Genomic DNA, 56,723 nt, shown 5'->3' with positions numbered 1-56,723 from the left:
CCCCGCGCCGCGTCGGCCTCAGCGGTGATGAGGAAGAGCCGTTGATCGTGCAATATGCCGGAGATCTCGGCGCCCTTGCCCGCCGGCTGGAACAGGAGGGCTGGCAAAAGGCTCCGGCCTGGACCGTAAGATCTGCGGCCGGCTTCATTGAGGGACAGACCAGCGCGGAGGTTCTGCCCGCCCTGCCGCGGACCCATTACGGACGCTATGCCGCCCTTGTGATGATCCGCAACAGCCATGCGCCGGACAAGAAGGACGACATCCGTCAGGTGCTGCGCCTTTGGCCCACGAGCTTCGTCGTCGGGAGCGGTGAGGACGTCACCCCCCTTTATGCTGGCGGCATCATTTCGGAAGAGATCCTGCATCCTCTGGGAGAATTCTCCGCCCCCAAGACGGAACAGGCCGCCCCGCTTGCGGACCGCAATCCCTTCCTGCAGCTGCCGGGTGCGACGGAGCGCCAGCGCCCGGATGGATCGGCGGTGACCCTGGTCCCTGCCCCGCCACCGGCGGCTCAGTAGTTTCGTTTAATTGAAAATACGTCTTGGCACGGGCCGCTTAGTTTCCTATGTATGAAACAAGTGGCCGTTTCCGGCTGCCTTCAGGCATATGAAGAGAGGGTCAGAATGCCAACCGAATTCACGCCGCTCCTGTCGCTGGCAGGGGGCGCACTCATCGGCCTTGCCGCCGTTGTACTGATGGCCGTTCATGGCCGCATCGCCGGGATCACCGGCATTCTGGGCGGGTTTCTGCCGGGCTCGGGCGAAAGTGACCGCGGCTGGCGCATGGCCTTCATCGCTGGCATGATCGCCGCTCCCATCACCGTCATGGCCGCGACCGGCAGCATGCCGCAGATCGCTGTGCCGGTTTCCACACTTGCGCTGGTGGCGGGCGGATTTCTGGTTGGCATCGGCGCCACCTTCGGCTCCGGCTGCACCAGCGGCCACGGGGTCTGCGGCCTGTCGCGCCTCTCCGCCCGCTCCATCGCAGCGACGCTCACCTTCATGGCCACCGGCGCTGTGACCGTCTTCCTTGTCCGTCACGTTTTCGGAGGCTGAGACCCATGCGCATTCTCTCTGCCTTTGCGATCGGCCTCGTCTTTGGCCTCGGCATTCTGCTGTCGGGCATGGTCAATCCGGCCAAGGTTCTGAATTTCTTCGATATTGCCGGAACCTGGGACCCCAGCCTTGCCTTTGTCATGGGCGGCGCCCTCGCCGTGACAGCCGCCGGCTACCAGATCCTCTTCCGCAAGGGCGGCGCGCCGCTGCTCGCTCCGCGCTATCTGGTGCCCACCCGCAAGGATATCGATCCGAAGCTCATCGGCGGCGCGGCCGTCTTTGGCATCGGCTGGGGCCTGTCCGGTTTCTGCCCCGGCGGGCTTGTGCCCGCGCTCGGGCTTGGCCAGAGTGAACCGTGGATCGCCTTTGCGGCCGTCGTCGCGGGCATGCTGGCTGCCCGGGCCATCGGCATGCTGCAGGTGCAGCAGAAACCGGCGCGTCCGAAGCTCGCATCCGGCGAATGACCAGACCCCTCAGGAGAGACACCATGAGCACGCAGTCCTATCCGGTTGACATGACGGTGACCCCCGAGGTCACCGCCTTCTTTGATCCGCTGACCAACACCATCAGCTATGTGGTGAAGGACCCGGCCTCGGAGGCCTGCGCCATCATCGACAGCGTCATGGACCTCGACTATGCCGCCGGGCGGATCAGCTATGTCTCGGCGGACCAGATCATCCGCTTCGTCGAGGAGAACGGTCTCAGGGTAGAATGGCTGATCGAGACCCATGTCCACGCCGACCATTTGTCTGCCGCGCCCTATATCCAGGGCAAGCTGGGCGGCAATCTGGGCATCGGCAGCCAGATCACCGTGGTGCAGGAAACCTTCGGCAAGATCTTCAACGAGGGCACGGAGTTCCAGCGCGACGGCAGCCAGTTTGACCGGCTGTTCGAGGACGGGGACACCTATCAGGTCGGCAGCATGACCTGCTTTGCCATCTACACCCCCGGCCACACGCCGGCCTGCATGACCCATGTGATGGGGAATGCCGCCTTTGTGGGGGACACCCTGTTCATGCCCGATGGCGGCTCCGCCCGCGCCGATTTTCCCGGCGGGGATGCCGGCACACTCTATGATTCCATCCAGAAGGTGCTCGCCCTGCCGGATGAAATGCGCCTCTTCATGTGCCACGACTACGGCCCCAATGGCCGCGACATCCAGTGGGAGACCACGGTGGGTGAGGAAAAGGCGCATAACATCCACGTGGGCGGCGGCAAGACGCGTGAGGAATTCATCGCCTTCCGCACCGCCCGCGATGCCGAACTCGACATGCCGAAGCTGATCATCCCCTCGCTGCAGGTCAACATGCGCGCCGGCAAACTGCCCCCGGCAGACGAAAGCGGCAAAACCTTCCTCAAGGTTCCGGTCAATGGGCTTTAAGGAGCGTTTTGCTTCCACGGCACAGCGTTCCAGTCCCCCTCCCCTCAAGGGAACGGGGGACTGAGAGGCATCAGCCAAAGACTGCTCTCCACGTCTGTTTTCTCCCTCCAGCGAGCCCCCAATGAACCGGCTTCAGCGCTATCTTCCGATTCTCGACTGGGCCCGTACCTATGACCGGGCGGCGGCCACCAATGATCTCATCGCCGCCGTGATCGTGACGATCATGCTGATCCCGCAGTCGCTGGCCTATGCGCTGCTGGCGGGGCTGCCGGCGGAGGTCGGGCTCTATGCCTCCATCCTGCCTCTGGTGGCCTATGCCATCTTCGGCACCAGCCGGGCGCTGGCGGTGGGGCCGGTGGCGGTGGTGTCGCTGATGACGGCTTCTGCCGTAGGCGAACTGACGGCGCAGGGCACGGCGGAATATCTGGGCGCGGCCATTGCGCTTGCCTTCCTCTCCGGGCTTATTCTCATCGTCATGGGCTTGTTCCGCCTCGGTTTTCTCGCCAATTTCCTGTCCCATCCGGTGATTTCCGGCTTCATCACCGCCTCGGGCCTGCTGATTGCCGCCAGCCAGCTGAAACACATTCTCGGTGTGCCGGGCGGCGGCACCACGCTGGTGGAAATCACCTCGTCTCTGGCTGCCAATCTGGGCCAGATCAATCTCATCACGCTTGCCATCGGCATTCCGGCCATCGGCTTCCTGTTCTGGGTGCGCAAGGGGCTGAAGCCGCTTCTGATCCGTACCGGACTGAAGCCAAGGCTCGCCGATAGCATCGCCAAGGCCGGTCCTGTCGCCGCCGTCGCCGTGACAACCCTACTGGCTGCGGCCTTCGGCCTCGGCAATAAGGGGGTGAAGCTCGTCGGCCACATTCCCGGCGGGTTGCCCACGCCGGTGCTGCCGCCCTTTGACGCAAAGCTGTGGCTGGACCTTCTGGGCCCCGCCCTGCTCATCTCCGTCATCGGCTTTGTGGAATCTGTGTCCGTGGCGCAGACGCTGGCGGCCAAGAAGCGCCAGCGCATCCTGCCGGATCAGGAGCTGATCGGCCTTGGCGCCTCCAATGTGGCCTCGGCCATTTCGGGCGGCTATCCGGTGACCGGCGGCTTTGCCCGCTCGGTCGTCAATTTCGATGCAGGCGCCGAAACTCCGGCGGCAGGCGCCTTTACCGCCGTGGGCATTGCGCTGGCCACCCTGTTCCTGACGCCGCTTCTCGCCAGCCTCCCGCAGGCAACCCTTGCCGCCACCATCATCGTCGCCGTGCTCTCGCTGGTGGACTTTCCGGCCCTGCGCCGCACCTTCCTCTATTCACGCAGCGACTTTGCCGCCATGGCCGCCACCATTCTCGTCACCCTGCTGGTGGGGGTGGAAGCGGGCGTCACCACGGGCGTCATCCTCTCGGTTCTGCTCTATCTGTTCCGCACCAGCCGCCCGCACATGGCTGTCGTCGGCATCGTGCCGGGCACGGAGCACTTCCGCAATGTTCAACGTCACAAGGTGGTGACCGGGAGCACGGTGCTGACCGTCCGCGTCGATGAAAGCCTCTACTTTGCCAACAGCCGCTATCTCGAAGACCGCATCCTGGAACTGGTGGCAGAACGGCCGCAGATCCGCCATGTGGTGCTGATGTGCACCGCCGTGAACGTGATCGACGCCAGCGCCTTTGAAAGTCTTGAGGAGTTGAACCGGCGGCTCAAGGATTCCGGTGTCACCTTTCATCTGTCAGAGGTGAAGGGCCCGGTGATGGACCGGCTGAACCGCACCGATTTCACCCATCATCTCACGGGGCAGGTGTTTCTCACCCAGTATGATGCCCTGTGCAGCCTCGACCCCGAAACCGCCCACGTCTCCGAATCCCGCCACCCCAAGCGCCGCGCAATGAGCACGCTGTGGGATGGTCCGGAGATTTGAGGGTGGGGGAGCTCAACCCTCAGCTTTTCCATCGTCACCCCGGACGAAGCGCAGCGGAGATCCGGGGCCGGTGAGCCAAGGTTTTTCGGCGATGCTTCTGGGACAACCAACTTGCGCCCCGGCTCACCGGTCCCGGCTCGGGGGCCGGGGTGACGATGGAGGGGCTGAGGATTCGCCAGCAAGCGGCCATGGCGCCTTGTCCGCCCAGTCCACCTTTCACTTGCCTTCCGCACTTCACCCAGGCAAGGGTCGCGGCCATGGAAAAGATGCCCCAGCCCATACCCGCAGAAGCACCGCCCGAGGCGAGCCTCCGGCAGCGGTTCGTATCCGGCCCGCAGAGCGGCGGGAGTGGCATTCTGGCCGTCGTCTACTCGCAGGTGCGTGTGCCCGGAGGCCGGTTCGGGCTGGAGCGGCTGTTCATCGACACGCGCCACGCCTGCCTCTTCCTCAACGACCTGCGCTGGCGCTGGTATGAGGGGCAGGCGGCAGCCATCGACGCGGCGATTGACGCCGCTGTGGCCGAAGCGAAACCCTCGCGCATCATCCACTATGGCTCGTCCATGGGCGGCCATGCGGCGCTGGCGGCGGGCTTGCGCCGGGGAGATGGCGAGGTGCACAGCTTCGGGCCGGAGCTGGAGCCCGGACGGCCCGGCACCCAGAGCGCCGGTTACGGCCTGCCACACCCCGGCACGGCTGCGCAGGCGCTGGCACTTGCACCGGAATTCGCAAGGCTCGAGACCCCGCCCGCCCATCCGCTGCATCTCTACTTCGGCCATTTCGATGCCGCTGATGCCGCAGGCGCGGCACGGGTTCTCAGCCGCAAGGCGGAAGTTCCGGCGATGTCTGGCATCTACGTGCATGAACTGGCCTCCTGCCATGCCAGCCATGATCACCTCTATGCGCTGAACGTCATCCGCAAGATCATCCGCACCTTTGAGCGCGATCCGGCGGCGGAACTGGCCGCCCGCGATCTGCTGCAGCCGCTGCCACCCGCATTCCACGCCGGGTTCTCACAGGCCGCCGAACTGCTGGCGCAAGGCATCTTGCCGGACGAAGCAGACCTTCTGCGGCTGAGCGGCCTTGCCCCGGACCACATCGGCCTGCTGCGCCTGAGAGCGGATGCTGCCGCCGCGTGCGGAAATCTGGAATCCGCCCTTGCCCTGATGACAGAGGCCGAAGCACAGATTGCCAGCCATCCCGGCCTTGCCGCCCTGCCCAAGCGCTGGCGCAAGGACCTGACGCTCGCCCGCATCCGCTGGATGGCGGACCTTGGACGGCAGGGGGAAGCGGCGGACCTGCTGAGGTCTCTCGCCGCGCTGATGCCCCATGACGCAAAGGTTCTGGCGCTGGCGGGAGAGCTTGGCATCAACCTGCCGGAAAGCTGAAATGCAGGGATAGCCCTTGCATTTTCCGAACAAATGCGGAACATTTGCAGGATGAATCCGCTGGACCTTGCCCGTACCAACCGCATTGCCCTGCATGACCCGCTGACGGACGGGCGCCAGTCCGAAACGGCGCTCAAGGTCTGGCGCGGGGCGGCCCGGCTCATGCGCCTGCAGGGCTTTGCCTGCCTGCCCGAGCTGACTCTTTCCTCCGGGCGGCGGGCGGATCTGATTGCGCTGGGCCCAAAGCACGAGATCATCATCATCGAGGTGAAATCCTCCATCGCGGATTTCAGGGCAGACACCAAATGGCCGGACTACCGCGCCCATTGTGACCGGTTCTATTTTGCCACCCATGTGGATGTGCCGGCGGAAATCTTCCCAGAGGATGCCGGGCTGATCCTGTCTGATGGCTATGCCGCAGATATCCTGCGCGAGGCCCCGCACCATCCGCTGGCCGCCGCCACGCGCAAAGCCGTGACCTCCCGCTTTGCCCGTCAGGCGGCGCTGCGCCTGCATGACCTTCTGGACCCGGATGCAAGGGCCATCGCTAGCGTGCTCTGATCCTTGACGCTGGGACTGGCGTAAGAGGGACAGTCTCCACGCGAACCCAAGCCCTTGCCAGACCCCGTCATGCCCACGGCCTCTAAACCCTCTTCATCCGGTCTGCAGGTTGTCTGGTTCAAGCGGGACCTGCGCACCTTTGATCATCAGCCCCTGTTCGAGGCCGCCCGCCTTGGGCCGGTGCTGCCGCTCTATATCGTGGAGCCGGGTCTGTGGGCGCAGCCGGACATGTCCGGCCGCCAGTTCGCCTTCCTGCGGGAATGCCTTGAGGAGCTGCGGGAGGTCCTCGCCCGGCTGGGCCAGCCGCTGGTCATCCGCACGGGCGAGGCGGTGCCGGTGCTTTCCGCGCTGCACCGGGCGCGGGGCATCGCCGCCCTGTGGTCGCATGAGGAAACCGGCAACCTGTGGACCTTCCGCCGCGACCTGGCGGTGAAGGCCTTTGTACGGGCCGAAGGCATCCCATGGCACGAGCCGCGCCAGACCGGCGTGGTGCGCCGTCTGGCGAGCCGCAACGGCTGGGCTGCGCGCTGGGATCATGACATGCGCAAGCCCCTGCTGCCGGAGCCCCTGCTCACTCCGCTTTCCAGCCTTGGCCACATCATTGATCCCGGCCCCCTGCCCCCGGCGGGCGGTCCTGGCCTCGCGCCAGACCTCTGCCCCCAGCGCCAGCCCGGCGGGCGCAAGGCGGGCCTTGCCTGTCTTGAGGGCTTCCTGCACCGGCGCGGCAAGACCTACAGAGCCGGCATGTCGAGCCCTGTTTCCGGCTTCGATGTTTGTTCGCGCCTCTCGCCGCACATCGCCTTCGGCACGCTGTCCTTGCGGGAGATTACGCAGCGGGCGGAAGACCGGTTGAACCATCTGGTTCTTGCGGGGGATGCGCCGGGTGCAGCCACATGGCGCGGTGCCGTCAGTTCCTTTCTAGCCCGGCTGCACTGGCACTGCCACTTCATGCAGAAGCTGGAGGATGCGCCGCGCATCGAGGTCAGCAACCTGCATCCCGCCCATGACGGCCTGCGCCCGCGTGAGCCGGACCGGGCGCGGCTGGAGGCCTGGATGAAGGGCGAAACGGGCCTGCCCTTTGTGGATGCCACCATGCGGGCGCTCCTTGCCACCGGCTGGATGAACTTCCGCATGCGCGCCATGCTGATGGCCGTCTCCAGCTATCACCTGTGGCTGGACTGGCGCACGCCGGGGGAGCATCTTGCCCGCTGTTTCACCGATTATGAGCCCGGCATCCACTGGCCTCAGGTGCAGATGCAGTCCGGCACCACGGGCATCAACACCATCCGCATCTACAATCCGGTGAAACAGGGGCTGGATCAGGACCCGGATGGCCGCTTCATCCGCCGCTGGGTGCCGGAATTGCGCGCCATTGCGGACGCTTTCCTGCACGAGCCCTGGAAAGCCCCCAACGCGGGCGCCGTGCTGGACAAGGCCTATCCGCTGCCGGTGGTGGATCATGTGGCGGCCGCACGGGAAGCGCGGGACAAGGTCTGGTCCTTGCGCAAGGACCGTGAGTTTCACAAGGCGGCTGACACCATTCAGGAGCGGCATGGCAGCCGCAAGTCCGGCATCACCCGCCGGGGCCGCGATGGCGGAGCAAGGCGCAAGCGCCCGGCAGACACCACTTCCCAGCTCAGCTTCGGCCTGTTGCTGCCGCAGGAGGAGGGCGAGGGCAGACCATGAAGATGCGCAAGAAATCCGATCTGCCGGTCAAGACCTGCCGCACCTGCGCAAGGCCCTTCACCTGGCGGCGCAAATGGGCCCGCGACTGGGATAACGTGCTCTATTGTTCGGACCGCTGCCGGAGCAACCGCAACAACTGCGGCCCGCTGGCTGAAGATCCGGGAGAGGAGACGCAAAGTTCCTCCCGCAGGCGCTAGAGGCTGCCGTCTCCGGCTCCAGACGCAAAACCAGCGCGAGACTTCAGGCCAGTCCGTCCGGCCGGAAGGCGTCCATCACATGTTCGGGCCAGCGGAAGGGCACGACCAGAACCAGATCGAACCGCAGCGTCTGCGCGGCAAGATGCGGATGGTGCAGCAGATAGATCTGCGCGGCACGGATGATGCGGTTGCGGGCGGTGGGGGTGACCGCTTCCAGCGCCGCGGAGCGGGTGCGCCGGGCCTTTACCTCGACAAAAGCCACCACATCGCCCCGTTCGGCAATGAGATCCACCTCACCGGTCGAGGCCTTGAAGCGGCGCTCCAGAATGCGCCAGCCGCGCAGGCGCAGCGACAGGGCAGCGAGGCTCTCGGCCAGATGACCCAGCCGGTAGGCTTTCCGCCGCTTGTCCTGCCGCTGGCGCTTCATGACTCTGCCTCTTCCGTGCCGTCCTCGCCCTGCCCGTTCCCGGCGGCTGCCTTCAGCGCCAGCGCCAGCTTGTAAACCTCGTTCCGGTCCAGCCCCGTGCGCTTCGCCACGTCCTTGGCGGCGGCGGCAACGGGCATGCCGGCAAGGGCCCCGGTGAGCAGCGCTTCCACATCGGCGGCATCTTCCTCATGAGCCTGCACCTCCGGCGGGCCGATGAGAACGACGATTTCGCCCTTGGGCGGGTTTTTTTCATAGAAAGCCGCCAGTTCCGGCAGTGTGCCGCGCTGGAAGGTTTCGAACTTCTTTGTCAGCTCGCGGGCGACCACCGCAGCCCTGTCGCCCAGCACCTCAGCCATGGCGGCGAGAGAGGCAGCCAGCCGGTGGGGCGATTCGAAAAAGGCAAGGGTGGCCGGAATGGCCGCCAGCTCCGCCAGCCGGCGGCTGCGCTGGCCTGCCTTCTGCGGCAGGAAGCCCGCAAAAAGCAGCGTATCGCTGGGCAGGCCGGAAGCGACCAGCGCGGCAAGCGGCGCAGAGGCACCGGGAATGGGGATGACCCGGTAGCCGGCTTCCAGCACATCGCGCACCAGCCGGTAGCCCGGATCGGAAACCAGTGGCGTGCCGGCATCAGAGACCAGCGCCACCGCCTTGCCTTCGGCCAGCGCCGCCAGAAGCCGCGGGCGCTGCCGCTCTGCATTGTGCTCGTGATAGGGCAGAAGCGGCGCCCGAAGCCCGAAGCGCTGGGCCAGCGTCGCCGTGACGCGCGTGTCCTCGCAGGCAATCACATCTGCGCCAGCCAGAGTTTCCAGGGCGCGCAGCGTAATGTCACCAAGATTGCCGATCGGCGTCGAGACGACATAGAGCGCGGCCTCCTGCCGGGGCGCCTCGACCACCTGTCCGGCAACAAAATAACGCCGTTCTGGCGGGGCTTCAGCCATCATCATGTCAAAACTCCGGGCAACAACAGCTTGAGGGCTGTCCAACACATGATCCAGTCTCGTGAAACTGGACAGGAACGTTCTGAATTCGTAAAGGTTTTTGAACGCGGACGCGAGGAGGCCATAGTGCAAAACACGATTGAAGCCGCCAAGGGCATGAAAACAGCATCCCCAGATGCGTCCGGACGCGGTTTTCTGCGCCGGAGCCGGCTTCGGTTTGCCGCTCTTGCCGGGGCGCTCGGCCTTCTGGCGGGCTGCATGCCCTCCACCATGGGGCCGGTTCAGGACAACTCCTCCTTCCCGGCGACCCCGGCCTCGCCGACCGTGGCAGGCGAGATGATTGGCGACGGGTCGATTCGCGTCGGCCTGCTGCTGCCGCTCAGCGGCGGCGGCTCTGCCTCCTCCATCGCCACCACTTTCAAGAATGCCGCACAGCTGGCGATCAGTGATTTTCAGGGCTCCAACATCCAGCTTCTGGTGAAGGATACGCAAGGCACGGCGGAAGGCGGGCGCGCGGCGGCCGAAGCGGCCATGTCGGAAGGGGCCGAGCTGCTGCTCGGGCCGGTCTTTGCTCCCGCCGTCACCGGTGCCGCCAATGCGGCGCGCAATGCCGGCATCCCGATCGTCGCCTTCTCCAGCGACACGTCTGTTGCAGCCCCCGGCGTCTATCTGCTCAGCTTCCTGCCTGCCGGCGACGTGCGCCGGATCATCGGTTACGCGGCACAGCAGAACCGCAAGTCCTTTGCCGCGCTGTTGCCGGATGATGCCTATGGTGCTGTCGCCGAAGCGGCCTTCCGCCAGGAAGTGGGCCGTGTGGGCGGGCGCATCGTCGCCATCCAGCGCTACAGGCTGACGGGCAGCGACACGTCGGATCTGGCGGCCAAGGCGCAGCAGCTGGCTCCGAATCTGCCTCAGATCGACGCGCTGTTTGTGCCTGCGGGCGGTGGCGTCGCGCCTTTCGTAGTGCAGACGCTGGTGCAGCAGGGGGCGAACCTTGGCACGGTCAAGCTGCTCGGCAGCGGCCAGTGGGAAACCCAGCAGGTGACCAACAGCCCGATGATGGCCGGCGCCTGGTTCCCCGGCCCGGAAAAGAGCGGCTTTGATGCTCTGGCCAGCCGCTATCAGGCTGCCTATGGCAGCCCGCCGCCGCGCAATGCCTCGCTTGCCTATGACGGCACCATCCTTGCCGCCGGGCTCGTGCGCTCCGCCGGGCCCCAGCGCTTTGCCACGCAGACGCTGACCAACCGCGACGGCTTCCTTGGCATCGACGGCGTGTTCCGCTTTCTGCCGAATGGCCAGAATGAGCGTGGCCTCGCGGTCTATGAAATCACCGGTTCGGGCGTGAAGCCTGTCTCCCCGGCTCCGCGCGATTTCCGCAGCCCCAGCTGAGAAAGCCCATCATGACCGGCGGAAAACGGGTTCTCCTGATCATCGGCGGCGGCATCGCCGCCTACAAGTCGCTGGACCTGATCCGCCGCCTGCGCGAACGCGGCGTGAAGGTGAAGGTGGTGATGACAGCCGCCGCGCAGCAGTTCATCACTCCTCTTGCGGCCGGAGCGCTGACGGCTGAAAAGGTCTACACCGACCTCTTCGACCGGGAGGCGGAACAGGATGTCGGCCACATCCGCCTTGCCCGCGACACCGGTCTCATCATCGTGGCGCCAGCCACGGCGGACCTGATGGCCAAGATGGCGCAGGGCCTTGCCGGGGATCTCGCCAGCACCGTGCTTCTGGCGACCAACCGGCCCGTGCTGGTGGCCCCGGCGATGAATCCAGCCATGTGGGCGCACCCGGCGACGCAGCGCAATGTGGCCACTCTCAAGGCCGATGGCATTGCCTTCATTGGCCCGGAGAGCGGCGAAATGGCCGAGAGCGGCGAGGCAGGCCTTGGCCGCATGGCCGAGCCGCTGGCCATTGCCGAAAGGGCGCTTGAGCTTCTGGAAGCCGGCAGCGCGCCGCAAGCGGGACCGCTCAGCGGGAAGCATGTGGTCATCACCTCCGGGCCGACCCACGAGCCGATTGATCCGGTGCGCTACATCGCCAACCGCTCGTCCGGCAAGCAGGGCCACGCCATTGCTGCAGCAGCTGCCGAAGCTGGAGCCCGGGTGACGCTCATTTCCGGCCCTGTCACCCTGCCCGATCCGGCCGGCGTCACGGTCATCCATGTGGAAACAGCCAAGGACATGCTGGCGGCTGTCGAAGCGGCACTGCCCGCCGACGTGGCCATCATGGCCGCAGCCGTTGCCGACTGGCGTGTGGCGCAGGAAGGCAGCGAGAAGATCAAGAAGGACGGTACGGGCCAGCCCCCTGCCCTGGCGCTGGTCGAGAACCCGGACATCCTCTCCACGGTCGGGCACCTTGCCGGCAACCGCCCAAGGCTGGTCGTCGGCTTTGCCGCCGAAACACAGAACCTCATCGCCAATGCGCAAGGCAAGCTGCAGCGCAAGGCCGCAGACTGGATCGTCGCCAACGATGTCAGCCCATCCACGGGCGTGATGGGCGGCGACGCCAATACGGTGCGCATCGTCACCCATGACGGCATCGAGGACTGGCCGACCCTCGGCAAAACCGAAGTCGCCCGGCGGCTGGTGGCGCGGATCGCGGCGGCGCTGGAAGCCGCTGAGGGCTGAGATCAGCCGGCGCGTATGCGGTCGCCGCTGCCCGATCCTTTGATGGTCTTGAGGATGTAGCGGAAATAGGCGGAAAGGCTCAGGTCCTTCAGCATCCGCGCATCGGTTTCCGCCAGCAGCTGCGGTGTGGACATGTCGATACCGTTGATCTGGGCGAGCCCTGTGATACCCGGCCGCGCGTCAAAGACGCCGCGCGCTGCGCGCTCAGTGATCAGTTCTGTCTGGTTGAACAGGCAGGGCCGCGGGCCGACAAGACTCATCTCCCCCTTCAGCACGTTCCAGAGCTGCGGCAGTTCATCGAGTTTCGTGCGCCGCAGAAAATGCCCCAGCTTCGTCACCGCACGCGGATCGGCCTGATGGGTGGCCACGGATGCCGTATCCGGCCGCATGGTGCGGAACTTGACGAGGGTAAACGGCCTCTGCCCCCGCCCCACCCGCTCCTGGCGGAACAACGGCGAGCCCGTGTCAAACCAGCCCACCACCCAGAGAACAGCCAGAACGGGCAGGCCGATGAGCAGCCCGGACACAGACAGGATCACATCAAAAGCACGAATCATGCTGCACCATAGTCCCAGCAAAACGAATTGCGAAAGCCGGAGATATCAGCAACGGCATCTTCCGCAAGGAAGCAAGAGGGCTATAGCAGCTCCGGCGCGCGATAGTCACCGGAAGCGGCTCCGTTGCACAAATCGGGTGAGAGGCAGAGCTCACCTTTTCCCGGACAGACTTATCCAAAGGCTTCCGTGACGGGGATTCCGAACGCGGTGAAGCCGTTGAGCACGGTCACACGAACCTGGAACTCTGCGACCTGACGATCAAAGTCCCGTGCGGACAGGCGCTGGCCCAGCAGCTTGACGCAATGCATCTTGGTTTCGGCGCGGCTTCGGCGGTGACGGTGGCGATCTCCTGGCCGGGCGGGATCTGGTTGAGCAGTCCGGGCAGCATGGGCGCGTCGCCCACGTCACTGGTGGTGAACTCGGCAGCCCGAATTTCCGGTGTTTTCTCGTCGATCCCGATGTGGATCTTGGGCCAGACCCGCCATTTGGGGCCACCATGCTTGTGCGCGTTCCATTCACCCTCGCCTTCGACCTTGATGCCCGTGCTGTCGATCAGCAGGTGCAGCGGACCGTCCGAACCACGTTAGGGGATGTTCACCTTCAGGGTCTTCTGCCGCCGAGACAGCGTGCTGAAGTCAGGCACTGCCCAGTCCAGGCCGATCAGGCGCAGGAGGCGTTCGACGAACCCGGCCGTCTGGCGCAGGGCGATGCCGAACAGTACCTTCATGGTCAGGCAGGTCTGGATCGCGGCATCACGGTAGTCCGGCTGGCGCCCGCGCTTGCCGGTCGGCGTGGCGACCCAGGTCATGGCGGGATCGAATCAGATCTTCAGCGAGCCTCGGTGCTTGAGCGCTTTGTTGTAGGCCGGCCAGTTCCTGGTCTTGCAGGCAGGGGGTGTCGGTCTGCTCATGAGCCCCAGCTATCACGCTGGATTCACAAGATGAATTCCTCCCGCGATTTGTGCAACAGAGCCAATTCAAGCTGAAGGCAATCCGGGTCCTCTGGGATGGCGAAACGCTTTCAGAGACCAGTTATTGGGGTCATTCCGCCACAACCTCAAGCTACAGCTTTTCGATCAACGCAGGTCTCATCGGGACGGGGCCACACTGTGACCTGACGGTCGTTCTTTATCTGGAGAACACTGGGGCTGATGAGGAGGATCTCCCTCATGCCGTCTATTTCAGCGCAGGGACGATCAAGGTCGAGCGTGTGGCTCCTGCATGGAGCCGTGACAGCGCCGGGGATCCGGCGGCGATCCACCCGCTTCTTGTGTCTGGACTGGGCCGCAGCGGCACGACGCTGCTGATGAAGCTCCTGCTGTCCCACCCCAAGATCGCCGGCTGGGATGTTCATCCCTATGAAGGTCAGGCAGCCCAGTACTGGCTGAATGCTGCCCGCATTCTGCTGCAGCCCCGCGATGTCCGGCCGGACGTTCCGGTAACGGCATTTCAGCAGGCCATGAACAAGATCTTCCGCAATCCGTTCCTCTCTCATCCGTTCATGGCGGATCCGGCAGAGCACAATCCGGTTCTGGAATGGGCCGATCATACCCATGTTCCTCAGACAATCGAGTTCTTCAAACGTCAGATTGACCAATATTACAAGGCACTCGCCAAGGAATGCGGGAAAGACGGAGCCGTGTTCTTCGCAGAGAAGACGCAGCCGAACATGCACTCCGAGATCTTCAATGAAGTCTACGGGAATCCGGCAGAGCTCACACTTGTCCGGCATCCATTCGACGTGCTTTGTTCTGTCCGATCATTTTTCCCGCAAGTGGAGTTCTACAAGACGGATGAATATATTTCTGCGCTGAAACTCGGTTATGAGCGCATGCTTTACAGGCTTGATCTGGAAGACCGCAGGAACAAGGTGATCCTGTATGAGGACATGATCTCTTCACCGCAGGAAACAATGTCCGGTGTGTTTAAGTTCATTGGGCTGGAGGCATTTGAAATGCCTGCCTCAGGCGCAACGGATGGGGCGGCGAATTCACACATCACCAGCGCCAGTTCGGAAAGCTCCGTCCATCGCTGGAAGCAGGACCTGTCCGCGAGCGATCAGGATCTGGCAAAAGCGGTGTTTGAGAGCACGATGAAGAAGATGGCAATGCATTTGCCGGGCTTCGATCCGGGATACCCTGTCTGATACCAGGGCTCTGAATCCAAGTCTCGATGAGCTCGTCTCATCGGGATCTGGTCAAGCACCTGCGGCGCTTGGACTCCGCCACGGCGGGGCCGGCTCGTTATCAGAAAAGTTCGTGGTATACGGCCCGCGTCTGCTCGATAATCGCCTCTTCCGCAAATTCCGCCTCTGCCTTGTGCCGTCCGGCCTCGCCCATGCGGGCGCAGGTGGCGGGGTCCTGAAGCAGGCGGCGGATGGCGGCAGTGAGAGCGGCGGCGTTGCGCGGCTCCACCAGCAGGCCGGTGCCCCCGTCTTCCACGGCCTCGCTGCAGCCGGGCATGGTGGTGGTCACCACGGGCCGGGCACAGGCCATCGCCTCGATCAGCACCTTGGGAATGCCTTCGCCATAATAGGAGGGCAAACAGAAGATATGCGTGGCGGCCAGAACCTCAGGCATGTCGGACCGGTAGCCCCACCATTCCACCACGCCCTCGGCCACCCAGGCCTCAAGCTGCTGGCGGGATACGGATGAGGGGTTCTTTTCATCCGGGCGGCCAGTCAGCACGAAGCGTGCAGATACACCGTCCGCCCGCAGCCGGCGTGCCGCTTCCACAAATTCGCCAATGCCCTTGTCCCACAGCAGGCGCGAGGCCAGCAGCACAACGGGCGCGCCGTCCGGCAGCGGCGTGGCAGCATAGCTGGAAAGATTGACCCCGGCACTGCGGATCAGGCGAACCTGCGACGGGTCAAGCAACCCATTGTGGGTGAGGGCGGCCGCATCATGGCTGTTCTGCACGATGACCCGGCTGCGCGGGTTGCCCAGAAGCAGGCGAAAGAGGCCACGCATCACAGGCCGCAGGACCCGGGCCTTGCGCGAGGTGGAGGAAAACACAAAACCGAGGCCGGCGAGGGCGTTGACGATGGCCGGAACGCCGGTCAGCCGCGCTGCCAGCGCGCCATAAAGCACCGGCTTCAACGCCACATGATGCACCAGAGCGGGCTTCTCGGCGCGGTAGATCCGCATCAGTTCGGCAATGGACCGCAGATCCCGGAACGGATTGAGGCCGGAACGGTCCATGTGCTGCAGCGGGATGACGCGAACCCCTTCAGCGGAGATCACCGCCTCGTCCCCGTTGGTCCGTGCCGCCAGGACCACCTCATGCCCGGCCCGCACCAGCGCCGCCGCCAAAGGCAGCCTGTGTGAGCGGAAGTACCAGTCTTCCGAAACAACAAACAGGATTTTCGGCTTAGGCAATGACATGAAAACCAGTATGGGATGACAGGAATGCTCCACCTTCGCTCAACCCTTACGGATGTTTGGCAGGCAGGGCAAGTGAACTCGCAGAGGCTGCGCACTTGCATGCGCGGCTTCCGCCTAATAATTGCTGTGATCATCGCGCGCCAGCCTACTGCGCGGGAGCCAATGATTTAGCATGTCCATGCAGGAGTTCCGTCCATCGGCCACTGCCCGCTTAGAAGAACCCATATGACGGCAACGATCCCGCTGACCTTTGTCATTCCCTCCTATGGCCGCCAGAAGAAGCTGGAGCGGGCGGTGGCGAGCATTCTGGCGCAAGGTGTGCTGCCGGAGGAGATCATCGTCGTTGATGATGCCTCGCCGGAACCGCTTGTGCTGCCGGAGGCGGTGGCGGCAACAGGCCGGGTGCGGCTGATCCGCCAGCCGGTCAATGGCGGGGCGGCGCAAGCGCGCAACACGGGGATGGAAGCGGCGCGCACGGACTGGGTGAGTTTCCTCGACAGCGACGACTGGCTGCTGCCGGACACGCTGCAGCCGCGCTGGCACTTTCTGCAGGAGGGGGAGGACCGGACGGCGGAAAAAGGACGCACGGTCTATGGCTGCGGCTGGCAGGACACTCTTCCCGATGGCACGGTGCTGCGCGAGCGTATCCCCCTGCCCGCCCATGGGCCGGCGGATTTCTTCCGTGGCTGCTGGTTCTCGCCCGGCTCCTGCATCATCCTCAACCGGCAGAAGGTGCTGCGGCTCGCAGGCGGGGCGGACGGCAGCCTGCGGCGGCTAGAGGATTATGAGTGGTTTGTGCGCATCGGTCTGGCGGGTTTTGTGCTGAAGGTGCAGGACATGGCCGGAGCCGGTATCGAACGGGGCAGCAACACCAGCCTTGCCGCCGTCAGCGCGGCAGCAGATGCAATCAGCCTGCGCATTGCCGGTCTCACGAGGGACCGGCAGGACAAGGCGGTTTTGCGGCGGCGGGCCAATGCCTATCTGCGTTATGAAAGGGCGGCATCCGCCTGGCGGGAAAAGCGCCTTGCGGCCTTCGCCCTGCTCATGGCCGGTTCCCTTGCCGCAAGCCCCAGGCTGAAGCTCTCTCCTCTGCCCGGCTGGACACTGCGCCATGCCCCGGCACGCCAGGTCAGACCCTGACCCGTGCCTTCACCTTGCGCCACAGCAGGCCGCATGTGGCCCGCGGATGCCGGCGCATGGCCTCGGCCAAGGCCTGGAAGGCAAGGCCATGGCTGCGGTTGCGCACCGCGCCATTGAGCAGCCGCATGAGAAAATCGCACATCACCGTTTCGCGCCGTGCCTGCGGGCTCAGCTGCCCGTAGTGTCGCCAGGCTGTCTCCAGCTCATCACGGGCGGCGAGCGACAGATGCGCGTGGCGCAGCACGAAGAGGGCGGCCTCCACATCCTGGCGCAGATGCGCGGGAACGGCCTCGATCAGTCCCGCGTGCAGCTTTTCCGCCCCGCTGGTGGGGTCGGCCAAGCCCGCCACACGGGCCCGGTGCGCCAGCAGGGCCACCATGGTGCCCAGTTCCTGTGTATTCCTGTGGACAGCGGACACATTGGCGCCGTGCATGCGGTAGTTCAGCAAGGGCTGCGGCAGGTTGGCGATGCCATAGCCCAGCTCGCTGATGCGCAGCCACAGGTCATAGTCTTCACAATGGGAAAAGAGCTTGCGGTAGCCTCCGGCCTTCAGCACGGCCTCGCGCCGCATCATGACGGTGGGGTGGGCCACGGGACAGCCATGTTCCATGAAACGCGCTGCCTCCGACACGCTGACCGGATAGTCCCCCAGACGGATGGTCCGGCCGGCCTTGTCCATGATGCGGATGAAGCTGCCCAGTACACCCAGTTGCGGCTCGGCTTCCATCCGGGCATGCTGAAGGGCAAAGCGCTTGGGCATGGCCACGTCATCGGCGTCCATACGGGCGATGAGCCCGGCCTGCGCCCGTTCGATACCCTCGTTCAGCGCCGAGACAAGCCCGCCGTTCGCCCGCTCCACCAGCACGATGCGCTGGTCCCGTGCGGCAAGCTCCCGCAGGATGGCACCGCTGCCATCGGTCGAGCCGTCATTGATGATGATCAGCTCGAAGTCCGTGAAGGTCTGCGCCAGAATGCTCTCTACAGCCTCGCGCACATAGGCTTCGCCGTTGTAGACCGGCAGAACGGCACTGATGGCGGGCTTCTGGCTCATTTCAGCAGGATCCAGTCATCGGGGTAAAGGTCGAGCACGTTGCAGCCGGCCAGCCTGTCCGGGGTGAACCAGCGGGCCGGGGCGATGACGCGCTTGTCCTCGGCGGGGTTCAGCCAGGCGCCCCACCAGGAATAGGAGCTGTTGGCCGTGATGTTGTGGCGGCAGCGCGCCATCAGGAACATGTCTTCCCAGGGCGCAGACGGATCGGAGCGCACCACATGGGCCCGCGGCAGGCCGGCAAAGGCTTGCGCAATGAAATCCGGCTCGTCGGAGAACAGGAAGAACTCCGCCTCCGGCCCCGCCAGTTCCTGCATCAGGGCAACGGCCCGGTCATAATAGCCCCGGTCCAGCGCTGCGCGCACGGCAGAGGCCGCCGCCGTCAGATAGTCGCCCCGGCGCACATGCAGCGAAACGCTGCAGGGCGAGGCGTCAATCTTCGCCGCCCAGCCGGCCGCAAGCTCCGTCAGCGGAGCGATGGGCTGAAACCTCTCGCGCAGCAGCGCCTCTGCGCCCTCGAAATAACGCGGGCTCTGGAAATAGCCGTCGAGCAGGATTTCATCACCCGTCAGGCTGAAGACAGCCGGATCGAAATGGAAATGCGGCTCCCGGTAGACGCCGTCACGGAACCTGTAGCCGCCATTCAGCTTGCGGAACACGCGGGCGGGCAGCGACCTTGAGACAGGCCAAGCCAACGGCGCGCCGGTGTAAAGGTCCTGCGGCACCTTGAGGCAGTCCAGCTGATAGGGCCATGTCCTGTAGGCCTCGAAGGCGGACACATCCAGCCGCAAGGCCCTGCCCTGCCGCTGCGCCAGCCCCAGCGCCGCCGCATACTGGAACATCTGGTTGCCCAAGCCGCCAGTAAGGCGGACGGCAACCGTGCCTTTACCTTGCAATATTATTCCCCCGACTTTCATCAAAGGCAATATTTTCAAAAATGCTCAGATATTCCATGGCAATATTGTCCCAGTTGAACTTCTGCACAACGCTTTGCCTACCCCGCTCCGACATTGCCTTCATTCCGCGCTCGTCAGATATCACTTGCAAGATCGCGAAGGCCAATACTTCTGGATCAACCCGTGTGTAGCCTTCAGTATCAACAGGTGCATCACAGATCGTGCCACCTTGTGTCCAGGCTGAGATCTCCTTCGAATTCCCGACGGGCACCGAGAGAAATGGCAAGCCAGCGGCGCACGCTTCGTAAAGTACAAGTGGAGAATACTCGATGTTCGATGCAAAAATAAACAGGTCCGAATTCAGAAAAGCTTGAACGAGTTCTTGTCTCGGAAGAGCCACTTCGACCACTTTTTTCTTCTGTTCGGGAGACCTGTTCAGCAGATCAGCAATATCATGGTCTCCGGCGGTCTTCCTTGAACTGCGCCGAAGCAGCTTGCGCATGACAACGCCGCCCAGCTCCTGTGTCCCCCGCCACCATCCCCGCGCCTTGTAGAGGCTGATAACCGCTGCAATACGTCCAGTCTTGATCGTGCCGGAATAAGGGCTGTTTCCATTTATGATCAGGACCGCCTCCCTGCCGCCGAAGTCAGCAGCAGCAAAAGCTTCCAGACATTCCCGATGCCCTTTCAGGCCCGTGGCCGATCCGACGGTCAGCAATACAAGGGCCGACGGTGAAATACCGTGCTTCTCTCTGAATTTATCATCCCGGGCGACAAGAAATTCGTCCAGGTCGGCCGCATTCGGAATGAGCACGCCATTCTGGAGCCCGTGCTGGCGGGCAAAATCAAAATCCCGATATGAATCGGCATGGTATACGCACACGTCGATATCATTCAGGACCTTCGGCATATGCTCATAGTATTTCTTCCATTGCCTAAGGTAAAGACCGGAATATCCGCAGGGCACAAAAACCTTCTTCGCGCTCATTTCATCAAGAATATCTATTGCAGCATCAAATGTCCATTGCTGTGCCGCGTAAAAAAGAATGACATCAAACCCGCCGTCGCGAAGAAATTCCCTGTAACTGTCCACTTCGCCGCGAATACCATAAGCCGCATTTCCAGTAATCTTGAACTGTGCAATTTTTACCGAATTGTGTTCTGTGCTCTGCCGGTGCTCTATCCATGACGTTGCAACAGTGACGTCATGACCGCGCGCCGCCATCCGCTCCGCCAAATGCCGGACGACCTGTTGCGAACCTCCCATGCTGGGATGATAGAATTCAACACAGAAAAGTATTTTCACTGGAAAACCTTTCTAAACAGCCATACAGGGAGGCGCCTCAACCGAAGATAAAATCTTCTCATGCCAAATCTGCTTGATATTTTACTTTTAATCTTCTTAAATTCCTTATCAAAATCGTCTTTAGCATCAGAGCGAGAAAGAATGCTAGACGCCGCCATTTGAAATATTTCAAATGCCTTTTTTTTATCTAAAATAATATCATTTATTTTTCGCGAATGCAGGATCATCGATATCTGCATACATTCTTTAAAACTATACTTATCTTTTACGTAGAAATGTATATTCTCCGCACTAAACATAAGTACTTTTTCAATGAACGGGTCTGCCCCAATTCTGGACAGACTTGATCCCACCTCTCTATAAATGGTCAACACCTCTGGAATATTTGCCACTTCGTATTTTTTTGCAATCCTTGACCAAAGCTCGTAGTCTTCAGGGGGCAATCTCCCTGAATCCTCAGTGTAGCACCCCAAATCATTCAAAACTTCTTTCCGTATCATCACAGATGAGTGGACGAATGGATTATCAAAGAGAAGATGAAGTTTGATTGCAGCCGAAGAATAAGGGTGTCTGTGATACCGGTCAGAGGGAAAAGAACCTTCATATATGTGAGCCCAGGTCCCAACCATGGCAACACCGGGGTTGTTTTCTAGAAAATTAAATTGCTTCTCAAGACGAGACGGCAGCATGAGATCATCATGATCCATTCTTGCAATATATGGCGCCTCTGCAAGAGCGATCCCCTTATTCAGGGTTGCCGGAAGCCCAATATTACTATGCCTGAATGCCTTGACCCTCGGATCAGAATAGCTTTTGATTATCTCCCACGTTTCATCCGTAGAGCCATCGTCGAGAACGATAATTTCAAAATCAGTCATGCTCTGGTCAAGGACTGATTTTATTGCATCCCGAACCAGATTTGCGCCATTATAAACTGGCAGCACGACTGAAACACGCGGTTTGGCAGACAACTTATGCGCTCCTTTGCGTATAAAACTTGACCAGAAACGACGTTAACAGACCAACCCCAGTATTTTTAAAATCGCAGTCTGTCGCGATGCGTCATTTTCCGGCCTCAAACCGCAGCCCAATCCAGAACGTGTGCAATCCCACCAGGCCGCCTGCCAAGCCAGTAGGGCGAGTCGCTCAACTCGCCAGCTAGCTGCAGCGGACCTGACTGTTTTTGCGAGGATGCAGCAGCGTTGAATGCAGGTATGATCATATCTACGGTTTCTTTACAGATCATGCTTGAGCTCTTGAACGTTTACTTTCGCTAGGGGATGATGATCCAACCATCCATTAGTATACTAAGCCTCAGATATAATGCGCATTGCCCTCAAGCAGCGACAAATTGAATAAAATGCAAGCAAGTCATATCTACCCTTAAATCTCGCGAAACCTCCACTATGATAAAAATAACGGCCAATCTGAAGAAATCTTAAGCATATCAAATTGAACAGCTTTGATTTTGCAAGAGAATGGACGAATTCCTTCTTGAGAATACGAAAAACCTCATCAAATTCGCGGTCGCGTCCCGTCCCTGAATGACCTGTCAGCGAGCCCTCATGCCTCCAGAAGTTCAGCATGACGGCATTTATATGCGATTTCTTGCTCGCCTTTTTTGCAAGGCGCAGGCCAGCTTCCAGATCACCCGCGATCTTGAAACTGTCATCAAACATAATGCCAAGAAATATCTCGCGCCGGATCAACATGGAAAAAAGGAGAACCTTCCCGTCGATCATCGAGAATTCGTCAAGCGCACAGCTCTTCTTGAAAATTGTCTCGCCTCTGCCATGTATCCGGATGTCAAAGGACACGGCCTCGATATCGCACTGACCGCCCAGATGACTCCTGACCGCGTCAAAGAAGGCCTCGTCCAGAAAGTCATCAGTTGCCAGAAATCCAATATACTGTCCCTTGGCAAGCCGGATGCCTTTGTTAAGGGCGTCATAAAGGCCTTTGTCCGGTTCGCTCATCCATCTGGCGTGAGGCTGGTTCTTCAGCTTCTCAACCGTCCCGTCCGTAGAACCGCCGTCGACAATGATGTGTTCTACCCATGGGCGCACATGCTCCGGAATGGATCCGGTGCAACGGTCGATGAAATCCACCCTGTTGTAGCACGGTGTAATGATGGAAATGAGTGGCGTATCAGTCATCAGCTGCAGTCTCCCGCTGTCCATTGGATTTGAGGTGCAATAATTCCGGGCCTCCACGCGCGCCAGTATGGGGATGCCAGATCATTGAGACTGATGGAAATCCGGTCTGATATCTGCGAACTGTCCGGGGCATAGACCCACTTGATGTTATGATAGCTTGCAATGAAGCGAATATCGTAATTGCCGGCATTGAATATTCTTGCAGGCAATCTGGCGGTCAATTGATACCTTCCGGCAGACTTGATCGGCCACGTATCAAATTCTGAATCCGTCGAAAGAGAGAAAAACAGGTCATTCCCAAGCTCATCATTGACCTGAACGCCAAAATTCAAAGAACGGTCATAGTTTTTTACTTCAACGTCGATCAGAACGCCGACTTCTTCTCCATCGCTGAAACTGACTTTCTTGTCCTTGTAGCTTTTACCGAAAGTGAAGAAGTCATGCAGAATGAAGTCTGCTTCTTCATAAGGAAGGTCCGCCCGCCATGGCTGCAGCGCGGCAGGAGTTGCTGCATAAGCTGCCAGGGCCGCATCCACATCATGGGTGTCCAGCTGCAGGCTGCCGCCGGACAGCCAGACGATGCGCGAACACAGCTGCCGGACGGCGCTCATGTTGTGCGAGACGAACAGCACGGTGCGGCCGGCGCTGGCGACGTCGCGCATCTTGCCGAGGCACTTGTTCTGGAAGTCCACGTCACCAACGGCCAGCACCTCGTCGATGATCATGATTTCCGGCTCCAGATGGGCGGCCACCGAGAAGGCGAGGCGCATCTTCATGCCGCTGGAGTAGCGCTTGATCGGCGTGTCGATGAAGGCCTCGATGCCGGAGAAGGCGACGATCTCGTCAAAGCGCGCCTTGATCTCGTGCTTTCTGAGGCCAAGGATCGTGCCGTTGAAATAGACGTTCTCGCGGCCCGTCAGCTCCGGGTGGAAGCCCGTGCCCACTTCCAGCAGCGAGCCCACCCGGCCATTGAGGATGGCCTCTCCGGTGGTCGGCGTGGTGATGCGGGAGAGGATCTTCAGCAGCGTGCTCTTGCCCGCGCCGTTGCGCCCGACGATGCCGACGACTTCGCCCTCGTTCACGTCGAAGCTGACATCCTTCAGCGCCCAGAACTCGCGCGCGCTGGCGGTGTCTGCTGCCGGTTCCGGGCGCTTGCGGGAGACAAGCGAGGCCAGAAGGTCGCGCAGGGTGTCATGCGCGGGGCCTGATCCGTTCAGCCTGTATTTCTTGCCGATGCCGTTGACACTGATGATGGGCGCCATGCGTCAGATCCTGTCAACAATGGCCGGCTCAAGCTTGCGGAAGGTCCGGAAGCCGAGGGTGAAGATGAGGGCGGTCCAGACCAGCAGGATGCCATAGGCCGAGAGGGACGGGAACGGGCTGCCCAGCAGCACCGCGCGGGCCGTGTCCAGCAGCGTTGCAACGGGATTGAACAGGAACAGCCACTGCCAGTTCTGTGGCACGAAACTGACCGGATAGATCACCGGCGTCACATACATGCCGATCTGCACGAAGAACGGCAGAGCGATGCTGATGTCCCGGTAGATGGCATTGATGGGCGACAGCATCAGCCCGATGCCATAGCCCAGCAGCCCGCCAAACAGCAGCAGCACGGGCAGCAGCAGCACGTAAGGCGTGGGCATGACGCCATAGATCAGCATCAGCACCAGCAGGATGGCCAGCGAGATGCCCAGCTCCACCGCGGCAGAGAGCGCCGGCACCAGCGGCAGGATCAGCCGGGGAAAGAACACCTTGGTGATGATGCCCTCATTCTTGACCAGCGAGCCGGAGGATTCCACCACCACCTTGCTGAAATACTGCCAGAACAGCAGCCCGGACAGAACAAATACCGGATAAGGCACGCCATCGGCCGGGATCTTCGCCAGAAAGCCGAAAATGAGCGTGAAGATCACCGTCGTCACCAGCGGCTGCATCACTGCCCAGGCCACGCCGACGACCGACTGTTTGTAGCGGATCTGGATTTCGCGCAAGGCCAGCGTCCAGGCAATATCCCGGTTCGACCAGACATCATGGATGCTGTCGGCAATCGTGTGGCGAGTCCGTGGACGGATCACGACGCGGGTCGCGCCGTGATCTGCAGGCGTGTCGGGCATCGGTTCGCTTCCGGTTTCTGGGCCTTGCCTCAGTTATTGGCCGCCGTTGCCACTGCATCGTCAAGCGCCTGCCGCAGCAGCGCGAATTCCTGATCGAGCGGATAATGATGGTTGCCGATGAACAGGCCCGAGCTGTCGATGATCTCCGCATTCGGCAGGTTGCCGCTGATGGAGTAGTCGAACCAGCGCAGGACCTCGTTCTTGGCGAAGTTGCCCGCCACGATCGGCCGTACATCGATCTTGTGACGGTTGAAGGCGGCGATCAGGTCTTTGCGGCTGACGGGCGCATCCGGTCCCACCAGCATGGAGAATCCGAACCAGCTGCTTTCGCCGATTTCCTGCTGCGTGCGCAGGAAGGGGAAGTCCGCCAGAACAGCCTTGAAGCCTTCGGCATTCTTGCGGCGCTCGGCGACAAGGTTCGGCAGCTTGCGCAACTGTGCAAGACCGATGGCACCGCTCATTTCCAGCGGACGCAGGTTGTAGCCCGGCAGCACGAAACGGAAGGATTCCGTGAAGGCGTCATCGCTCTTCGGCGTGGTGATCTTGTTGAACTTCGGCAGGTTCCGCGTCCAGCCATGGGCGCGCAGCGCCAGCAGGATGTGGTACAGCTCCTCGTCATCCGTCACCACCATACCGCCTTCCATGGTGGAAATGTGATGGCTGAAGAAGGCGCTGAACGTGCCCATGATGCCATGCGTGCCCGCCTGACGGCCCTCGAAGGTGGCGCCCATCGACTCGCAGTTGTCCTCGATGATGTCGATCTGCCGGTCACCGATGATCTGGCGGATGCGGGCAAAATCGTTGGGATTACCCAGAAGGTTCACCACCATGATCGCCCGCGTCGCCGGGGTGATTGCCCGTGCCAGCTGATCAAGGTCATAGTTCAGCGTGTTGATGTCCACATCCACGAAGCGCAGCTTCAGGCCGTACTGGTAGAGCGGATAATAGGTCGTGCTCCAGGATACGGCTGGCACGATGACTTCCGCACCCGGCAGCAGCGGGGCATCCTTGCGGTAACGCAGCGCGCCCACCATCACCAGGTTGGCGGAGGAGCCGGAATTGACCATGACGCAGTATTTGCTGCCGCACCAGTCCGCAAAGGCCTGCTCGAACTCGGCCACGCGCGGGCCCATCGAGAACATGCCCGATTCCGTCACGCTGCGGATCGCGGCGTATTCCTCTTCATCCCAGCTCGAATTAGCCAGCGGATAGGTCATTTGCGTCATCCAGTTTCAGGAAATACTCATAGGTCTGGCGGATGCCCTCGCGCAGCTCCGTGCGCGGGGCCCAGCCAAGATCCCGCTGGCGGGAAACATCCAGCAGCTTGCGCATCATCCCCACAGGCCGGGATGTGTCAAAGACGAAGCTGCCATCATAGCCGATCACATCGGCAGCGGCTTCATAATAGTCGCGCACGGACAGGTCTGTGCCGATGCCGATGTTCAGGTCGCCGGGCAGGGCCTCCACCCGGTCAAGGCAGAACAGGATGGCTTCGGCCAGATCGCCTGCGAACATGAACTCGCGGCGCGCCGTCCCGTCACCCCAGATTTCCACCTCACGCTGACCCGTCATCCGCGCCACGTGCAGCTTGCGGATCACCGCCGGCACAAGATGCGAGACCTTCGGGTCGAACTTGTCGTAACGGCCATAAAGGTTGCAAGGGATCAGCGTCTTGTACTGCAGCGCCGGATCTTCCTTGCGCATGTAGCTGCACAAACGGGCCGTGACGCATTTGGCCAGCGCATAGCCCTCGTTGGTCGGCTCCAGCGTGCCGCTCAGCACATCTTCCTCGCGCAGGGCATCGGGGCTGTTGCGCGGATACATGCAGGAGCTGCCAAGGTTCAGCACCGTCTGCACTCCGGCCTCACGGGCGGCCAGGAGCAGATTCTGCCCCATCGCCAGATTGCGGGTCAGGAAGGCCACGGGCTCGCGGATATTGGCCTGGATGCCGCCCACATGGCCGGCGCAGTGGACGATCACATCCGGCCCGTTCGCCCGCAGCCATTCAAGAACGGCGGCATGGTCCAGCAGGTTCACGCTGGCACTTGATGGAGCGAGCACCTCGTGGCCCGTCCCTTCAAGACGGTCCAGCAGGTTGCGCCCGACCATGCCCGATGCGCCGGTGACGAAGATCCGCGCCATGTGTCAGATCCCGGCCGGCTGGCTTCCCGCAGTGCGGCGGGCCTCTTCGAGATCGCTCGCCACCATTTCCTTCACAAGGTCATGGAACGGCGTCGTATGCTGCCAGCCAAGCTTTGCCTTCGCCTTGGAGGGATCACCCAGCAGCAGATCCACCTCGGTCGGGCGGAAATAGCGCGGGTCGATCTTCACCAGCTCGGCGCCGGTCTTGCTGTCGAGGCCGACCTCGTTCACGCCTTCGCCCTTCCAGACGATGGTGCGGCCGAGCTCGCCAAAGGCCAGTTCCACGAATTCACGCACGGAATGGGTCTCGCCCGTCGCCAGAACGTAATCGTCCGGCTCGTCCTGCTGCATGATCCGCCACATGCCTTCGACGTAATCGCGGGCATGGCCCCAGTCTCGCTTGGCGTCGAGGTTGCCGAGATAGAGGCTCTTCTGCTGGCCCAGTTCGATCGCGGCCACAGCGCGGGTGATCTTGCGGGTCACGAAGGTCTCGCCGCGGATCGGGCTTTCGTGGTTGAACAGGATGCCGTTCGAGGCGTGCATGCCATAGGCCTCGCGGTAGTTCACCGTGATCCAGTAGGCATAGAGCTTGGCGGCGGCATAGGGGCTGCGCGGATAGAAGGGGGTGGTTTCCTTCTGCGGCGTCTCCTGCACCTTGCCATAGAGCTCGGAGGTCGAGGCCTGATAGAAGCGGGTCTTGCCCTCCAGCTTCAGCAGGCGGATTGCTTCGAGAATGCGCAGCGTGCCGATGGCATCCGCGTTGGCGGTGTATTCCGGCGTTTCGAAACTGACCTGCACATGGCTCTGGGCGGCGAGGTTGTAGATCTCATCCGGCTGGATTTCCTGAATGATGCGGATGAGGTTGGTCGAATCCGTCATGTCGCCATAGACAAGGCGGAACTGCGTCTCGGACTCATGCACATCCTTGTAGAGATGGTCGATACGTCCCGTATTGAACGAGGATGACCGGCGCTTCACACCCCAGACGGAATAGCCCTTGGAGAGGAGAAGTTCGGCGAGATAGGCGCCGTCCTGTCCGGTCACGCCAGTGATGAGTGCTTTTTTCTGCAAGGTTCGATCCGTTGTTCCGGGCGCCTGCCACCGGGGCGGCGCGTCTCATATCTGCTCAGGAAACCTGCAGTCGTTTACACGATGCATGGCCACAACGACAACAAGGAAGATGCCCGCTTTTTCCATGTTCATGTATTGCTGCCGTGGCACAACTGCTGAACAGGCCTGTCTGGCCACCTGTTCCGGCTCCCCATTGCTCCTTTGACAAAGGCCGCAGCCGTTGTAGGAAAAGCAGAAAGTGGCAGGATGGATCACAGGCATGTGCGGCATTGCGGGACTGATGAACTTGACAGCGGGAGGCGATGCCTCCCGGGCGGCCGCCCAGTCCATGATCGGCTGCCTGCGCCATCGCGGCCCGGATGACAATGGTGTCTGGTCGGATGACGGCATCGCTCTGGCGCAGGCGCGCCTGTCCATCATCGATTTGTCGGCTGCCGGGCATCAGCCGATGTTCTCCGCCTGCGGCCGCTTCGTCATCGTTTTCAATGGCGAGATCTACAATCATCAGGATCTGCGCGAGAGCCTGGACCGTGCAGGCACGGCACCGCAATGGCGCGGGCATTCAGATACGGAGACCCTTCTCGCGGCCCTCGCTGCCTGGGGTGTACGTGCGGCACTGGAACAGTCTACCGGCATGTTCGCCTTTGCCCTCTGGGACCGGCAGGCCCGGATGCTGACTCTGGGCCGCGACCGGCTGGGCGAAAAGCCGCTTTATTACGGCTGGCAGGGCCGTAGCTTTCTCTTCGGCTCGGAGCTCAAGGCTCTTAGGGCCCATCAGGACTTTCAGGCGCCGGTAGACCGGAACGCGCTGACGCAGTTCATGCGGCTCGGCTATGTGCCTGCGCCCCACACGATCCATCAGGGCATCTTCAAGCTGATGCCGGGCACATTCGCGGTGCTGGCGCAGGACGCAGCACCCGGCACACCGCCGCAGGCGGAGACCTACTGGAGCGCGCAGGCCGCCGCAGCCCAGCCGCAGGACAGCGGCATGAGCGATGAGGAGGCCATCGCGACGCTCGAGCGGCTTTTGTCTCAGGCGGTTGCCAGGCAGATGGTGGCCGATGTGCCCCTGGGTGCTTTCCTCTCCGGCGGCATCGATTCCACCACCATCACCGCCCTGATGCAGGCCCACTCCACCCGGCCCGTGAAGACCTTCACCATCGGCTTTCATGAAGCCGGATATGATGAGGCCGTGCATGCGAAGGCCGTGGCGCAGCATCTGGGCTGCGATCACACTGAGCTTTATGTCAATGCCCGCGAGGCGATGGAGGTGATCCCGCGCCTGCCGCAGATCTATGACGAGCCCTTCGCCGATGTATCTCAGATCCCGGTGTTTCTGGTCTCGGCGCTGGCCCGCCGCCGCGTGACGGTCAGCCTGTCGGGTGATGCGGGAGACGAGCTTTTCGGCGGCTATAACCGCTACACCTGGGGCGTCAGCCTCTGGCGCAGGCTTGGCGGCATGCCGGCCGGGCTGCGGGCGGCAGGTGGAGCGGCGCTGCAGGGGGTGCCGCCGCATGGCTGGGACAGGCTCTTCTCCCTTGCCTCCCCCCTGCTGCCACGGGGGCTGCGGCAATCCGCTCCGGGCGCAAAGATTCACAAGCTCGCGGGCCTTGCCGGAGCGCGGAACCCGGAAGATCTCTACCGGCGGCTTATCTCCCGCTGGCAGGAGCCGCAGGCTCTGGTCAGGGGCGGCACTGAACCAGCGCTCACCTCCGCCGGAGGCTTGCAGGCGGGCGGCGGCAGCCTGCCTGAACAGATGATGCTCTTCGACCAGACCGGTTATCTGCCCGATGACATTCTGGCCAAGGTGGACCGCGCTGCCATGGCGAACTCGCTGGAAACGCGGGTGCCGCTGCTGGATCATGAAGTGGTGGAATTTGCCTGGCGCCAGCCGCTCCACCGCAAGATCCGCAATGGCGAAGGCAAATGGCTGCTGCGGCGCGTTCTTGACCGGCACGTGCCGCCGGCCCTGGTGGAACGGCCCAAGATGGGCTTTGCCGTTCCGGTGGACAACTGGCTGCGTGGCCCCTTGCGGGACTGGGCCGAGGCCCTGCTGAAAGAGGAGCGGCTTGAGAGCGAAGGCTATCTCGACGCAGGGATTGTCCGCCGGACATGGCGGGAGCATCTCTCGGGGCGCCGGGACTGGTCGCACCAGCTCTGGAGCGTTCTGATGTTCCAGGTCTGGCTTGAGAGCGTCAGCCTCTGACGTTTACACCAGAGACTGCCTGCCTTCACCGCTCCTTCGTCTCCCGCACCGGCAGGGGGCGTTGCTCTTCGATGGCTTCCATGGCGAAGTAGGAGGTGACGCTGTCGAGTTCGACGCCGGAGATCAGGCGGCGGTAGACGGCGTCGTAGCTGGCCATGTCGCAGGTGACGACTTTCAGCATGTAGTCATAGTCGCCGCCGATGCGGAAGAAGTCGATGACTTCCGGGATCTGCACCACGTGGCGCCGGAAAATATCCAGCCATTCCGCCGAATGGTGGCGGGTGCGGATCATCACGAAGACCACCAGATCAAGGCCAAGGCGTGTGCGGTCGAGCTGCACCGTCTGGCCGGTGATCACGCCGTCCTTCTTCAACGCCTGAATGCGGTTCCAGCAGGCGTTGGGCGACAGATGGACCTTCTCCGACAATTCGCGCTGGGTCAGGCTGCCATCCTCCTGCAGCGCCTTCAGGATGGCCTTGTTGAACTGATCAATCATCATGCGCCTTTTTCGAACAGATTCATGGCTATGGGGCGCGATGATGTGAAATGTGGGAACATATCTCAAGGCTGATCGCATAATTTTCGATGCATCAGTCTTTTTCCATTGGAACCATCCCATGCCGATGAGCCTTGAAGCCTTCCAGAGCAGCCTGCGCACCTCCTGCACCGTCGAGGCGCTCAGCGCCGGGCTGATCGGCGAGGGGGCGGAGATCGAGGGCGCTTTCGGGCCGCGCAGGATCACCTATGCGGATTACACTGCCTCGGGCCGGGCGCTGCGGCAGGTGGAGGAGTTCATCCTCGCCGAGGTTCTGCCGTATTATGCCAACAGCCACACGGAGGCCTCCTATTGCGGGGCACGGATGACCACGCTGCGCCGTGAAGCGCGGGCAGAAATCGCCCGCTGCACCGGTGCGGATGAAAACTACACGGTGATTTTCACTGGCTCCGGCGCCACGGCCGGCATCAACCGGGCGCTCAACCTGTTGGGCTTTGGCGGGGCAGGGCAGGAAGTTGGCCGCCCGGCGGTTCTCATCGGCCCCTATGAGCATCATTCCAACATTCTGCCCTGGCGCGAGAGCGGCGCGGACGTGATCGAGATTCCCGAAGCGCCGCAGGGTGGGCCGGACATGGAGGTGCTGGAGGCGGAACTTCTGCGCCTCAGGGACCGGCCGCTGGTGCTGGGCGCTTTCTCTGCCGCCTCCAATGTGACGGGCATTCTGACGGATGTGGATGCGGTGACGCGCCTGTTGAAGCGCAATGGCGCGCTCGCCCTCTGGGACTATGCGGGCGGCGGCCCCTACCTGCCCATCACCATGGCGCCAGAGGCGGACTGCGCCAAGGATGCGGTGGTGGTGTCGCCGCACAAATTTCCCGGCGGGCCGGGGGCGTCCGGTGTCCTGATCATCCGCAATGCGGCGGTGCGCGCAAATAAGCCCACATGGCCGGGCGGCGGCACGGTGTCTTTCGTCTCGCCCTGGGGCCATGACTATTCCGCCTCTCTGGCCGCGCGTGAAGAAGCAGGCACGCCGAATGTGCTGGGCGATATCCGCGCCGGCCTCGCCTTTGCGGTGAAGGATGCGGTGGGCTGCGACTTCATCCTCGCCCGTGACAAGGAGCTGGCCCGGATGGCTTTCGCGGCCTGGGACGGGCATCCTGCCTTGCGCATTCTGGCGGCGGATCAGCGGGACCGTCTGCCCATCTTTGCCTTTCAGGTGCTGGACCGGCAGGGTGCACAGGTGCATCCGCAGCTTTTCACCCGCATGCTGTCCGATTTTCACGGCATCCAGGCCCGTGGCGGCTGCGCCTGCGCCGGGCCTTATGCGCACCGGCTGCTGGGCATCTCTCAGGCGCGCTCGGAAAGCCTGCGCGCCTCGATCCAGGCGGGGGACGAGATCGAGAAGCCCGGCTGGACGCGGCTCAACTTCAGCTATCTGATGAGCGATGAAACCGCCCGTTTCATCCACCAGTCGGTCGCGGAACTGGCGGCCGAAGCGGGCGAGCGGGCAAAGCTCTATGTGGCCGACACGCGCACGGCCCGTTTCCGCAAGGCGGGCTGAGGGCTCGCTTATCGGGTGGCGCAGCAGCAGGGCCGGGGTTAGGGTCAGGATCTGACAATCACCGGACCTGCCGTTGCCATGACCCAGCTTTTCGACCTGAACCTTGCCGGACGCGAGGCGGCCGCCGTTCCCGAAACGGGGGAAGCTGCCGCGCGGGACTATGCCATCGTCCGCCAGACGCTGGAGCGCATTTCCGATACCTGGCGCGACCAGCCGGCACTGGAAGACCTTGCCCGTGAGGCCGGGCTGCAGCCGATCCAGCTGCAGCGGGTGTTCTCGCGCTGGGCCGGGCTGACGCCCAAGCAGTTCCTGCAGGCGATCACGCTGGATCATGCCCGCGAGCTTCTGCGCGATGCAGCCAGCATTCTGGAGACCTCCTATGAGGTGGGGCTGTCCGGGCCGGGGCGGCTGCATGACCTGTTCGTCACCCACGAGGCGATGACACCGGGCGACTACCGCAACCGTGGCGCCGGCCTCACCATCCGCTACGGCTTTCACCCCTGCCCCTTCGGCCAGGTGCTGATCATGGCAACCGACCGGGGCCTTGCCGGGCTCGCCTTCGCCGATGAGGGCGAGGAAGCCTCCGCCTTTGCTGACATGTCCAGCCGCTGGCCTGCGGCCGTCTTCGCGGAGGACGGCGTGGCAACAGCGCCCTATGCGGCGCGGGTGTTTGATCCGGCCAGCTGGTCTGAGGACACGCCGCTCAAGGTCATCTTCATCGGCAGCGATTTCGAAATCCGCGTCTGGCGCACCCTGCTGAAGATCCCCATGGGCAAGGCGACCACCTATTCCGATATTGCCCGCAGCCTCGGCAAGCCCAGCGCCGCAAGAGCGGTGGGCTCTGCTGTGGGCCGCAACCCGATCTCCTTCGTTGTGCCCTGCCACCGGGTGCTGGGGCGCACCGGCGGTCTTTGCGGCTATCACTGGGGCCTGACGCGCAAACGCGCCATCCTCGGCTGGGAAGCCGGGATCACCGGCATGGGAGGCTGACAGGGGGCTTGAAAGGAAGACTGATCGGGGAAGATGAAAAGCCTAAAATTCGAAAGGCTTTTTCAAGGGATTGGACTGCAAGCTTGCTTCCGGCTGTGCCCGCAGAACCTTGTCGGGCCTTCATCAGGATCAGGCCTGCCGCGCAGGCCGCTGGGGACAGGGCATGCGACCGCAATCGGCAGACGGAAAGGGCAGCAAGGCTGAAGCGGAAACGGGCCTGAAGGCACAACAGCCGGACGGCCCCGAGCGCCCGGAGGGACAGAAGCGCCCGCAAAGTCCGAAAGACGCAAATTGTCCGCCGAAGGGCAAGGCCGGTCAGCCCGGATCCGCGCCGGACGAACTCGGCGCCCTGACCCGCGCCGGGCGCCGGTTCGGTCACGAACGGGTTCTCACACTGGCCGCAGCTATTGGCGTTCTGGCGCTGATTGCTGCCCTTCTGCTGCTCGGCGGCGGGCCTTACGAACGGCTTCTTGCGCTGGTTCTCGGTTTTGCCGCAGGCGGGCTTGCCATTGCCTGTGTCATTCATGACGACCGCCACCGCCTGCAGACGGCACTCGGCACAGCGGCGGTGGAGACCCACCGGCTGAACCAGCGCATCGAAGAGCTGGAAGATGCCGCCTGGGAGCTGCGCGAATCCGACGAGCGCCATGCCAGCATTCTCCATGCGCTGGGCGATGTGGTCATCCGCCGCGACATGGAAGAGAACGTCATCTACGCCAATCCGGCGGCTGGAAGCCTGTTCTGGCCGGAGCAGAGTCCGCGCCCCGGCGAAAAGCTGGAGCTGCCGCTGGCGGATACGCCGCAGGACCTGCTCAGCGCCGAAGCCACCGGCGTTTTTGGTGATATCCTGCTCGACACCCGCGAAGGCCCGCGCTGGTTTTCCCGCATCGACGTGACCGTGCGGGAAGGGCCGCGTGGAACACCGGTGCTGCAGACCGTGCTGCGTGACGTCACCGCGCGGCGCAAGATGGAAGAGGAGCTTCTGGCTGCCCGCCAGAATGCGGAAAGTGCCAGCGAGGCCAAGTCCCGCTTTCTGGCGACGGTCAGCCACGAGGTGCGCACGCCGCTCAACGGCATTCTGGGCATGGCGGCTCTCCTGTCGGATACGCATCTCACCCATGAGCAGAGAGCCTATGTGCGGGCGCTGGAAACCTCCGGCGAAACGCTGCTGCTGCTGATCGACGAGCTGCTGGACTTCTCCCGCGCCGAAGCCGGGAAACTGACGATCCAGCCGGGACCGGTGGACCTCGAAAGCCTAGCTGAACACGTGGTGGAATTGCTCGCACCACGTGCCCATGCCAAGGGGCTGGAGATCGGCTTCACCGCCGACCCGGCGATCCCCCGTATCGTCACGGCTGATGCCAACCGGCTGCGGCAGATCCTGTTCAATCTGGCTGGCAACGGCATCAAGTTCACCGAAGAGGGCGGCGTCCTCATCAGCCTTGCCATCACGCCGCAGGGCAGTGGCAGCCTGTTGACGCTGGAAGTGCGCGACACCGGCATTGGTTTTTCGGCAGCCGATGCCGAACGGCTGTTCGGCGAGTTCGAGCAGGTGGACCACGGCCCTGCCCGCCGCTATGGCGGCACGGGGCTTGGCCTTGCCATCGTCCGCCGCCTCGTGGGGCTGATGGAGGGCACGGTGGAAGCACTGGCCGAGGAGGGCAAGGGTGCTGTCTTCCGCATCTGCCTGCCGCTGCCCGAAGCGCCCGATGCTGGCGGTGATGCCGGTCTTGAATGCCTGACAGGCCGCCGTGTTGTGATCGTGTCACAGGGTGTGATCGAGGGGGAGGCGCTGGCGCTGCAGTTCACCACCCATGGCGCCAGGGTGCAGCTGGTGCAGCCGGGAGACGGCATGCTGGCCGATGCCCTGCCCCATGCGGATCTCGTGCTGCTGGAACATGGCGCGGTGGCCGATGGCGCGGGCTGGCTGGCCACGGCCCGGGCAGCGGGCTGTTTGGCGCCGGCCATTGTTCTCGTGACCCCGCAGGAGCGGGACCGGCTGGACCGGCTGCGCGAGGCAGGGTTCTCCGCCTATCTGGTGCGGCCGGTGCGCGGGCGCACGCTCCGGCGCATCATTGCCAGCCTCATGGGCGAAGGCGGCGAAACGCTTGCCTGGGAAGCGGCCGTGGATCTGCCGCCCGAGCGCATTCCCGGTGCGCCGCACCGGCTTGCCCCGGCCCGGCCGCTGCGGCTGCTGCTGGCGGAGGACAATGATATCAACCGGCTTCTGGGCGAAGCGCTGCTGCGCAAGCTTGGCCATGAGGTGACGGTGGTGGCCGACGGTCTGGAGGCCTGGCGCGCGGCCAGCGAGCAGAATTTCGATGCCATCCTGATGGACCTGCACATGCCGGGGCTCGACGGGCTGGATGCCATGGCCCAGATTCGCGAGATCGAAACCGCCCGCGGGCGCCCGCATGTGCCGGTTCTGATCGTCACGGCGGATGTGATGCCGGCTGCCCGCGACCGGGCAAGGGCGAGCGGTGTTGCCGGTTTCCTCACAAAACCGCTTTCCCGCGAAGCCGTTGAAGAGGCATTGGAAAATTTGCCCTCCCGGACATAGTGCCGCTCCCGGATTGTTACCGTCACGAAATATTGTGAACGCTGGCCGTTGTCATGCTAGTGTTGGAAAACTATGGTCTACGGCAAGATCAGGGTTTCGCCGGTTAAGGGGATGAGAATCACTGCAACGGCGCAGCAACCTGACAGGACAAACGAGGCCTGCGGCACCGGTTTCGCAGGGCCCCCGGTGGGAAACAACCGAGGCAGATAGGGGACCGAATCTCGATGATGCGGCCAGGTCTATTTTCTCCGCGCAAGCTCGTGCAGAAGTTCGTGCCCATGATGGGTGAGCAGGGTATTTCAGCGCGTTTCTTTCCCGGCTTTGCAAAGCCCTTGCACGGTGAAGCAGGTCCTGCCGGTGATGTTTCCCTTGGCCGCGTGGGCTCGCTGGAGGTGCGCCTCGCCCGCACCGCGCGTGAAGTGAAGAAGGCGCAGCGCCTGCGCTATCACGTCTTCTACGAGGAAATGTCCGCCATCGCCGATGCGCAGACCCTCGCCGCCCGCCGCGACATGGATGCCTTTGACGCCATCTGCGATCACCTGCTGGTCGTCGATCATGCCTCGATGAAGCGCAACAAGCTGGGCCGCCTGCAGCCGCAGATCGTCGGCACCTACCGCCTGCTGCGACAGGATGTGGCCGAGGCAAACGGCGGCTTCTATACGGCCAGCGAATATGACATCCAGCCGCTGGTCGACGCCAATCCGGGTCTGCGCTTCCTGGAACTGGGCCGCTCCTGCGTGCTCAAGCCCTACCGCAACAAGCGCACGGTCGAGCTGCTGTGGCACGGCATCTGGGCCTATGTGATCCGTCACCGCATCGACGTGATGATCGGCTGCGCCTCCATCGAGGGCACGGATCCGGACCGGATCGCCAGTCAGCTGTCCTTCCTGCACCATCATGCCCGTGCGCCGGAGCCCTGGCGTGTGCGCGCCGTGCCGGAGCGCTATGTCGAGATGAACCGGGTTGCCCGTGATGAGCTCAACGACAAGGCCACCTTGCGCGAGCTGCCGCCGCTGGTGAAGGGCTACCTGCGCCTCGGCGCCTATATCGGTGACGGGGCCGTGGTCGACTATCAGTTCGGCACCACGGACGTTCTCATCGTCATGCCGGTGACGCAGCTGAACGAGCGTTACGTGAATTATTACGGAGCGGACGCCTCGCGCTACTCTAGCTGAGCTGGCGAACGATCCGCAGCCAACGCCAAAGGACCGCTGCCTCTCCGGGGCGGCGGTTTTTGTTTGCGGGGCTCCGCCTCCACGCCTTGCCCGGCGCCCAAGGCTTAACGCCGCCTTAAACCGGCCGCTCTAGTTTGATGCAGACTGCCTGTGCTCCCCGCGCAGGCCCGCAGAGTGACGAGAGGCTCATGGCACGCCGACCGGCTGGCAGCAATCGGATTGAACCGGCGTTTGGCCCTGCCAGCGGCGATCTTTACGATGTGCGCCCGGGAACCGGTGACCTTTCGGCAGAACGCCCGGCCAGGCGGCCCCGGCGGCCGCGTGCCAATGATGCCGATGATGCTCCTGCCCCCCGCCACAAGCGCACCACGAAGGCAGGCGGCAAGGGCAAAAAGAAATCCCGGCGCAGCCGTGCCCGTTCGTCCAATCCGCTGTTCTGGCTGATCCGCAAGCTGTTCTACTGGGGCTTCGTCCTGTCCATCTGGGGCGGTATCGCCGCCACCGGTGTGGTCGTCTATTACGCGGCCCATCTGCCGCCCACCTCCGAATGGAAGGTTCCGGCCCGCCCGCCCAACGTGAAGATCGTCGCCACTACAGGGGAGCTTCTGGCCAACCGGGGCGACACGGGCGGCGAGGCCGTGCGGCTGGAGCAGCTTCCCGCCTATCTGCCGCAGGCGGTGATTGCCATCGAGGACCGGCGGTTCGAAGACCACTTCGGGCTGGACCCGATCGGTCTGGTTCGCGCCTTCACCGTCAATTTCACCTCCGGCAATCTGATGCAGGGCGGCTCGACGCTGACCCAGCAGCTGGCGAAGAACTTGTTCCTCGAGCCTGACCGCACCTTGAAGCGCAAGGTGCAGGAAGTGGTGCTGGCGCTGTGGCTGGAAGCCAAATACTCCAAGGACGAGATCCTGGAGATGTATCTCAACCGCGTCTATCTGGGCGCTGGCGCCTATGGGGTGGATGCAGCCGCGCGGCGCTATTTCGGCAAGTCGGCGCGGCTGGTCACCCTGCAGGAAGCCGCTGTTCTGGCGGGCCTGCTGAAGGCGCCCAGCCGCTATGCCCCCACGCGCAATCCCGAACTGGCTTTTGAACGCTCCAAGGTGGTTCTGGCTGCCATGCGCGATGCCGGGTTCATTGATGCAGCGGCCGCCCGGACCGCCATGAGCGAGCCCGCACATGTGGTCAGCGACAGGAACACCGCCAGCGCCAATTATGTGGCGGACTGGGTGATGGACCTGCTGCCGCAGTTTGCCGGATCCATCGACAGCGACATCATCGTCGACACCACCATTGATCCGGTGATGCAGCAGGCTGCAGAAGCAGCACTGGTGACGGCGCTGAATGCCCACGGACGGGAACTGGGGGTCTCTCAGGGTGCCGTCGTCATCATGGACACGGCAGGGGCCGTACGGGCCATGGTCGGCGGCCGGGATTACCAGAAGAGCCAGTTCAACCGCGCCACCAACGCCCGCCGCCAGCCCGGCTCCGCCTTCAAGCCCTTCGTCTATCTGGCGGCACTGGAAAGCGGCATGACGCCGGACACGATCCGCCGGGATGAACCTTTCTCCCTCAAGGGCTGGCGGCCGCAGAACTACACCAAACAGTATTACGGCGATGTCACGCTGACCGAAGCGCTGGCCATGTCCCTCAACACGGTGGCAGCGCGGCTGGCGGTGGAGACCGGTCCGGCAAAGGTGGTGAAGGTGGCGCAGAAGCTGGGCATCCGCTCGCAGCTGGCGGCCAATCCTTCGCTGGCGCTGGGCACATCGGAGGTGACGCCGCTGGAGATCACGGCGGCTTACGTGCCCTTCTCCAATGGCGGCTACGGGGTTGTGCCGCATGTGATCCGCCGCATCCGCACGGTGGAGGGCCGCACGCTCTATGCCCGGCAGGGGGATGGAATGGGCAAGGTGATCGACGGCCTGCGCCTTGCCCAGATGAACCACATGATGGCGCAGACGCTGGTCACCGGCACGGGCAAGAAGGCGATGCTGGCCGATCAGCGCCCGGCAGGCGGCAAAACGGGCACCAGCCAGGATTTCCGCGATGCCTGGTTCATCGGCTACACCGGCAACCTGACGGCCACCGTGTGGCTCGGCAATGACGACAACAGCCCGACGAAGAAGGCAACGGGCGGCTCGCTGCCGGCGGAGATCTGGAAGGCGGCGATGGACAAGGCGCATGCCGGTCTGCCCGTGGCGGGGCTTCCGGGTGTTGCCGAACAGCTGCCGCAGAATTACGGTCCCGTACCCACCGACAATGCCCCCATTCCCCCGGCGGATGTGGGGGCCGATGGCCGGGTCATACCGCCGCCGCCCACGGAAGGCGGGCCGCTGGGCTTCATCGGAAGGCTGTTCGGCGGCTGATCAGCCGAAGAGATGCAGCTTGCCGCCCTCGTCCTTCAGCCACTGGCGGGCCTTGGGCGTGTGCGGGGCAAGCTGGCGGCACAGCGCCCAAAACCGGTCCGAGTGGTTCATTTCCCGCAGATGCGCCACCTCATGGGCCGCGACATAATCGAGGATCTCCGGCGGAGCGAGGATCAGCCGCCAGGAGAAGGACAGGCGTCCGTTGGAAGCGCAGGAGCCCCAGCGGCTGCGGGTGTCGCGCAGGGAAATGGCCGTGGCCTTCACCCCCAGCGTGGCCGTGTGGCGGGCCACGGCTGCTTCGATATCGGCCCGTGCCTGCCGCTTCAGCCAGTCGGCCACCTTGCGGCCCGTATGTTCGGCAGCGCCGGGCACGCTGAGCACCGCATGACCTTCTGTATCAAGCCCCGCCGTCACCAGCCCGCGCAGGCGGCCGGATGGCTCGATCCGGTGCAGGACGCCCCGGACGGGGACAACCGATCCGGCGGCAAAGGGTGTTGTCTTCGGCAGGGCAGCCAGTTTCTCTTCCAGCCAGCTTGCGTGTTTTTCGGCAAAGCGCTGGGCGGTGGAGAGCGAACCGCCCTTTGGGATGGTCAGCACCGGGCCGGACTGGTCATGCGGCAGGCGCAGCAGATAGCGCCGCGCGCGCGGATCAGGCCGCAGGCGCACGGCAATCTCGCCGCCGCTCAGCGGCAGCACGATGTGGTCCGGAAAAACAGGCCGCCGCAGCCGTGAGAACATTCCGCTTCCCTGCAAGGCCCGCAGCAAGGCGCCGCGGGAGGTGATTCGAACGTATCAGAGGGTATCCGGTTTTACAGGCTGGGGGAGCGGCTTGCAGCGCGTCCACCCTCACCTTGTCATCCCCGCGCAGGCGGGGATCCGTAGCCGAGGCGTCAGCCATCACCAGGACCGTGGGCACTGGAAGCCGGTCTTGCCGCTGCGCGTCAAACCCGATGACAGCCGGTACCAAGGCATTGAGGCTCACTCGTTCCGTCTTGGTATAAACGGCGAAAGCGGCGCAAGGTGCGCCGCTTCCCGCGTGGTGTGCCATACCGGACCGGCCGGTCAGGCAGGGCCAGAGGCGCCGGAGCTGCGGCCACGGGCGGACATGAAGCGGTCGAATTCTTCCTGATCCTTGGCCCGGCGCAGTTCGCGCAGGAAAGTATCGAATTCAGCGCGCATGGCATCGAGCTTGGCACGCTCTTCTTCCAGGCGCTTCAGCTCGCGCTCCCGGTAGTCGTCAAAGGCCACATTGCCGGTCCGGCCAAAGCTTCCCGTGTTCATGGTGTTCAGCGCGCTCTTGACCGGGCTTCTGTTCCACTGGTCACGCGCGTCCTGAAACAGTGTCTGAAAGCGGTCACCCCAAAGAATATAGGCAAGCATTGCCAGTCCGAGCGGCCAGAACAACACGAAGCCCAGCACCATCAGCGCGATGCTTGCTCCGTTCCAGCCAGGCCTCAACACAGTGTTCCCAGTCATCGTCATCCCCTTTCGGATTTCAACAGACAAAGACGTGGGGGCGGCGGCCCGGCCTTTCAAGAACATCATGAAGTCCTGCGCCGGTTACACGGCGGTGCGGGTTGCCTGCGGAATTTGACGCAAAGGCAGAAGGATTTATTGAATCAACGGCTTGGACGGAAGGTTCGCCGCTCAACGGTCCCGGCAGCAGACATGAAAAAAACCGGCTCCGCCCTGATCACCTGCCGTAAAGCGGGCGTTTCGGGATGCGGGGCCGGGTCTGATCCCTGATCTGGTCTCAGGCCGTGTCTCAGGCGGCCGTTTCAGCCAGCTTGCGGGCCTGCTCGATCCAGTTGTCACGGGCCATGCGGCCGCGGAAGTCCAGACGGTCGTCCAGCGCCTCGATCTGTGCGTCCGTCAGGCCTGCGATCTGCCAGAAGTGGAAGATGCCCGCTTCATTCAGGGCCTTTTCCAGCTTCGGGCCAACACCGGTGATGGCCTTGAGATTGTCGGCAACGCCCTTAGGCTTGGCCAGCAGGATCTCGGCCAGCGGATCGGCCTTTGCAGCCACGGCAGCCTTCGGTTCAGGCTTGGCAGCGGCGGCAGCCGCCTCCGCTTTCGGGGCCGGCGCAGGGGCAGCTTCGGCCTCGAGTGCTTCTGCCACAGGCTTTTTCACCTCGGCTGGAGCGGCCGGCTTGGCGGCAGCCTTCTTCAGGCGGTCGCGATTGGCCTGGGAATGGGTCAGGATGAAGTCGATCATGCGCGGGGCAATTTCGGCGCGGAAGCGCGAGCCGTTGAACACGCCGTAATGGCCAACATTTGGCTGCTCGTAGTGCGCCTTCATGTCGTCCGGCAGATTGGTGCAGAGCGTGTGCGCAGCGCGGGTCTGGCCACGGCCGGTGATGTCGTCCTTCTCGCCCTCGATGGTCAGCAATGCCGTGTTGCGGATGGCACCGCAATCAACCAGCTCGCCGCCGTGCTTCATTCTGCCCAGCGGCAAGGAATGCTCGATGAACACGGTCTCCACCGTCTGCAGGTAGAACTCCGCCGTCAGGTCCATCACCGCCAGATATTCGTCGTAGAATTCACGGTGCTTCTCGGCGCTGTCGCCATCGCCCTTCACCAGATGCTGGAAGAAATCGCGGTGGGCGATCAGATGCCGGTCAAGGTTCATGCTCATGAAGCCCGAAAGCTGCAGGAAGCCCGGATAAACGTAACGCATCATGCCCGGATGCGGGAACGGCACCTGCATGATGACGTTGCGCTTGAACCAGTTGATGCCCTTGGACATGGCCAGATCATTAACGGCAGTCGGCGCGACGCGGGTGTCGATCGGCCCGCCCATGAGCGTCATGGTCGAGGGCGAATAGGGGTCGTTGCGCGCTTCCATCACGGCGACAGCCGCCAGCACCGGGACGGACGGCTGGCACACGGCCACCACATGGGTGTCCGGCCCGAGGAAATGCAGCATGGAGATGACGTAATCGATGTAGTCATCCAGATCGAACTTGCCGTCTGAGAGCGGCACCATGCGGGCGTCGATCCAGTCGGTGATGTAGACATCGGCGCGCGGCAGCATGGCCTCCACCGTGCCGCGCAGCAGCGTGGCATAGTGGCCGGACATGGGCGCCACGAGCAGGATCTTCGGGTCATTGCGGCGCTGGGGGGTGCCCCGCTCGAAATGCAAGAGGTCGCAGAAGGGGCGGCGCCAGACCACGCGCTCGCTCACCGGCACCTTCATGCCGCCGATGGTGGTTTCCGGCAGACCGAATTCCGGCTTGCCATAGCGCCGCGTCGTCCGCTCCAGCACTTCGCAGGCCGCCGCAACCTGGCGGCCGAGCTGCGTGTGGCTCATCGGGTTGAACGGGTTCTGGAAATAGAGCCGTGTTGCGTCCGCTGCGGCACGCACCGGGCCCATGGCGGCATGGTTGATCTCGTAGAGATGATAGAAGGGTAACACTTCGGATCCTTCGTCGCTGGCCCGGCGAACACGCGCTGTCTCACCCGCGTATATCAAGCCTGGCTTCTGGCATTGCAGCAGAATAGGCTGATATTGGCCTCTGCATCAATAGCCCGATTGTGAACAGCCTGACACCAACAGATTGACAGCCCGTGAAGCCAGTTGAGGGACCTGTATCATACGAGAAATTATTTGCTGCACCGCTGTTGTCGCAGTGCAGCATGAAAATAGAGGGAAATCCTATTGTGCTTAAGGACTTATTGCCCGCGAGTTGAAGCCTCCGGCGGGGCTGTCCCGGTGGCAGGCACGGGTCTTCAGGCCATCTGGCTCAGGTCTGAAAAACCACGCTGCTCAGGATGTCAGGTGTTCTGGCAGGCATTTCGGAATGGTAGGCCCCGCCGTATTGGGCGGGGCCGCTGCTCATTAGCCGAAGAGGTCACCTTGAACAGGTTCAACTTGGGGGAATTTATATCCCTTGTTGATTTCACTAACTCTGCCCTGATTGATCCGGAAACGCGCAGCAATATCGTGCTGACTCATCCCGGTCTTCAGCAACGCTTTGATCTGCGCAGCCATCTCAGGGGTTACAGTGGGCGATCTCCGCCCGTACGAACCAGGCTCAATAATGGGTCTATCCATCTCGGATATTCTCCATAAATTGTGCCATCGCACTTGTCCCAAAGCTAGGAACACTATATCGTTTTTCATGTAAGAGGGAACGACGATATCGGCTCCTATTCTTTGAGTGACCCATGTGCGATGACGTGTTGCAAATTTGGGTCATCTTTCTTCTGAGGTCGGCATTGAGTGTCTCACCACTCGAAGTCGACCTCAGAAATGTATCCGATACCGGAAAGCAAAATCTACAAAATTTATCTTGAGGAGAGGAATAGTGCGCTCGATCGAGAGTTTTCCCCGATAACCCATTGAATCCCAACTTTTCAAAGGAACGGTTGTTCCTTTTTTGTTCGATCATAAGTTGTTTTTTGATGTGAACGGCTCATCAGGATTCAGTGAAACGAATCTCTGAAAGTTAACAGTTACGCCGCCAGATCCGCCACGACTGCGTCCAGCACGAAAAAGCCGCCGCGGGTGGCGCGGACACGGGTCTCGTCCAGCTTCTCGACCATGCCATGCTCCAGCAAGTCATTGAGGCGGCGCGGGTCGATGGAGCGGCCGGAAAGCCGCTCGTAGCGGCGCATGTCGACGCCCTCGATCAGCCGCAGGCCCATCAGCAGATATTCGTCGCCCTGCTCTTCGTCACTCAGCGGCAGGTCTTCCACCATGCCGTGGCCACGCTCCTCCACATGGGCAAGCCATGTCTCAGGATGGCGCTCGATGGCGGTGGCGCGCTTGGTGGCGCCCAGCGACAGGCGGCCATGTGCACCCGGGCCCACACCGACATAATCGCCGTAGCGCCAGTAGACGAGGTTATGGCGGCATTCCGCGCCCGGGCGGGCGTGGTTGGACACTTCATAGGCCGGAAGGCCAAGATCAGTGGTCAGATCCTGCGTCAGCTCGTAGAATTCGGCGCCCAGATCCGGGTCCGGCACGATCAGCTTGCCCGCCTGATAAAGGTTGAAGAAGGGCGTGCCTTCCTCGATGGTCAGCTGATAGAGCGACAGGTGGTCGGCGGCGAGTTTCACCGCCTGGCGCAGTTCCGCCTCCCAGCCGGTCACCGTCTGGCCGGGCCGGGCATAAATGAGGTCGAAGGACAGGCGCGGGAAGGTTTCGCGGGCAATCTCGATGGCCTGCAGCGCCCCGGCCACGTCATGCAGACGGCCAAGCTGGCGCAGGTCCTGATCATTGAGCGCCTGCACGCCCAGCGACACCCGGTTGACGCCCGCCGCCCGGTAGCCGCGGAAACGCTCGGCCTCGACGCTGGAAGGGTTTGCCTCGAGCGAGATTTCCACGTCCGTATCGATCGCCCAGTGCCGGGCAATCGCCTCCAGAATGCGCTCCACCGTGCGCGGCTGCATCAGCGAGGGCGTGCCGCCGCCAAAGAAGATCGACTGCACCGTCCGGTTCGGTGTCCAGGCAGCAAAATGCGCCAGCTCCCGCTCGAAGGCCGCGACAAAGCGGTCCTGATCGACCGGCTGGTGCCGGACGTGGGAGTTGAAGTCGCAATAAGGGCACTTGGCCGCGCAGAAGGGCCAGTGCACATAGATGCCGAAGCCGCCGTCCGGGGTGGTGGTCATTCTTGCTCCAGGCAGGCCTTCGAAAAGGTCACAAAGGCGCGGGCGCGATGCGACAGGGCGGGTGTGGTTGCCGACCAGCCGTGTTTTTCCGCCGAGGTCATCTCGCCGAAGGTGCGCTCGTGGCCATCGGGCTGGAACATCGGGTCATAGCCGAACCCTTGCGTGCCGCGTGGCGGCCACACGATCTGGCCTTCCACCTCGCCGCGGAAGAACTCCGCATGGCCATCGGGCCAGGCAAGGCACAGCACGGCGACGAAGGACCCGCGCCGGGCTTCCGCCGTCACGGCACCGGCCTGCTGCAGCTTTTCTTCCACATTGCGCATGGCCATGGCGAAGTCCTTGTCCGGACCGGCCCAGCGGGCAGAATAGATGCCGGGATCTCCATTGAGGGCGGCCACGCAGAAGCCGCTGTCATCAGCCAGCGACGGCAGGCCGGAGGCCTCCGCCGCCGCACGGGCCTTCAGCTCCGCATTGGCCTCGAAGGTGGTGCCGGTTTCTTCCGGCTCCGGCAGGTCCAGCTCGCCGGCAGAAACCACATCGAAGCCATAGGGGCCAAGCAGCTCGCGGATTTCGCGCAGCTTTCCGGCGTTGTGGGTGGCCACGACCAGGCGGCCCGGCTCCAGCTTGCGGTGTGCCATGGGATGCCTCACAGGATGGACATTTTCTGCAGGTCGATCAGGCGGCCGATGCCGCTGCGGGCGAGATCCAGCAGAGCCTTGAACTCTTCCTCGGAGAAGGGGGCGCCTTCCGCCGTGCCCTGGATCTCGACAATGCCGCCCGCGCCGGTCAGCACGAAGTTGGCGTCGGTCTCGGCAGCCGAATCTTCCTCATAATCGAGGTCCAGCACCGGGTTGCCCTTGTAGATGCCGCAGGAGATGGCAGCCACGTGATCCTTCAACACCGGCTTCTTGACGATCTCGCGGGCGCGCATCCATTCGATGCAGTCATGCAGGGCCACCCACGCGCCGGTGATCGAAGCCGTGCGGGTGCCGCCATCGGCCTGGATCACGTCGCAGTCGATGGAAATCTGGTTCTCGCCGAGGGCTTCCAGATCAACGACGGCGCGCAGCGAGCGGCCGATGAGACGCTGGATTTCCTGCGTGCGGCCGGACTGCTTGCCGGAGGACGCCTCACGGCGCATGCGCGTGCCGGTGGCGCGCGGCAGCATGCCGTATTCGGCCGTTACCCAGCCCTTGTTCTGGCCGCGCAGCCAGGAGGGGACGCGCTCTTCCAGGCTGGCGGTGCACAGGACGTGCGTGTCACCGAACTTCACCAGGCAGGAGCCTTCGGCGTGCTTGGACACACCACGCTCCAGAGTGACGGACCGCAGCTCACCGGCGGCGCGTTTGGATGGACGCATATCTGGCTCCTGACTTCAAAATGGCCGGTGCGGCACACTGACCCACAGATCTTTCCGCGCTTGTAGCCCTGAGACCCGAGAGCCGTAAAGGCCTGCTTGCACTCTGCGGCCATTTTGGTCCTATATCTTGCAGAAGAGCCGTGAATTGCCCGAAGCGGGCGGAGCACGAAACCTGGCAGAGGATGAGGTTGGATACGTGAGCCTGACCGATCTGGACAAGCGGTCCCGCGAGATTTTCCGCTCCATCGTCGAGACCTATCTGGATACCGGCGAGCCGGTCGGATCGCGCAATGTGGCGCGCGGCCTCGGCATGTCGCTGTCGCCGGCCTCCGTGCGCAACGTGATGGCCGATCTGGAGCATCTGGGCCTGCTGTACTCGCCGCACACCAGCGCCGGGCGCCTGCCCACCGAAACGGGCCTGCGCTTCTTCATCGACGCGCTGCTGGAAGTGGGGGACCTTTCACAGGAGGAGCGCGAGCGCATCGACGTGCAGGTGCGCGCCTCCAGCCACGCCAAGGGCACGATGGAACATGTACTGACGGAGGCGAGCCAGCTTCTCTCAGGACTTTCCAGCGGAGCCGGCGTGGTGCTGACGCACAAGCAGGATTTCCGCCTGCGCCAGATCGAGTTCATCCGCATCGAGCCGCTGAAGGCCCTCGCCGTGCTGGTGGGGGAGGATGGCTCGGTCGAAAACCGCATCATCGACCTGCCTGCAGACTTGCCGCAGTCGGCACTGATCGAGGCGGGCAACTATCTCAATGCCCAGATCCAGGGCCGCACCCTGTCGGATGTGCGCCGCGAACTGGAGCGCCTGCGCGAGGCCAACCAGGCCGAACTGGACAGCCTGACCCAGAAGATCGTCGAGGCCGGCCTTGCGGTCTGGGCCGGGGAGGGTGGCGAAAACGACACGCTGATCGTGCGCGGTCAGTCCAACCTGCTCACCGATGTGGATGTGGCGGAGGATCTGGAGCGGGTGCGCCTGCTGTTTGATGACCTTGAGAACAAGCGCGACCTCATCCAGCTGCTCGGCCTTGCCGAAAAGGGCGACGGGGTGCGCATCTTCATCGGCTCGGAAAACAAGCTGTTCTCGCTGTCCGGCTCGTCGCTGGTGGTCTCGCCCTACCGGGACCGGGAGCAGCGCATCGTCGGCGTTCTGGGCGTCATCGGCCCCACCCGCCTCAACTATGCCCGTGTGATTCCGATGGTGGATTACACGGCCCGCCTCGTCAGCCGCATGCTCGGCTGACGGGCTTTTCAGATACAGACAGGATCCGTCATGTTTTCTCCCGCAGAGCTGGAGCGCTATGCCCGCCACATCGTGCTGAAGGAGGTGGGCGGGCCGGGCCAGCAGAAGCTGAAGGCCGCGCGCGTGCTTGTCATCGGCGCAGGCGGGCTCGGCGCGCCGGTGCTGCAGTATCTGGCGGCGGCGGGCGTAGGTACGCTGGGCATTGTCGATGACGACACGGTGTCCCTCTCCAACCTGCAACGGCAGGTGATCCATGACACGGAGCATCTGGGTGAGCCGAAAGTGTCGAGCGCGGCCGAAGCGATTGCCCGGCTCAACCCCAATGTGACCGTGGAACCGCATCCGGTGCGGCTCGCAGGCCACAATGCCATGCAGCTGGTCCAGCGCTATGATCTCGTCATCGACGGATCGGACAACTTCGCCACCCGCTATCTGGTGTCCGATGCCTGTTTCTTTGCCCGCAAGCCGCTGGTGACGGCTGCCGTGGGGCGGTTTGATGCCACCATCACGCTGCTGAAACCCCATGAGACCGGCGCGGACGGCACGCCCAACCCGACCTACCGCTGCCTCTTCCCGAAGCGGCCGGCGGAGGGCCATCTGCCGGCCTGCGCCGAGGCCGGCGTGCTGGGGGCGTTGACGGGTCTTGCCGGGACGCTGCAGGCGCTGGAAGCCCTCAAGGAGATCACCGGCATCGGCACCGGCCTGACCGGACGGCTGCTGATGATCGACACGCTCGCCATGCGCTTCGAGACCATCAACTACCGCCGCTCGCCCGCCAATCCGCTCAACGGCGATAACCCGAAGACCTGGGCGGAGCTGCTGGAAGAGGCACACTGAACCTTGAAAAGCAAAGGCCGCAGCCCGGAGGGTCTGCGGCCTGAAGCTGTCTTGAAGACTGCGCCGGATCAGTTTGGAACCGGAGCCGTTTCCTGGTTCGCCATGTTCTGGCGGTAGAGCTGGGCGAAGTCGATCGGGTCCAGCATCAGCGGCGGGAAGCCGCCGTTGCGGGTCGCATCGGCCAGGATCTGGCGTGCAAACGGGAAGAGCATGCGCGGGCACTCGATCATGACGAAGGGGTGCAGGTGCTCGTTCGGCACGCCGTTGATGCGGAACAGGCCGCCATAGACCAGCTCCACGTTGAACATGACCATGTTCGGACGCTCGGCCTTTGCGCTCAGCGACAGGACCACATCGAAATGACCATCGGCGACCGGCTGGGCGCTGACGTTCACCGAGATGTCGAGCTTCGGCTGTTCGCCCTGCTGCAGCGAGCGCGGCGCGTTCGGGTTCTCGAAGGACAGGTCCTTGATGTACTGGGCCAGGATGCTGAGGCCCGGTGCTTCGCCGCCCTTTGCATCGCTGCCCTGCGCCGCGGCGCCACCTTCGTTGATGTCCGTCATCTGTCTCGTATCCGTCTTTCAGTTTCAGGCCCGGCAGAATGCTCCGGGCCATCAAGCGGTAAGCCGGTGCCCGCTCGTCGGTCGCAGAACACCATCTGGACTGGCTGGCTAGCACGCGGACACCTGTTCACACAAGAGGCCAGGGCATAGAAGAGGTGAGGGCACGCAAGAAGTGAGGACTTGCCAGGGCACGGATTTCGGCTCAGTTAGAAGCCATGAGCAACCCAGTTGAATCCGGTTTCATCCTTTCCCACCGCAGGCTCAGCCTGGATACGCTGGTGCGCCTGCGCTGGCTGGCGGTTGCGGGCCAGACCGTGGCCCTGCTCGTGGTGCAGCTGGGGCTGGGCTATCCGGTCCCTTCCGCTCCCGCCTTTGCGCTGGTCGCCTGTTCGGCCTGGCTCAACGTCTTCCTGAAGATCCGCTCCCCTTCCGCCAAACGCCTGCCGGACTGGGCGGCGGCCGGGCAGCTGGCCTATGATATCCTGCAGATGAGCGGCCTGCTGTTCCTGACCGGCGGCCTTGGCAATCCCTTCGCCTTCCTGCTGCTGGCGCCGGTGATGGTGTCGGCCACCGGCCTGTCGGGCCGCTTGACGCTGATGCTGGGCTTGCTGGTGACGGTCTGCGCCACACTGCTGGCTTTCGTCCACCTGCCGCTGCCCTGGCCGGAGCCGCATGTCTTCTCACTGCCGGATGTCTATTCGGTGGGCGTCTGGGTGGCGCTTGTCTCCTCCCTCGCCTTCATGGCCGTCTATGCCTTCCGCGTGGCCGTGGAAGCGCGCCAGCTGGCTGATGCGCTGGCCGCCAGCGAGCTGGTTCTGGCGCGTGAGCAGCATCTCAACGCCCTCGATGGTCTTGCCGCTGCCGCCGCCCACGAGCTGGGCACGCCTCTGGCAACGATTTTTCTGACGGCCAAGGAACTCTCGCGGGAATTTGATGAGGGGGATCCGCGCCGCGAGGATGTGGTGCTGATCCGCGCCCAGGCCGAGCGCTGCCGCGATATCCTGCGCCAGCTGACCACCCTGTCGAGCGACAAGGACCAGCTGTTCCAGCGCATGCCCATGTCGCAGCTCATCGAGGAAGTGGTGGAGCCGCACCGCGGCTTCGGCATCGACATCAAGGTGGGCTTTGCCGGCAAGGAGCCGGAGCCGGTGGGCGTGCGCAATCCGGCCATCCGCTATGGCCTCGGCAATCTCCTTGAAAACGCGGTGGATTTTGCCGCTTCCGCCGTTCATGTGAAAACCTCCTGGGATCACCGGACCGTCCGTATCGAGATCCGCGATGACGGTCCCGGCTTTACCCCGGACGTTTTGTCGCGGATCGGCGAGCCCTACATCTCCTCCCGCGCCTCCCGTTCCCAGACCGGTGGAGGCCTGGGACTTGGCTTTTTCATTGCGAAAACCCTGCTGGAACGGACCGGCGCGCGGCTGATGCTGGAGAACCGCCCGGCCCCCGAAACAGGGGCTGTCGTGCGTATTTCCTGGCCGCGCAGCAGCATTGAAGGCGCCACGGATATGGACCCGGCCGCGGTTTCTGGCCATATAAAGGACACTATTCACGAGCGAGGGGCTCCGTGAGCGGCCACACCATGCTGGCAGCGGAGCTGATCACGTCTGTAAATGCAGGACGGCACCCATGAGTGACACAGAGCTTCGCAAGATCGAGGCGGAAGACAAGAGTCTGCTGCTTGTTGATGACGACAAGGCCTTCAACCAGCGCCTTGCCCGCGCCATGGAAAAGCGCGGGTTCGAGGTCGAAACAGCGGAAAGCGTGCGTGAGGCCATCGCGAAGGTGGGGGCCCGTGCTCCGGCCTTTGCCGTGGTCGATATGCGCCTGGAAGATGGCAGCGGCCTTGATGTGATCGAGGCGATCCGCGAAAGCCGTCCTGACGCCCGCGCCGTCATCCTCACGGGCTATGGCAATATCGCCACGGCGGTAACGGCGGTGAAGCTCGGCGCCATCGACTATCTCTCCAAGCCCGCCGATGCGGATGACGTCTTTGCCGCACTGACCCGCGAAGGCGACGAGAAGGCCGTTCCGCCGGAAAACCCCATGTCCGCCGACCGCGTCCGCTGGGAGCATATCCAGCGCGTCTATGAAATGTGCGAGCGCAATGTCTCGGAAACGGCGCGCCGGCTCAACATGCACCGGCGCACGCTGCAGCGGATTCTGGCCAAGCGCGCCCCGCGCTGATGTGAGACCGTGTGGCGCATGAGCAATTTCAAGGCATGATGCGTCAGCATATCTGAGCCTTGCTGTAAGCCGGGCCGCCAGCCTCGCACCAGATGCAATTGATAGCGCTGGGGTACTTCCGGCGCTTCGGGTGCGGGCGTCAAATGAGCAAAATCCCGCCCCAAGTGTTTGCGATATTGCCGTGAGTGGCCTGGCAAGGCTAAAAGCGGCTCGCGCCGGGCTTGTCCCGGACGGGTGCAAACGCATGAAGATGAGGGACGACATGGGGTGGATGTTCAGCGGCGGTGCCCGGGGTGCGACGGCCGGACTTCTGACGCTTCTGGCGGCCACGTTATCTGCGCAACCCGTCTTCGCCCAGAGCCTGCCGGAGCAGATTCGGGTGCAGGTCGTTCCGGCCGAGCCGGGTATCCGCTCAATTCTGGTCAACAAGCGTTACCGCCCGATCATCTCCCGCGGCATTGAAGGCGCCGTAGTCGAGACTGTGACGGGGGCTATCGATCCATCCACTGTCAGCTGTCAGGTCGAGCTTGAAATCACGCTGGAGAACAGCCGTGTCCTGCGCGAGAGCGCCGATATCTGTGCCTCCGGTGGCGCGGTGACGGTGGATGTGAAGCGGGAGGTTGGCGGCCGTCCGCGCGTCGTCGGCGGTGCAGGTGTCACTCCAGCGCCGGCCAGACCCTCGGGCTCCTCTTCCGCACAGCCCGCTCAGAGCCAGAGCACGCAGACCCCGGCCGCAACGGCTCCGGCGGCGCAGGCGCCCCAGACACAGCCGCAGACCCAAACACAAACACAAACACAAACACAAACACAAACCCAGCCTCAGCCGCAGGTCCAGACGCCGCCGCAAACGCAGGCACAGCCGCAAACCCAGAGCGAGCCCCAGAGAGAGGCCCGGCCGCAAGTTCAGGCTCCCGTTCCGCAGAGCCAGCCGTCACCGCTGCCGCCGCTGGACAGCCCCGTCCAGCCGGCTGCGCCAGTTGAGCGGGAATGGAGGGTCACCGGCACCGAGCTTGGCTCGACGATGGCGCGGCTCGTGCATGGCTCGGCGCAAGGCGCAGATGCCGATTTCATTGCCCGCTGCACGCCGCAGTCCGGCTTCATTACCGTCAGCGTGCCCCAGACCGCCGCTCCGGTCTATCAGGGCAGCCCCGTCTCCGTGGCGCTGAAGTCGGAAGAGTTCTACACGGGCTATGATGCCACCGGTTCCGATGCGAACAACCCGCAAGGGCGCCCCCTGCCGGAGTTCACCGTGGCCGCCACCGACCCCGTCTGGGACGTGATGGCGCGCAAATCCGTTCTGGAGGTGATTGTCGAGGGAGCCGTCACGCCGGTGTCCCTGAAGGGCAGTGCCCGTTCCGTGCGCCTGTTTGCCGCCGCTTGCGCCTTGCCGGACCAGATCGTGGATCCCAACTCCAGCCCGGCCATGGCGGGCGGCATGGGAGATCTGGCTTGCGCCGAACTTGGCGGGATCCGCTCGCTCGACGGCGGCTTCCGGGGCCGCATGCTGTTCCGCAACGCCCGGGGCGGACCCATTGATGTGTTCTGGATCGACTATTCAGGCATCCAGCAGTTCTATGCGCGCCTTGAGCCGGGGCAGGTGCTGGATCAGGAATCCATCATCTCCAATGCCTGGCTCGTCACGACTGATGTGGGCCAGTGCCTCGGCATTTATATCAGCCGCGAGCCGCAGCAGACCGTGGTGATCGGACAGTCGAATGCAGGCCCCATACCCGGTCAGCAAGGCCTGCCGCAGGGGGCCTTCACGCCTGCGCCGCCGGTGCAGCCCATGCAGCCGCAGGCTCCGGGCATGCTGCTGCCGCCCGCGCCCATCGGCAATGTCAGCACCACGAACTATATCTGCACTGCCGGTATCGACCTGCAGGTCGTCTATGACACCGCCCGTGGCGTTGCGATGGTGACCGAGTTCGGGCAGGTCTCCGTCACGCTGCCGCGCGTCAATGGCGGGACAGGCTTCCGCTATGAAGCAAACGGCTATGCCCTCCAGGGCCAGCGGGACAACGTCACCTGGTCCCGCCCGGGTCTTTACGACGTCTTCTGCGGGCGGGGGTGAGCCCAGCCAGGCCTTCTCCCGGATTTCAGATGCGCCGCAGGGCGACTTTTGAAATCCGGTGATTGGCATCCTTGGTCAGGATGAGATCGGCGCGCGGGCGCGTCGGCAGGATGTTTTCCTGCAGGTTCAGCAGGTTGATGTTGGTCCAGATGCTCTTGGCCGTCGCAAGGGCTTCCTCATCCGTGATCCGCGAGTAGCGGTGGAAATAGGAGCCGGGATCGCGGAAGGCGGTTTCACGCAGGTGCATGAAGCGCTCCACGTACCAGGTCTCCAGAATGTCCTCCGGCGCGTCGATATAGACCGAGAAGTCGAAGAAATCCGAGACGAAGGGCACAGCCCGGCCATCCTTCGGCAGCTCCCGCGTCTGCAGCACATTGAGCCCTTCAACGATGAGGATGTCCGGCTGGTCGATGGTGACCGAGTGGCCGGGCATCACATCATAGTAGAAGTGCGAATAGACGGGCGCCCGCACGTTGCGCTTGCCGGCCTTGATGTCTGAAAGGAAGGTCAGCAGCGCCGTGCGGTCAAAGCTCTCGGGAAAGCCTTTGCGCTGCATCAGGCCTTCGGCTTCCAGCACAGCATTGGGGAAGAGAAAGCCATCGGTGGTGACAAGATCCACCTTCGGGCTTGCCGGCCAGCGGGCGAGCAGGGCGCGCAGGATGCGCGAGGTGGTGGACTTGCCCACTGCCACGGAGCCTGCAACGCCGATAATGAAGGGCGTCTTGCTCTCCGCCACGCCGAGGAAGCGCTTGGTCGCCTGATGCAGGATCAGCGTGGCTTCGGCGTAATAGGCCAGCAGCCGCGACAGCGGCAGATAGATGCTCTCCACCTGCGCCATGGAAATGGGGTCGTTCAGCGCCCGCAGCTCGCTCACCTCGGCAGAGGTCAGCGTCATGGGCGTGTCGGCGCGCAGCCGCGACCATTCGTTTTCCGTGAAGACCCTGTACGGCGACAGGTCCATGGTTTCGGGGCGGATGACAGTCTGGTCCATGGGCGGCTCTGTCCCGGTTGTTCCAAGGGATTGCATGCGGGCCTTTCCGGTCCGGATGCTGTGTCTCAAGGCATCCGCGATGCCGGCGCATCACGCCTTGAAAGGCTCAGGCGCCGCACGGGCTTCAGCTTGCAGGCCGCGAGGCTTTTTCCTCGAGGCCGGTTTGCCCGGTGCGTGCGGCCAGTTCCGCCATGACCTCGTCAAGGCTCACACCGCAGACTTTCAGCACCACCATGAGGTGATACAGAAGATCCGCGGCCTCACCCTTGAGGCCAGCCCGGTCGCCTTGCACGGCTGCAATCGCGGCCTCCACGGCTTCTTCACCCAGTTTCTGGGCACATTTGCCAACGCCTTTGCCCACCAGCTTGCGGGTGTAGGACATTTCATCGTCGCTCGCCGCACGGGCCGCTACGATGGCTTCCAGATCGGCCAGAGTGAATGCTGTCATCAGAGCAGTCTTTTCCCGTAACAGGTGAAACTTACACCGGATTCCGGCCGAAATCAGGTATCCATTCGCATAGGTATCCCTGCGGCAGCCATGTGGGTTTTTGCCTCACCAATGCTGTAGGTGCCGAAGTGGAAGATCGAGGCGGCCAGAACGGCCGTCGCATGGCCGTCGCGCACGCCCTCTACCAGGTGGTCGAGCGTGCCGGCGCCGCCAGAGGCAATCACCGGCACCGGCACAGCATCGGCAATCGCCCGCGTCAGGGCAATGTTGTAGCCGGACTTGGTGCCGTCCCGGTCCATGGAGGTGACCAGCAGCTCGCCAGCGCCCAGCTCCACCACCTTCTGCGCAAATTCCACGGCATCGATGCCGGTGGCGTTGCGCCCGCCGTGGGTGAAGATCTCGAAGCGCGGTGCTTCACCTTCCGCATTCACCTGCTTGGCGTCGATGGAGACGACGATGCACTGGGCTCCGAATTTCTCTGCAGCCTCGCGCACGAAATCCGGATTGCTGACCGCCGCCGTGTTGATCGACACCTTGTCGGCCCCCGCGATCAGCAGCTTGCGGATATCCTCCACCGTGCGCACGCCGCCGCCGACGGTGACGGGCATGAAGCAGGCCTCCGCCGTGCGCCGTACCACGTCGAAGATGGTGTCCCGGCCCTCGTGGCTGGCGGTGATGTCAAGGAAGCACAGCTCGTCGGCGCCTGCGGCATCATAGGCCTTGGCCGCCTCCACCGGGTCTCCGGCATCCACCAGATCAACGAAGTTGACGCCCTTGACGACACGGCCGTCCTTGACGTCGAGACAGGGAATGATGCGGGCCTTGAGGGTCATGCGCGGGCCTTTGCAATTTCATGGCCACGCAGATATGGAATCTGAATGGCAGAGACGGACAGTTCTTACATCTTCTATGCGGACGAAAGCGGCGATCATTCGCTGACGTCCATCGACGTGAACTTTCCAGTTTTTGCCTTGTCGCTCTGCGGCTTCAAAAAATCAAGCTATTGCAGCCAGATCGTTCCCCGCTTCCAGCGGATCAAGTTCCACTACTTCGGCCATGATGCCGTCATTCTGCATGAGCACGAGATCAGAAAGCAGAAGGGCGACTTCAGGCTTTTCACCGTTCAGAGGCTGCGCGAAAGCTTCCTGCAAGATGTGTCATCCTGAAAAGTGAGCTGAAGCTGGATTTCTTTCCGGACAATCCCTACGCCATCGCCCTTGGGATCTGTCTCGTCAAGGTCCATCAGTTTCTCAAGGCAAAGCAGGAAACCGGCAAGCGGACGTTCTTCATCTTCGAGAAACGCGGGACCCGGGAGGATCAGGAGCTTGAACTGGCCTTCCGGCGCATCATTGCCGGAGACAACCAGATCCGGACGCCAATGCCTGGTTTCGAGGCGATTTTTCTCGACAAGAAATCCAATTCGATTGGCCTGCAGATTGCTGATCTGACCGCAAGGCCCATGGCCCTCAGCGTGTTCCGCAAGGATCAGCCGAACCGGGCCTTCGAGATCCTGTCCAGAAAGATGATCGGCGGCGCCTCTCTGGGTGCAAAGGGGCGTGGAATCTTCGTCTGAAAAGCGAAAGGCCCCGGATTACTCCAGAGCCTGACGCCGGCCGGGAACCCCCAATCCATTTGGTCCAAAGATAAGGGTTTTCAGATTTTGTCAAGCATTTTCATAGGCTTAAGCAAGAAGTCCCAACCCCTTCATCTGATTCAGCTTTCCCTTGCCGCCCGGATCAGGGCCATGGCTTCGGCCGGGTCAAGGCGGCCGTCGTAGAGGGCGCGGCCGGAGATGGCGCCTTCCAGGATGGCGCAGTCCGGCTGCAGCAGGCGCTTGATGTCCTCGATGGAGGCAAGCCCCCCCGAGGCGATGACGGGAATGGACACGGCAGCGGCCAGTTCCAGCGTCGAGGGGATGTTGAGGCCCTTCAACACGCCGTCCCGGTCGATATCCGTATAGATGATGGCCGAAACGCCGGCATCCTCGAAGCGCCGGGCAAGGTCCACGGCGGTGAGTTCGGAAGTTTCCGCCCAGCCTTCCACCGCCACATGGCCGCCCTTGGCGTCGATGC

At 63.1% G+C, this 56,723-nt stretch carries 53 protein-coding genes and 1 pseudogene (2 of these 54 only partly in view); 26 read left to right on the top strand and 28 right to left on the bottom strand.

From position 1 onward, the window contains the following. The 9 genes from ASC48_RS04775 to ASC48_RS04735 all read left to right on the top strand — a co-directional run. On the top strand, positions 1-518 hold the 3' portion of the coding sequence (locus ASC48_RS04775) for a bifunctional DedA family/phosphatase PAP2 family protein (protein WP_082439984.1). It extends 1,504 nt beyond the left edge of the window; 518 of the gene's 2,022 nt are visible here — the last part of the coding sequence; its start codon lies off the left edge, out of view; it ends in the stop codon at positions 516-518. Between the two features lie 105 nt (positions 519-623). Beyond that, the gene (locus ASC48_RS04770; RefSeq protein WP_055454636.1) at positions 624-1,055 is read left to right on the top strand and encodes a YeeE/YedE family protein; all 432 of its coding nucleotides are present in this window, start codon (positions 624-626) and stop codon (positions 1,053-1,055) included. A gap of 5 nt (positions 1,056-1,060) precedes the next feature. Next, the gene (locus ASC48_RS04765) at positions 1,061-1,519 is read left to right on the top strand and encodes a YeeE/YedE family protein (protein WP_055454635.1); all 459 of its coding nucleotides are present in this window, start codon (positions 1,061-1,063) and stop codon (positions 1,517-1,519) included. Positions 1,520-1,542: 23 nt separating this feature from the next. Beyond that, positions 1,543-2,436, top strand: coding sequence for an MBL fold metallo-hydrolase (locus ASC48_RS04760; RefSeq protein ID WP_055454634.1), 894 nt, complete (start codon positions 1,543-1,545; stop codon positions 2,434-2,436). 121 nt (positions 2,437-2,557) lie between these two features. After that, positions 2,558-4,342 (top strand): SulP family inorganic anion transporter, encoded by a 1,785-nt coding sequence (locus ASC48_RS04755; protein WP_055454633.1) that lies wholly within the window; start codon positions 2,558-2,560, stop codon positions 4,340-4,342. A gap of 257 nt (positions 4,343-4,599) precedes the next feature. Then, positions 4,600-5,727: a hypothetical protein gene (locus ASC48_RS04750; protein ID WP_055454632.1), complete on the top strand. Its 1,128-nt coding sequence runs from the start codon at positions 4,600-4,602 to the stop codon at positions 5,725-5,727. Positions 5,728-5,778: 51 nt separating this feature from the next. Beyond that, positions 5,779-6,288: an MmcB family DNA repair protein gene (locus ASC48_RS04745; RefSeq protein WP_208975532.1), complete on the top strand. Its 510-nt coding sequence runs from the start codon at positions 5,779-5,781 to the stop codon at positions 6,286-6,288. Positions 6,289-6,357: 69 nt separating this feature from the next. Beyond that, complete coding sequence (locus ASC48_RS04740) at positions 6,358-7,974, top strand: FAD-binding domain-containing protein (RefSeq protein ID WP_055454631.1); 1,617 nt, start codon at positions 6,358-6,360, stop codon at positions 7,972-7,974. 2 nt (positions 7,975-7,976) lie between these two features. Further along, complete coding sequence (locus tag ASC48_RS04735; protein WP_341860373.1) at positions 7,977-8,171, top strand: DUF2256 domain-containing protein; 195 nt, start codon at positions 7,977-7,979, stop codon at positions 8,169-8,171. A 43-nt stretch (positions 8,172-8,214) separates the two neighbouring features. Here the strand turns inward: ASC48_RS04735 and ASC48_RS04730 are convergent, their stop codons facing one another. Next, a complete protein-coding gene (locus ASC48_RS04730; RefSeq protein ID WP_055454629.1) occupies positions 8,215-8,598 on the bottom strand; it encodes a YraN family protein in 384 nt (127 codons plus the stop codon). Further along, positions 8,595-9,539: a 16S rRNA (cytidine(1402)-2'-O)-methyltransferase gene (rsmI, locus tag ASC48_RS04725; protein WP_055454628.1), complete on the bottom strand. Its 945-nt coding sequence runs from the start codon at positions 9,537-9,539 to the stop codon at positions 8,595-8,597. Before rsmI ends, ASC48_RS04730 begins: the two co-directional genes overlap by 4 nt. 120 nt (positions 9,540-9,659) lie before the next feature. Between rsmI and ASC48_RS04720 the strand changes: the two genes are divergently transcribed. After that, on the top strand, positions 9,660-10,922 hold the full coding sequence (locus tag ASC48_RS04720) for a penicillin-binding protein activator (RefSeq protein WP_082440006.1): 1,263 nt from the start codon (positions 9,660-9,662) through the stop codon (positions 10,920-10,922). Between the two features lie 11 nt (positions 10,923-10,933). Then, on the top strand, positions 10,934-12,163 hold the full coding sequence (gene coaBC, locus ASC48_RS04715; protein WP_055454627.1) for a bifunctional phosphopantothenoylcysteine decarboxylase/phosphopantothenate--cysteine ligase CoaBC: 1,230 nt from the start codon (positions 10,934-10,936) through the stop codon (positions 12,161-12,163). A gap of 2 nt (positions 12,164-12,165) precedes the next feature. Here coaBC and ASC48_RS04710 read toward each other — a convergent pair whose 3' ends face one another. After that, positions 12,166-12,720, bottom strand: a complete 555-nt coding sequence (locus ASC48_RS04710) for a sugar transferase (RefSeq protein ID WP_072242527.1) — start codon at positions 12,718-12,720, stop codon at positions 12,166-12,168. 170 nt (positions 12,721-12,890) lie between these two features. Continuing rightward, a pseudogene (locus ASC48_RS04705) lies at positions 12,891-13,630 on the bottom strand (IS5 family transposase). A 50-nt stretch (positions 13,631-13,680) separates the two neighbouring features. Between ASC48_RS04705 and ASC48_RS04700 the strand changes: the two are divergent. Continuing rightward, positions 13,681-14,865: a sulfotransferase gene (locus ASC48_RS04700; RefSeq protein ID WP_055454626.1), complete on the top strand. Its 1,185-nt coding sequence runs from the start codon at positions 13,681-13,683 to the stop codon at positions 14,863-14,865. A 100-nt stretch (positions 14,866-14,965) separates the two neighbouring features. Here the strand turns inward: ASC48_RS04700 and ASC48_RS04695 are convergent, their stop codons facing one another. Continuing rightward, positions 14,966-16,102: a glycosyltransferase family 4 protein gene (locus tag ASC48_RS04695; RefSeq protein ID WP_072242526.1), complete on the bottom strand. Its 1,137-nt coding sequence runs from the start codon at positions 16,100-16,102 to the stop codon at positions 14,966-14,968. Between the two features lie 225 nt (positions 16,103-16,327). Between ASC48_RS04695 and ASC48_RS04690 the strand changes: the two genes are divergently transcribed. Then, entirely contained in the window at positions 16,328-17,242 is a 915-nt protein-coding gene (locus ASC48_RS04690) for a glycosyltransferase family 2 protein (protein WP_055454624.1), read from the top strand. Here the strand turns inward: ASC48_RS04690 and ASC48_RS04685 are convergent. From ASC48_RS04685 to gmd, 10 genes are all read right to left on the bottom strand, one after another. Then, a complete protein-coding gene (locus ASC48_RS04685) occupies positions 17,232-18,293 on the bottom strand; it encodes a glycosyltransferase family 2 protein (protein WP_055454623.1) in 1,062 nt (353 codons plus the stop codon). The two genes, ASC48_RS04690 and ASC48_RS04685, sit on opposite strands and share 11 nt — an antisense overlap. Next, the gene (locus tag ASC48_RS04680; RefSeq protein ID WP_167345115.1) at positions 18,290-19,132 is read right to left on the bottom strand and encodes an alpha-1,2-fucosyltransferase; all 843 of its coding nucleotides are present in this window, start codon (positions 19,130-19,132) and stop codon (positions 18,290-18,292) included. Before ASC48_RS04680 ends, ASC48_RS04685 begins: the two co-directional genes overlap by 4 nt. 43 nt (positions 19,133-19,175) lie before the next feature. Then, positions 19,176-20,492, bottom strand: coding sequence for a glycosyltransferase family 4 protein (locus tag ASC48_RS04675; protein WP_072242524.1), 1,317 nt, complete (start codon positions 20,490-20,492; stop codon positions 19,176-19,178). Then, entirely contained in the window at positions 20,489-21,463 is a 975-nt protein-coding gene (locus ASC48_RS04670; RefSeq protein ID WP_167345114.1) for a glycosyltransferase family 2 protein, read from the bottom strand. Before ASC48_RS04670 ends, ASC48_RS04675 begins: the two co-directional genes overlap by 4 nt. A gap of 336 nt (positions 21,464-21,799) precedes the next feature. Next, complete coding sequence (locus ASC48_RS04665) at positions 21,800-22,648, bottom strand: glycosyltransferase (RefSeq protein ID WP_082440005.1); 849 nt, start codon at positions 22,646-22,648, stop codon at positions 21,800-21,802. Then, entirely contained in the window at positions 22,648-23,910 is a 1,263-nt protein-coding gene (locus ASC48_RS04660) for an ABC transporter ATP-binding protein (protein WP_055454618.1), read from the bottom strand. Before ASC48_RS04660 ends, ASC48_RS04665 begins: the two co-directional genes overlap by 1 nt. A 3-nt stretch (positions 23,911-23,913) precedes the next feature. Further along, on the bottom strand, positions 23,914-24,762 hold the full coding sequence (locus ASC48_RS04655; protein ID WP_055454617.1) for an ABC transporter permease: 849 nt from the start codon (positions 24,760-24,762) through the stop codon (positions 23,914-23,916). A gap of 29 nt (positions 24,763-24,791) precedes the next feature. After that, positions 24,792-25,979, bottom strand: a complete 1,188-nt coding sequence (locus ASC48_RS04650; protein ID WP_055454616.1) for a DegT/DnrJ/EryC1/StrS family aminotransferase — start codon at positions 25,977-25,979, stop codon at positions 24,792-24,794. Further along, positions 25,960-26,904 (bottom strand): GDP-L-fucose synthase family protein, encoded by a 945-nt coding sequence (locus tag ASC48_RS04645; RefSeq protein ID WP_055454615.1) that lies wholly within the window; start codon positions 26,902-26,904, stop codon positions 25,960-25,962. Before ASC48_RS04645 ends, ASC48_RS04650 begins: the two co-directional genes overlap by 20 nt. Before the next feature lie 3 nt (positions 26,905-26,907). Then, a complete protein-coding gene (gene gmd, locus ASC48_RS04640; protein WP_055454614.1) occupies positions 26,908-27,975 on the bottom strand; it encodes a GDP-mannose 4,6-dehydratase in 1,068 nt (355 codons plus the stop codon). A gap of 259 nt (positions 27,976-28,234) precedes the next feature. Between gmd and asnB the strand changes: the two genes are divergently transcribed. Next, complete coding sequence (gene asnB, locus ASC48_RS04635) at positions 28,235-30,181, top strand: asparagine synthase (glutamine-hydrolyzing) (protein ID WP_055454613.1); 1,947 nt, start codon at positions 28,235-28,237, stop codon at positions 30,179-30,181. Between the two features lie 25 nt (positions 30,182-30,206). Here the strand turns inward: asnB and ASC48_RS04630 are convergent, their stop codons facing one another. Then, positions 30,207-30,680: an Lrp/AsnC family transcriptional regulator gene (locus ASC48_RS04630; protein ID WP_055454612.1), complete on the bottom strand. Its 474-nt coding sequence runs from the start codon at positions 30,678-30,680 to the stop codon at positions 30,207-30,209. A 118-nt stretch (positions 30,681-30,798) separates the two neighbouring features. On the opposite strand from ASC48_RS04630, the gene ASC48_RS04625 reads away from it, so the two are divergent. The 5 genes from ASC48_RS04625 (at position 30,799) to ASC48_RS04605 (ending at position 39,332) form a co-directional block, all read left to right on the top strand. Then, positions 30,799-32,238, top strand: coding sequence for an aminotransferase class V-fold PLP-dependent enzyme (locus ASC48_RS04625; RefSeq protein WP_244270002.1), 1,440 nt, complete (start codon positions 30,799-30,801; stop codon positions 32,236-32,238). Between the two features lie 78 nt (positions 32,239-32,316). Continuing rightward, positions 32,317-33,228 (top strand): methylated-DNA--[protein]-cysteine S-methyltransferase, encoded by a 912-nt coding sequence (locus ASC48_RS04620; RefSeq protein ID WP_055454610.1) that lies wholly within the window; start codon positions 32,317-32,319, stop codon positions 33,226-33,228. Between the two features lie 163 nt (positions 33,229-33,391). Next, a complete protein-coding gene (locus ASC48_RS04615) occupies positions 33,392-35,788 on the top strand; it encodes a PAS domain-containing hybrid sensor histidine kinase/response regulator (RefSeq protein WP_208975531.1) in 2,397 nt (798 codons plus the stop codon). Between the two features lie 224 nt (positions 35,789-36,012). Then, entirely contained in the window at positions 36,013-36,963 is a 951-nt protein-coding gene (gene olsB, locus ASC48_RS04610; protein WP_082439981.1) for a l-ornithine N(alpha)-acyltransferase, read from the top strand. Between the two features lie 188 nt (positions 36,964-37,151). Next, on the top strand, positions 37,152-39,332 hold the full coding sequence (locus ASC48_RS04605; RefSeq protein ID WP_055454608.1) for a transglycosylase domain-containing protein: 2,181 nt from the start codon (positions 37,152-37,154) through the stop codon (positions 39,330-39,332). On the opposite strand, the gene ASC48_RS04600 is transcribed toward ASC48_RS04605, so the two are convergent. From ASC48_RS04600 to rph, 7 genes are all read right to left on the bottom strand, one after another. Then, the gene (locus ASC48_RS04600) at positions 39,333-40,070 is read right to left on the bottom strand and encodes a M48 family metallopeptidase (protein ID WP_055454607.1); all 738 of its coding nucleotides are present in this window, start codon (positions 40,068-40,070) and stop codon (positions 39,333-39,335) included. A gap of 324 nt (positions 40,071-40,394) precedes the next feature. After that, complete coding sequence (locus ASC48_RS04595; RefSeq protein WP_055454839.1) at positions 40,395-40,808, bottom strand: DUF2852 domain-containing protein; 414 nt, start codon at positions 40,806-40,808, stop codon at positions 40,395-40,397. A gap of 289 nt (positions 40,809-41,097) precedes the next feature. Continuing rightward, entirely contained in the window at positions 41,098-42,747 is a 1,650-nt protein-coding gene (gene phaZ, locus ASC48_RS04590; RefSeq protein ID WP_279626032.1) for a polyhydroxyalkanoate depolymerase, read from the bottom strand. A gap of 423 nt (positions 42,748-43,170) precedes the next feature. Beyond that, complete coding sequence (locus ASC48_RS19480; RefSeq protein ID WP_141658873.1) at positions 43,171-43,386, bottom strand: helix-turn-helix domain-containing protein; 216 nt, start codon at positions 43,384-43,386, stop codon at positions 43,171-43,173. 401 nt (positions 43,387-43,787) lie between these two features. After that, positions 43,788-44,945 (bottom strand): radical SAM family heme chaperone HemW, encoded by a 1,158-nt coding sequence (gene hemW / locus ASC48_RS04585; RefSeq protein WP_055454606.1) that lies wholly within the window; start codon positions 44,943-44,945, stop codon positions 43,788-43,790. Further along, positions 44,942-45,583 (bottom strand): RdgB/HAM1 family non-canonical purine NTP pyrophosphatase, encoded by a 642-nt coding sequence (gene rdgB / locus ASC48_RS04580; protein WP_055454605.1) that lies wholly within the window; start codon positions 45,581-45,583, stop codon positions 44,942-44,944. The genes hemW and rdgB overlap by 4 nt, the downstream gene beginning before the upstream one ends. 8 nt (positions 45,584-45,591) lie before the next feature. Continuing rightward, positions 45,592-46,305, bottom strand: a complete 714-nt coding sequence (gene rph, locus ASC48_RS04575; RefSeq protein ID WP_055454604.1) for a ribonuclease PH — start codon at positions 46,303-46,305, stop codon at positions 45,592-45,594. A gap of 196 nt (positions 46,306-46,501) precedes the next feature. Here rph and hrcA point away from each other — a divergent pair, with 196 nt between their 5' ends. Both hrcA and ASC48_RS04565 read left to right on the top strand, forming a co-directional pair. Then, positions 46,502-47,551 (top strand): heat-inducible transcriptional repressor HrcA, encoded by a 1,050-nt coding sequence (hrcA, locus tag ASC48_RS04570; protein WP_055454603.1) that lies wholly within the window; start codon positions 46,502-46,504, stop codon positions 47,549-47,551. A 30-nt stretch (positions 47,552-47,581) separates the two neighbouring features. Beyond that, positions 47,582-48,388 (top strand): HesA/MoeB/ThiF family protein, encoded by an 807-nt coding sequence (locus ASC48_RS04565; protein ID WP_055454602.1) that lies wholly within the window; start codon positions 47,582-47,584, stop codon positions 48,386-48,388. A gap of 68 nt (positions 48,389-48,456) precedes the next feature. Here ASC48_RS04565 and secB read toward each other — a convergent pair whose 3' ends face one another. Further along, entirely contained in the window at positions 48,457-48,951 is a 495-nt protein-coding gene (gene secB / locus ASC48_RS04560) for a protein-export chaperone SecB (protein ID WP_055454601.1), read from the bottom strand. Between the two features lie 215 nt (positions 48,952-49,166). Here secB and ASC48_RS04555 point away from each other — a divergent pair, with 215 nt between their 5' ends. From ASC48_RS04555 to ASC48_RS04545, 3 genes are all read left to right on the top strand, one after another. After that, positions 49,167-50,525 carry an ActS/PrrB/RegB family redox-sensitive histidine kinase gene (locus ASC48_RS04555; RefSeq protein ID WP_055454600.1) on the top strand — a complete coding sequence of 453 codons (1,359 nt, stop codon included), beginning with the start codon at positions 49,167-49,169 and terminating at the stop codon, positions 50,523-50,525. Between the two features lie 58 nt (positions 50,526-50,583). After that, complete coding sequence (locus ASC48_RS04550) at positions 50,584-51,141, top strand: ActR/PrrA/RegA family redox response regulator transcription factor (RefSeq protein WP_055454599.1); 558 nt, start codon at positions 50,584-50,586, stop codon at positions 51,139-51,141. A gap of 244 nt (positions 51,142-51,385) precedes the next feature. Beyond that, entirely contained in the window at positions 51,386-53,212 is a 1,827-nt protein-coding gene (locus ASC48_RS04545; RefSeq protein WP_141658872.1) for a hypothetical protein, read from the top strand. A gap of 25 nt (positions 53,213-53,237) precedes the next feature. Here ASC48_RS04545 and coaA read toward each other — a convergent pair whose 3' ends face one another. The 3 genes from coaA to hisF all read right to left on the bottom strand — a co-directional run bounded on the left by coaA (position 53,238) and on the right by hisF (position 55,484). Then, positions 53,238-54,203: a type I pantothenate kinase gene (gene coaA, locus ASC48_RS04540; protein ID WP_055454597.1), complete on the bottom strand. Its 966-nt coding sequence runs from the start codon at positions 54,201-54,203 to the stop codon at positions 53,238-53,240. A gap of 124 nt (positions 54,204-54,327) precedes the next feature. Continuing rightward, entirely contained in the window at positions 54,328-54,651 is a 324-nt protein-coding gene (locus tag ASC48_RS04535) for a phosphoribosyl-ATP diphosphatase (protein WP_055454596.1), read from the bottom strand. Positions 54,652-54,704: 53 nt separating this feature from the next. Beyond that, positions 54,705-55,484 carry an imidazole glycerol phosphate synthase subunit HisF gene (gene hisF, locus ASC48_RS04530; RefSeq protein ID WP_055454595.1) on the bottom strand — a complete coding sequence of 260 codons (780 nt, stop codon included), beginning with the start codon at positions 55,482-55,484 and terminating at the stop codon, positions 54,705-54,707. A gap of 45 nt (positions 55,485-55,529) precedes the next feature. Here hisF and ASC48_RS19475 point away from each other — a divergent pair, with 45 nt between their 5' ends. After that, positions 55,530-55,817 (top strand): DUF3800 domain-containing protein, encoded by a 288-nt coding sequence (locus ASC48_RS19475; protein WP_055454594.1) that lies wholly within the window; start codon positions 55,530-55,532, stop codon positions 55,815-55,817. Continuing rightward, positions 55,811-56,224 (top strand): DUF3800 domain-containing protein, encoded by a 414-nt coding sequence (locus ASC48_RS20160; protein WP_141658871.1) that lies wholly within the window; start codon positions 55,811-55,813, stop codon positions 56,222-56,224. Before ASC48_RS19475 ends, ASC48_RS20160 begins: the two co-directional genes overlap by 7 nt. A gap of 140 nt (positions 56,225-56,364) precedes the next feature. Here the strand turns inward: ASC48_RS20160 and hisA are convergent, their stop codons facing one another. Further along, positions 56,365-56,723, bottom strand: the end of a protein-coding gene (hisA, locus tag ASC48_RS04515; protein ID WP_055454592.1) for a 1-(5-phosphoribosyl)-5-[(5-phosphoribosylamino)methylideneamino]imidazole-4-carboxamide isomerase. The gene runs 379 nt beyond the window's last position; 359 of the gene's 738 nt are visible here — the last part of the coding sequence; its start codon lies beyond the right edge, outside the window — the gene reads right to left on this strand; its stop codon occupies positions 56,365-56,367.

The organism is Pannonibacter indicus, from assembly GCF_001418225.1.
Classification (GTDB): Bacteria; Pseudomonadota; Alphaproteobacteria; order Rhizobiales; family Stappiaceae; genus Pannonibacter; species Pannonibacter indicus.
This window is presented reverse-complemented; position numbering and strand designations above follow the sequence as displayed.

Bases quoted from the DNA above. Each gene is read 5' to 3' on its own strand.
- ASC48_RS04625 (WP_244270002.1), top strand. From the start codon at position 30,799: ATGCCGATGAGCCTTGAAGCCTTCCAGAGCAGCCTGCGCACCTCCTGC.
- ASC48_RS04655 (WP_055454617.1), bottom strand. From the start codon at position 24,762: ATGCCCGACACGCCTGCAGATCACGGCGCGACCCGCGTCGTGATCCGT.
- ASC48_RS04535 (WP_055454596.1), bottom strand. From the start codon at position 54,651: ATGACAGCATTCACTCTGGCCGATCTGGAAGCCATCGTAGCGGCCCGT.
- ASC48_RS04650 (WP_055454616.1), bottom strand. From the start codon at position 25,979: ATGACCTATCCGCTGGCTAATTCGAGCTGGGATGAAGAGGAATACGCC.
- ASC48_RS04595 (WP_055454839.1), bottom strand. From the start codon at position 40,808: ATGACTGGGAACACTGTGTTGAGGCCTGGCTGGAACGGAGCAAGCATC.
- coaA (WP_055454597.1), bottom strand. From the start codon at position 54,203: ATGGACCAGACTGTCATCCGCCCCGAAACCATGGACCTGTCGCCGTAC.
- rsmI (WP_055454628.1), bottom strand. From the start codon at position 9,539: ATGATGATGGCTGAAGCCCCGCCAGAACGGCGTTATTTTGTTGCCGGA.
- hisF (WP_055454595.1), bottom strand. From the start codon at position 55,484: ATGACCCTCAAGGCCCGCATCATTCCCTGTCTCGACGTCAAGGACGGC.
- ASC48_RS04680 (WP_167345115.1), bottom strand. From the start codon at position 19,132: ATGTTCCAGTATGCGGCGGCGCTGGGGCTGGCGCAGCGGCAGGGCAGG.
- ASC48_RS04615 (WP_208975531.1), top strand. From the start codon at position 33,392: ATGCGACCGCAATCGGCAGACGGAAAGGGCAGCAAGGCTGAAGCGGAA.
- secB (WP_055454601.1), bottom strand. From the start codon at position 48,951: ATGACGGACATCAACGAAGGTGGCGCCGCGGCGCAGGGCAGCGATGCA.
- ASC48_RS04685 (WP_055454623.1), bottom strand. From the start codon at position 18,293: ATGAGCCAGAAGCCCGCCATCAGTGCCGTTCTGCCGGTCTACAACGGC.
- ASC48_RS04555 (WP_055454600.1), top strand. From the start codon at position 49,167: ATGAGCAACCCAGTTGAATCCGGTTTCATCCTTTCCCACCGCAGGCTC.
- ASC48_RS04750 (WP_055454632.1), top strand. From the start codon at position 4,600: ATGGAAAAGATGCCCCAGCCCATACCCGCAGAAGCACCGCCCGAGGCG.
- ASC48_RS04630 (WP_055454612.1), bottom strand. From the start codon at position 30,680: ATGATGATTGATCAGTTCAACAAGGCCATCCTGAAGGCGCTGCAGGAG.
- ASC48_RS04565 (WP_055454602.1), top strand. From the start codon at position 47,582: ATGTTTTCTCCCGCAGAGCTGGAGCGCTATGCCCGCCACATCGTGCTG.
- ASC48_RS04605 (WP_055454608.1), top strand. From the start codon at position 37,152: ATGGCACGCCGACCGGCTGGCAGCAATCGGATTGAACCGGCGTTTGGC.
- olsB (WP_082439981.1), top strand. From the start codon at position 36,013: ATGATGCGGCCAGGTCTATTTTCTCCGCGCAAGCTCGTGCAGAAGTTC.
- rph (WP_055454604.1), bottom strand. From the start codon at position 46,305: ATGCGTCCATCCAAACGCGCCGCCGGTGAGCTGCGGTCCGTCACTCTG.
- ASC48_RS19480 (WP_141658873.1), bottom strand. From the start codon at position 43,386: ATGGATAGACCCATTATTGAGCCTGGTTCGTACGGGCGGAGATCGCCC.
- asnB (WP_055454613.1), top strand. From the start codon at position 28,235: ATGTGCGGCATTGCGGGACTGATGAACTTGACAGCGGGAGGCGATGCC.
- ASC48_RS04695 (WP_072242526.1), bottom strand. From the start codon at position 16,102: ATGTCATTGCCTAAGCCGAAAATCCTGTTTGTTGTTTCGGAAGACTGG.
- ASC48_RS04735 (WP_341860373.1), top strand. From the start codon at position 7,977: ATGCGCAAGAAATCCGATCTGCCGGTCAAGACCTGCCGCACCTGCGCA.
- ASC48_RS04620 (WP_055454610.1), top strand. From the start codon at position 32,317: ATGACCCAGCTTTTCGACCTGAACCTTGCCGGACGCGAGGCGGCCGCC.
- coaBC (WP_055454627.1), top strand. From the start codon at position 10,934: ATGACCGGCGGAAAACGGGTTCTCCTGATCATCGGCGGCGGCATCGCC.
- ASC48_RS04755 (WP_055454633.1), top strand. From the start codon at position 2,558: ATGAACCGGCTTCAGCGCTATCTTCCGATTCTCGACTGGGCCCGTACC.
- ASC48_RS04600 (WP_055454607.1), bottom strand. From the start codon at position 40,070: ATGTTCTCACGGCTGCGGCGGCCTGTTTTTCCGGACCACATCGTGCTG.
- ASC48_RS04730 (WP_055454629.1), bottom strand. From the start codon at position 8,598: ATGAAGCGCCAGCGGCAGGACAAGCGGCGGAAAGCCTACCGGCTGGGT.
- ASC48_RS19475 (WP_055454594.1), top strand. From the start codon at position 55,530: ATGGCAGAGACGGACAGTTCTTACATCTTCTATGCGGACGAAAGCGGC.
- hemW (WP_055454606.1), bottom strand. From the start codon at position 44,945: ATGACCACCACCCCGGACGGCGGCTTCGGCATCTATGTGCACTGGCCC.
- ASC48_RS04745 (WP_208975532.1), top strand. From the start codon at position 5,779: ATGAATCCGCTGGACCTTGCCCGTACCAACCGCATTGCCCTGCATGAC.
- ASC48_RS04770 (WP_055454636.1), top strand. From the start codon at position 624: ATGCCAACCGAATTCACGCCGCTCCTGTCGCTGGCAGGGGGCGCACTC.
- rdgB (WP_055454605.1), bottom strand. From the start codon at position 45,583: ATGGCACACCGCAAGCTGGAGCCGGGCCGCCTGGTCGTGGCCACCCAC.
- ASC48_RS04690 (WP_055454624.1), top strand. From the start codon at position 16,328: ATGACGGCAACGATCCCGCTGACCTTTGTCATTCCCTCCTATGGCCGC.
- ASC48_RS04545 (WP_141658872.1), top strand. From the start codon at position 51,386: ATGAAGATGAGGGACGACATGGGGTGGATGTTCAGCGGCGGTGCCCGG.
- ASC48_RS04740 (WP_055454631.1), top strand. From the start codon at position 6,358: ATGCCCACGGCCTCTAAACCCTCTTCATCCGGTCTGCAGGTTGTCTGG.
- ASC48_RS04645 (WP_055454615.1), bottom strand. From the start codon at position 26,904: ATGGCGCGGATCTTCGTCACCGGCGCATCGGGCATGGTCGGGCGCAAC.
- ASC48_RS04665 (WP_082440005.1), bottom strand. From the start codon at position 22,648: ATGACTGATACGCCACTCATTTCCATCATTACACCGTGCTACAACAGG.
- ASC48_RS04760 (WP_055454634.1), top strand. From the start codon at position 1,543: ATGAGCACGCAGTCCTATCCGGTTGACATGACGGTGACCCCCGAGGTC.
- ASC48_RS04710 (WP_072242527.1), bottom strand. From the start codon at position 12,720: ATGATTCGTGCTTTTGATGTGATCCTGTCTGTGTCCGGGCTGCTCATC.
- ASC48_RS04660 (WP_055454618.1), bottom strand. From the start codon at position 23,910: ATGGCGCCCATCATCAGTGTCAACGGCATCGGCAAGAAATACAGGCTG.
- ASC48_RS04765 (WP_055454635.1), top strand. From the start codon at position 1,061: ATGCGCATTCTCTCTGCCTTTGCGATCGGCCTCGTCTTTGGCCTCGGC.
- ASC48_RS04550 (WP_055454599.1), top strand. From the start codon at position 50,584: ATGAGTGACACAGAGCTTCGCAAGATCGAGGCGGAAGACAAGAGTCTG.